53 protein-coding genes and 1 riboswitch are annotated in these 44,413 nt (G+C 35.2%); of the genes, 47 read left to right on the forward strand and 6 right to left on the reverse strand.

Going from position 1 to position 44,413, the window contains the following annotated elements:
* Positions 1–213: 213 nt before the first annotated feature.
* Together V6C27_13655 and V6C27_13660 are read right to left on the reverse strand one after the other, a co-directional pair.
* Complete coding sequence (locus tag V6C27_13655) at positions 214–414, reverse strand: hypothetical protein (GenBank protein MEG6617453.1); 201 nt, start codon at positions 412–414, stop codon at positions 214–216.
* Between the two features lie 624 nt (positions 415–1,038).
* Positions 1,039–1,569: a hypothetical protein gene (locus V6C27_13660; GenBank protein MEG6617454.1), complete on the reverse strand. Its 531-nt coding sequence runs from the start codon at positions 1,567–1,569 to the stop codon at positions 1,039–1,041.
* 969 nt (positions 1,570–2,538) lie between these two features.
* On the opposite strand from V6C27_13660, the gene V6C27_13665 reads away from it, so the two are divergent.
* The 7 genes from V6C27_13665 to V6C27_13695 all read left to right on the forward strand — a co-directional run bounded on the left by V6C27_13665 (position 2,539) and on the right by V6C27_13695 (position 6,853).
* Positions 2,539–2,859 (forward strand): DUF4258 domain-containing protein, encoded by a 321-nt coding sequence (locus V6C27_13665; protein MEG6617455.1) that lies wholly within the window; start codon positions 2,539–2,541, stop codon positions 2,857–2,859.
* Positions 2,860–2,934: 75 nt separating this feature from the next.
* The gene (locus V6C27_13670; GenBank protein ID MEG6617456.1) at positions 2,935–4,320 is read left to right on the forward strand and encodes a ParB/RepB/Spo0J family partition protein; all 1,386 of its coding nucleotides are present in this window, start codon (positions 2,935–2,937) and stop codon (positions 4,318–4,320) included.
* Positions 4,321–4,406: 86 nt separating this feature from the next.
* On the forward strand, positions 4,407–4,649 hold the full coding sequence (locus V6C27_13675) for a YgiT-type zinc finger protein (GenBank protein ID MEG6617457.1): 243 nt from the start codon (positions 4,407–4,409) through the stop codon (positions 4,647–4,649).
* Positions 4,639–4,881 (forward strand): hypothetical protein, encoded by a 243-nt coding sequence (locus tag V6C27_13680; GenBank protein ID MEG6617458.1) that lies wholly within the window; start codon positions 4,639–4,641, stop codon positions 4,879–4,881. Before V6C27_13675 ends, V6C27_13680 begins: the two co-directional genes overlap by 11 nt.
* Before the next feature lie 16 nt (positions 4,882–4,897).
* On the forward strand, positions 4,898–5,674 hold the full coding sequence (locus tag V6C27_13685) for a ParA family protein (protein MEG6617459.1): 777 nt from the start codon (positions 4,898–4,900) through the stop codon (positions 5,672–5,674).
* Positions 5,664–6,545: a ParB/RepB/Spo0J family partition protein gene (locus tag V6C27_13690; GenBank protein MEG6617460.1), complete on the forward strand. Its 882-nt coding sequence runs from the start codon at positions 5,664–5,666 to the stop codon at positions 6,543–6,545. Before V6C27_13685 ends, V6C27_13690 begins: the two co-directional genes overlap by 11 nt.
* Before the next feature lie 86 nt (positions 6,546–6,631).
* Positions 6,632–6,853 (forward strand): helix-turn-helix transcriptional regulator, encoded by a 222-nt coding sequence (locus V6C27_13695; protein ID MEG6617461.1) that lies wholly within the window; start codon positions 6,632–6,634, stop codon positions 6,851–6,853.
* A 113-nt stretch (positions 6,854–6,966) separates the two neighbouring features.
* Here the strand turns inward: V6C27_13695 and V6C27_13700 are convergent, their stop codons facing one another.
* Positions 6,967–7,302 (reverse strand): hypothetical protein, encoded by a 336-nt coding sequence (locus V6C27_13700; protein MEG6617462.1) that lies wholly within the window; start codon positions 7,300–7,302, stop codon positions 6,967–6,969.
* Between the two features lie 533 nt (positions 7,303–7,835).
* On the opposite strand from V6C27_13700, the gene V6C27_13705 reads away from it, so the two are divergent.
* The 4 genes from V6C27_13705 to V6C27_13720 are packed head-to-tail and all read left to right on the forward strand — an operon-like array spanning position 7,836 to position 9,772.
* The gene (locus V6C27_13705; protein ID MEG6617463.1) at positions 7,836–8,156 is read left to right on the forward strand and encodes a hypothetical protein; all 321 of its coding nucleotides are present in this window, start codon (positions 7,836–7,838) and stop codon (positions 8,154–8,156) included.
* Between the two features lie 31 nt (positions 8,157–8,187).
* Positions 8,188–8,553: a hypothetical protein gene (locus tag V6C27_13710; protein MEG6617464.1), complete on the forward strand. Its 366-nt coding sequence runs from the start codon at positions 8,188–8,190 to the stop codon at positions 8,551–8,553.
* Positions 8,554–8,566: 13 nt separating this feature from the next.
* On the forward strand, positions 8,567–8,830 hold the full coding sequence (locus tag V6C27_13715; GenBank protein MEG6617465.1) for a hypothetical protein: 264 nt from the start codon (positions 8,567–8,569) through the stop codon (positions 8,828–8,830).
* 54 nt (positions 8,831–8,884) lie between these two features.
* Positions 8,885–9,772: a tyrosine-type recombinase/integrase gene (locus tag V6C27_13720; GenBank protein MEG6617466.1), complete on the forward strand. Its 888-nt coding sequence runs from the start codon at positions 8,885–8,887 to the stop codon at positions 9,770–9,772.
* Positions 9,773–9,873: 101 nt separating this feature from the next.
* Here the strand turns inward: V6C27_13720 and V6C27_13725 are convergent, their stop codons facing one another.
* The 3 genes from V6C27_13725 to V6C27_13735 all read right to left on the reverse strand — a co-directional run bounded on the left by V6C27_13725 (position 9,874) and on the right by V6C27_13735 (position 11,504).
* Positions 9,874–10,356 (reverse strand): ImmA/IrrE family metallo-endopeptidase, encoded by a 483-nt coding sequence (locus V6C27_13725; GenBank protein ID MEG6617467.1) that lies wholly within the window; start codon positions 10,354–10,356, stop codon positions 9,874–9,876.
* A 58-nt stretch (positions 10,357–10,414) separates the two neighbouring features.
* Positions 10,415–10,501, reverse strand: a riboswitch (cyclic di-GMP riboswitch).
* An 83-nt stretch (positions 10,502–10,584) separates the two neighbouring features.
* Positions 10,585–10,977 carry a helix-turn-helix transcriptional regulator gene (locus V6C27_13730; GenBank protein MEG6617468.1) on the reverse strand — a complete coding sequence of 131 codons (393 nt, stop codon included), beginning with the start codon at positions 10,975–10,977 and terminating at the stop codon, positions 10,585–10,587.
* A 206-nt stretch (positions 10,978–11,183) separates the two neighbouring features.
* The gene (locus V6C27_13735) at positions 11,184–11,504 is read right to left on the reverse strand and encodes a helix-turn-helix transcriptional regulator (GenBank protein MEG6617469.1); all 321 of its coding nucleotides are present in this window, start codon (positions 11,502–11,504) and stop codon (positions 11,184–11,186) included.
* 136 nt (positions 11,505–11,640) lie between these two features.
* Here V6C27_13735 and V6C27_13740 point away from each other — a divergent pair, with 136 nt between their 5' ends.
* The 36 genes from V6C27_13740 to V6C27_13915 form a co-directional block, all read left to right on the forward strand.
* The gene (locus V6C27_13740; GenBank protein MEG6617470.1) at positions 11,641–11,844 is read left to right on the forward strand and encodes a helix-turn-helix transcriptional regulator; all 204 of its coding nucleotides are present in this window, start codon (positions 11,641–11,643) and stop codon (positions 11,842–11,844) included.
* Positions 11,845–12,220: 376 nt separating this feature from the next.
* Positions 12,221–12,757, forward strand: a complete 537-nt coding sequence (locus V6C27_13745; protein MEG6617471.1) for an HD-GYP domain-containing protein — start codon at positions 12,221–12,223, stop codon at positions 12,755–12,757.
* A 23-nt stretch (positions 12,758–12,780) separates the two neighbouring features.
* Complete coding sequence (locus tag V6C27_13750; GenBank protein MEG6617472.1) at positions 12,781–13,095, forward strand: single-stranded DNA-binding protein; 315 nt, start codon at positions 12,781–12,783, stop codon at positions 13,093–13,095.
* A gap of 24 nt (positions 13,096–13,119) precedes the next feature.
* Complete coding sequence (locus V6C27_13755; protein MEG6617473.1) at positions 13,120–14,187, forward strand: hypothetical protein; 1,068 nt, start codon at positions 13,120–13,122, stop codon at positions 14,185–14,187.
* 12 nt (positions 14,188–14,199) lie between these two features.
* On the forward strand, positions 14,200–14,991 hold the full coding sequence (locus V6C27_13760; GenBank protein MEG6617474.1) for a hypothetical protein: 792 nt from the start codon (positions 14,200–14,202) through the stop codon (positions 14,989–14,991).
* A 13-nt stretch (positions 14,992–15,004) separates the two neighbouring features.
* Complete coding sequence (locus V6C27_13765; GenBank protein MEG6617475.1) at positions 15,005–15,322, forward strand: hypothetical protein; 318 nt, start codon at positions 15,005–15,007, stop codon at positions 15,320–15,322.
* A gap of 11 nt (positions 15,323–15,333) precedes the next feature.
* On the forward strand, positions 15,334–15,729 hold the full coding sequence (locus V6C27_13770; GenBank protein MEG6617476.1) for a TcpE family conjugal transfer membrane protein: 396 nt from the start codon (positions 15,334–15,336) through the stop codon (positions 15,727–15,729).
* Positions 15,729–18,119, forward strand: a complete 2,391-nt coding sequence (locus tag V6C27_13775) for an ATP-binding protein (GenBank protein MEG6617477.1) — start codon at positions 15,729–15,731, stop codon at positions 18,117–18,119. Before V6C27_13770 ends, V6C27_13775 begins: the two co-directional genes overlap by 1 nt.
* Positions 18,116–19,453 carry a hypothetical protein gene (locus tag V6C27_13780; GenBank protein ID MEG6617478.1) on the forward strand — a complete coding sequence of 446 codons (1,338 nt, stop codon included), beginning with the start codon at positions 18,116–18,118 and terminating at the stop codon, positions 19,451–19,453. Before V6C27_13775 ends, V6C27_13780 begins: the two co-directional genes overlap by 4 nt.
* 13 nt (positions 19,454–19,466) lie before the next feature.
* Positions 19,467–20,462, forward strand: coding sequence for a hypothetical protein (locus V6C27_13785; GenBank protein MEG6617479.1), 996 nt, complete (start codon positions 19,467–19,469; stop codon positions 20,460–20,462).
* A 6-nt stretch (positions 20,463–20,468) separates the two neighbouring features.
* Positions 20,469–21,440: a peptidoglycan DD-metalloendopeptidase family protein gene (locus tag V6C27_13790; protein MEG6617480.1), complete on the forward strand. Its 972-nt coding sequence runs from the start codon at positions 20,469–20,471 to the stop codon at positions 21,438–21,440.
* A gap of 51 nt (positions 21,441–21,491) precedes the next feature.
* On the forward strand, positions 21,492–22,823 hold the full coding sequence (locus V6C27_13795) for an AAA family ATPase (protein MEG6617481.1): 1,332 nt from the start codon (positions 21,492–21,494) through the stop codon (positions 22,821–22,823).
* Positions 22,789–23,877, forward strand: a complete 1,089-nt coding sequence (locus V6C27_13800) for a hypothetical protein (protein MEG6617482.1) — start codon at positions 22,789–22,791, stop codon at positions 23,875–23,877. Before V6C27_13795 ends, V6C27_13800 begins: the two co-directional genes overlap by 35 nt.
* A gap of 16 nt (positions 23,878–23,893) precedes the next feature.
* Entirely contained in the window at positions 23,894–25,060 is a 1,167-nt protein-coding gene (locus tag V6C27_13805; GenBank protein ID MEG6617483.1) for a hypothetical protein, read from the forward strand.
* A 462-nt stretch (positions 25,061–25,522) separates the two neighbouring features.
* Positions 25,523–26,143, forward strand: coding sequence for a hypothetical protein (locus V6C27_13810; protein ID MEG6617484.1), 621 nt, complete (start codon positions 25,523–25,525; stop codon positions 26,141–26,143).
* 186 nt (positions 26,144–26,329) lie between these two features.
* On the forward strand, positions 26,330–26,674 hold the full coding sequence (locus V6C27_13815) for a hypothetical protein (protein MEG6617485.1): 345 nt from the start codon (positions 26,330–26,332) through the stop codon (positions 26,672–26,674).
* Positions 26,675–26,792: 118 nt separating this feature from the next.
* Complete coding sequence (locus V6C27_13820) at positions 26,793–26,993, forward strand: hypothetical protein (protein MEG6617486.1); 201 nt, start codon at positions 26,793–26,795, stop codon at positions 26,991–26,993.
* A gap of 169 nt (positions 26,994–27,162) precedes the next feature.
* Complete coding sequence (locus tag V6C27_13825) at positions 27,163–28,266, forward strand: copper amine oxidase N-terminal domain-containing protein (protein MEG6617487.1); 1,104 nt, start codon at positions 27,163–27,165, stop codon at positions 28,264–28,266.
* A 2-nt stretch (positions 28,267–28,268) separates the two neighbouring features.
* Positions 28,269–29,840, forward strand: coding sequence for a hypothetical protein (locus V6C27_13830; protein ID MEG6617488.1), 1,572 nt, complete (start codon positions 28,269–28,271; stop codon positions 29,838–29,840).
* 59 nt (positions 29,841–29,899) lie between these two features.
* A complete protein-coding gene (locus tag V6C27_13835; protein MEG6617489.1) occupies positions 29,900–31,669 on the forward strand; it encodes a hypothetical protein in 1,770 nt (589 codons plus the stop codon).
* A 61-nt stretch (positions 31,670–31,730) separates the two neighbouring features.
* Positions 31,731–33,110 carry an ATPase, T2SS/T4P/T4SS family gene (locus V6C27_13840; GenBank protein ID MEG6617490.1) on the forward strand — a complete coding sequence of 460 codons (1,380 nt, stop codon included), beginning with the start codon at positions 31,731–31,733 and terminating at the stop codon, positions 33,108–33,110.
* Entirely contained in the window at positions 33,104–33,925 is an 822-nt protein-coding gene (locus V6C27_13845) for a type II secretion system F family protein (GenBank protein ID MEG6617491.1), read from the forward strand. Before V6C27_13840 ends, V6C27_13845 begins: the two co-directional genes overlap by 7 nt.
* A 15-nt stretch (positions 33,926–33,940) precedes the next feature.
* Positions 33,941–34,759, forward strand: a complete 819-nt coding sequence (locus tag V6C27_13850) for a hypothetical protein (protein MEG6617492.1) — start codon at positions 33,941–33,943, stop codon at positions 34,757–34,759.
* Positions 34,756–35,394, forward strand: a complete 639-nt coding sequence (locus V6C27_13855; GenBank protein ID MEG6617493.1) for a hypothetical protein — start codon at positions 34,756–34,758, stop codon at positions 35,392–35,394. The genes V6C27_13850 and V6C27_13855 overlap by 4 nt, the downstream gene beginning before the upstream one ends.
* Positions 35,395–35,408: 14 nt before the next feature.
* Positions 35,409–35,615 (forward strand): hypothetical protein, encoded by a 207-nt coding sequence (locus V6C27_13860; GenBank protein ID MEG6617494.1) that lies wholly within the window; start codon positions 35,409–35,411, stop codon positions 35,613–35,615.
* A 12-nt stretch (positions 35,616–35,627) separates the two neighbouring features.
* Positions 35,628–36,047, forward strand: a complete 420-nt coding sequence (locus V6C27_13865; GenBank protein MEG6617495.1) for a hypothetical protein — start codon at positions 35,628–35,630, stop codon at positions 36,045–36,047.
* A gap of 4 nt (positions 36,048–36,051) precedes the next feature.
* Positions 36,052–36,651 (forward strand): hypothetical protein, encoded by a 600-nt coding sequence (locus V6C27_13870; GenBank protein ID MEG6617496.1) that lies wholly within the window; start codon positions 36,052–36,054, stop codon positions 36,649–36,651.
* A complete protein-coding gene (locus V6C27_13875) occupies positions 36,648–37,283 on the forward strand; it encodes an SAF domain-containing protein (GenBank protein MEG6617497.1) in 636 nt (211 codons plus the stop codon). Before V6C27_13870 ends, V6C27_13875 begins: the two co-directional genes overlap by 4 nt.
* A 67-nt stretch (positions 37,284–37,350) precedes the next feature.
* Positions 37,351–37,935 (forward strand): GGDEF domain-containing protein, encoded by a 585-nt coding sequence (locus tag V6C27_13880; protein MEG6617498.1) that lies wholly within the window; start codon positions 37,351–37,353, stop codon positions 37,933–37,935.
* A gap of 4 nt (positions 37,936–37,939) precedes the next feature.
* Positions 37,940–39,511, forward strand: a complete 1,572-nt coding sequence (locus V6C27_13885) for a ParA family protein (GenBank protein ID MEG6617499.1) — start codon at positions 37,940–37,942, stop codon at positions 39,509–39,511.
* A 2-nt stretch (positions 39,512–39,513) separates the two neighbouring features.
* Positions 39,514–39,930 (forward strand): A24 family peptidase, encoded by a 417-nt coding sequence (locus V6C27_13890; protein MEG6617500.1) that lies wholly within the window; start codon positions 39,514–39,516, stop codon positions 39,928–39,930.
* A 13-nt stretch (positions 39,931–39,943) separates the two neighbouring features.
* Positions 39,944–41,050 carry a P-loop NTPase gene (locus tag V6C27_13895; protein ID MEG6617501.1) on the forward strand — a complete coding sequence of 369 codons (1,107 nt, stop codon included), beginning with the start codon at positions 39,944–39,946 and terminating at the stop codon, positions 41,048–41,050.
* A 125-nt stretch (positions 41,051–41,175) separates the two neighbouring features.
* On the forward strand, positions 41,176–42,216 hold the full coding sequence (locus tag V6C27_13900) for a tyrosine-type recombinase/integrase (GenBank protein MEG6617502.1): 1,041 nt from the start codon (positions 41,176–41,178) through the stop codon (positions 42,214–42,216).
* A 165-nt stretch (positions 42,217–42,381) separates the two neighbouring features.
* A complete protein-coding gene (locus tag V6C27_13905; protein MEG6617503.1) occupies positions 42,382–42,753 on the forward strand; it encodes a hypothetical protein in 372 nt (123 codons plus the stop codon).
* Positions 42,754–42,906: 153 nt separating this feature from the next.
* The gene (locus V6C27_13910; GenBank protein MEG6617504.1) at positions 42,907–44,037 is read left to right on the forward strand and encodes a hypothetical protein; all 1,131 of its coding nucleotides are present in this window, start codon (positions 42,907–42,909) and stop codon (positions 44,035–44,037) included.
* Positions 44,038–44,220: 183 nt separating this feature from the next.
* Positions 44,221–44,413 (forward strand): hypothetical protein (locus V6C27_13915; protein ID MEG6617505.1); only part of this gene is annotated, 193 nt, incomplete at its 3' end.

A 44,413-nucleotide genomic window follows, 5' to 3' on the forward strand; every position in this document is an offset into this window, starting at 1 on the left:
GGTTTACACTTTTATTTTATATTATATCTGGTTTGATATTAATTTAAACATGGTTATGGTGGTGTAATCTATTTTTATCTGTAACCACTGTGGGTATGTGGGCAGGTCATGCGTCAGCAATGAGCTGCCCATATATCCACAGGATGCACCGGTAAAAAGTTGTGAGTGTCAACCAGGTTTACACTTTTATTTTATATGAAATAATTAATTTAATTATGATGGTGTGGTTGTAGATATTATACCTGTAGATGTTCTATCTTGATATGTTATATCTGTATATCTTTTAATCTGCATGGTGCTGGTTTTGGCTGCCGCCCCCACCCCCATTATTTGATGTGTTGATATACGTGGGGTCGGGCTTCCTTCCGCCGGTTCAGGAAGGGGTGGCTCGGGCTGTTCCACTATGTTCCACACCCCGAGCCACCCCTTCCTCGACTACTTTCTACGACTATCGTCTTAAAAGTAGCCGCCGGCGGAAGGAAGCCTTAGATGTATGTTTATTTATAATGGGGGTGGGGGCTGGGTTAGTGGTTATATATTAGTGGGGTGGGGTGAAGACCTTGAGGGAGAAAAAACCCCCCAATGCACCCCGAAATTTATCAGCATAATAAGAAATGCGCTTATTATACTGATAAATTTCTTTGCCCGGTTTTTTCTCCCTCAAACACCCTCTTTTTCCCCATGAGAGAGAGAAAACCCCCCAGTCACCCCTCAATCAGATAAGCGTAATAAGAAAAGCGCTTATTACACCTATCTGATTTCATGCCCCGTTTTCTCTCTCTCAAACTCTCTCTCTTTCCCCGAAGGTGCTGGGGAATGATGTTATGCAGGTCTTTTTGAGTGTTATTTTTTGGGGTTATTAGAAGTCTTGATGCAGGTTGTGGGGCAGGCGGTATAAAATGTTTCACATTTTTTAATTTTAGATGGGTAAGTTTTTTAAAAGGCTTTTGTGTACTAAAAAAGCCGCCCCTTCTCAGAAGGGGCGGCCAAATTTTTTGGCTGCGGTAAAGTGTAAACCTGGTTGACACTTTTTGATTGCTATTCTTTTTTGGTGCTGCTTTTTTCATATCCATAGGTTATAAAGTATGCTTTGTCTTTTGCGTATTTGAGGCCTATGTCCACATACTTTTTGGTGAATTCTTCTTTTGTAATGATTTCTTTTTCGATTAGTAGTTCTTTGATTGCTTTTATTGCAGCATAGTTTTCTAGTACTTGTAATATGGTGCCTTCTTGTTGTGTCCATTTTGGTGGTAGGTCAGGATCTTGTTCGTCAATTTTTATTCTGAATGTGTATTCGGTGTTTTCTTGTTCAGTTCCACTGTATGAGTATGAGTGGTTTTCAATCTTAGCTTTTATTTCTGTTTCGTTAAATTTTATTTTAATAACTTTTTCTGAAAGTATGGTTTTAATTTTGTCTTTTGTTTCTTTATTTGTTATGGTTGTTGCTATTTCAAATTTTTTAAGTTTGTTACCGGTTATTTCTGATACGATTTCTTTAAAGTCTTCTATTGTGCCGTTTATTAGTTGGGTATGGGTTTGTCCGATGAGTGTTATTTGGTTTGTATCCATTGTGGTGTGTCTCCTTTCATTTTCGTTAATTATGGTATGTGATTTATTCAATAAGGTGGGTATTAATTCCTTTATTTGTTGTTTTATGTGTTTGGTGGGTTTGGGGATGTTTTTGGGGGTTCAGTTATTTGGGCAATTATGAATGTTTTGGTTAATGTATGTGATTTTATAGGGTTTGTTTTGCATGTAATTATGAATATTTTTTTTGGGTTTGGGCGCTAATTCCCGCCGCCCACTGGCCCTACCGAGCTAACTTTTGGCCAAAAAAACGCCAGCCAAAAGTGGATCTCGGCTTAACGGGCCTGGCCCCGAAAAGCGTGGGGCCACCGCGGGCACCCGGCGGAGCGCGGATGAATGTCATATATGATTGTTAGTATGCATGTTATTTGCAAGTTATTGAATGTGATTATGAATGTTGTAAAAGAAGTTAGTTAGGGGGAACTATTTATCAATAATTCCCCCTCGGCCTTGGGGCCTCACCCCCTTGTAAGTAGCGAGCCACCAATACCAGGGTAAAAACCGCACCCTGGTATTAGTGGCTTTTTTATATGTTAGGGGCTGGGGAACAGGTTTTGGGATTGTTGGACGTTGATGGGGCTGGGTGGAAAATAAAATAAATCCCTTTTTTCCCTTGACGGGGCCCGACCTGGGCCGGGTAAAGGTTTTTCAGGCGAAGCGAACCGAGGGGCAAGATAAACTCTTAGATCTCTCCGCCTTTTTTTAGTGTACCCGGCCCAGGCCACCCGTAAAGGGCGGGATTTTTTTTATTTATGATTATGTAAGACCTTGAAGGGCTTTCCCCCCTTCAAACTTCCCCCCAGGCTCGCTCACCTCAGAGCATAATCTAGTTTCCAGTAAGTGGCATGCAATACCAGCATTTGTTTTATGATTTAGTGCAATATTTACATTCTATATATTGCAATATTGCAATATATAGTGTATAATTATAGATGTAGGGAGGGAGTTGAGTTGAAAAAAAGAAACCCCAAGCCTAAGGATGAAAGAATTACTTTTTTAAAGATTAAAATTGCTAAACAAAAACCATTTGTAATTTTAAGTCATGCTAGGCAACGAATGAGTGAAAGAAATATTAGTTATAGAGATATAACAAATATACTTAATAGAGGATATAAACTAGACCGGCATGATAGTGGTAAGTTAGGAGATCCGACTGTTAGGATTATTGGAAAAAAAGTAACCGGTGAGTGGGCAGCTATAGCAATAGCGATAAACCCTAAAGGAAAAATTGTAGTGTTGACGGTGATGGATGATAACCGTCAGAAGAACTAGAAGAAAGGTTAAATAATTACCTTTCTTCTAGTGTAAACCTGGTTGACACTTTTAAGTATTTTGGAGGTATATATTATGGAGATTAAACAGATTCCTGTTAAAGAAATTTATCCTAACCCAAGAAATCCGAGAAAAGAATTTTCTACTGCAAGCATGGAAGAATTAGTTAAAAGCGTTAAAAATGTTGGGGTATTGCAACCGGTTATTGTGGTTTTTGATGATGTAAAAAATATGTATAGATTGGTAGCCGGTGAAAGGCGTTGGAGAGCTTCCAGTGATGCAGAATTGGAAACTATACCAGCTATTGTAAGAGATGTAACAGAAGAACAGGAATTAGAAATTATGGTTGTTGAAAATCTACAACGGAAAGATATTAACCCTATTGAAGAAGCAGAAGGTTTTAAAATGATGTTAGATAATCTTGATTATACACAAGAGCAATTGGCTGAAAAGTTAGGTTGTAGTCAGGCCCATATTGCTAATCGTATTAGGTTATTGAAATTACCTACTGATATAAAAGAAAAAATTTCACGTAAAATAATTTCTGCTGGACATGGGGTGCAATTGGTAAAAATAAATGAAACTGGTTTGTGTAAAAAAATAACGGAAGTTATTGAGAAAGAAAATGTACCGGTCGCTGAAACTAAAAACACAATACATAGGGTAATTGCCCTGGAGGGCAAACCGCTTTTTGATAATTATAATGATAACCCATTGTTTGATTTAGTTGGCTGTGAAAAATGCCAACATAATAAGCTTGGAAAAGCTTACTACACAATGGAATTAAGCCATTATTGTGTTAAAGTTTCCTGCTGGAATGAAAAGCAGGAAAAAGCTAAACAACTGAAGTATGAAGAACACCTGAAAAAAGTTGATTCTAATAATAATGAAATTGTTAATTTATCAAAGTTAAATTATAACGAGTATATAGAATTTGATGGTTATCAATTTAAGGTAATTGATAAAGCAGATTGTGAAGGCTGCCAATATTTAAAATTTGGAAGCCGTGATCCAAATAGTTATGACAGTGCAAATTTATATTGCTTTAATATTTCTTGTTTTAATAAGAAGAAAAGAGCTGCCACCATTGAAAGCAATAAAAATGAAAGGCAGAAGAGACAGAAGGAAGTTGAAAAAATTGGGGTATGGGCAAATAAAGCTGTGGTTGAAAAAATTACTAAAAGAGAAATTTTGTGGTTTGCTGTAATGATATTATCTTCTGTAAAAAACGATCAGGATAGACCAACGTTATATAGATATATGAAGGATAGGTTTGGCTGGGAACATGAATTTTGGAAGAGCCCATGGCAATTAAGAAATTTTTATTTTAATGATGCAGTTGATATACTTTCTACTTTGCCAGAGGTTAATTTAATAGAATTGATTTTTGAATGGCCGGCGATTGCAGAAGGTTTAATGAATTGTAATAAATATATCTTAGGTTTAGATGAAGAAATTTAAGAAAATAAAAATATTGTTCCTAGCTTGATATATATATTGCAATATATTATAATTGTGGAAAAATAGGTAATGGGAGGAAAGAAGTAATGGTAAATGATAGATGCGAAGTATGCGGAAGTCACAATGTTAAGCTAGGAACTATCTCCCTCGATTATCTTGGTAAAGAAATTAAAAAGGTACCGGCCATTATATGTTCAGATTGTGGTGAGGAAATGGTCACATCTGATGTTATGGATAAAGTAGACAAACTGGTTGCAGAGGGTAAGGAAGTTTACCAGGATGGGCCGGTTATTAATATACGGTATGGGGGTTGTGTAAATGAAGCGTAATGGGGTTATGGTGGATAATGATTTAAAAGTTCAAAAACCGATATACTTCCAAGTAAGTCAATTAAATCGTATTGATAAAGCTTATCCTGAGGATGGTTTTAAAAGTAGGGCCGATTATATTCGTACCGCTACAGAGCTTTTTCTCGATCTAAGGGATGCTGTTAAGGATAATAAATCTGATAGGGAAGTCTTAGATATTGTTGGGAAGCACTTAAGCTACTTAAATGAATAATATTGGAGGTATTCTTATGCCAAAAGTTATAACTGTCGCTAACCAGAAAGGTGGCTGTGCAAAAACGACAACCACTGCTAATTTGGGTGCTGCTTTGGCTATGAGTGGCAAAACTGTATTAGTTATAGATCTTGATCCTCAGGCAAATTTATCTTTGGGTTTTGGTTATGAATTGGGAGAAGATGAGTTATCTTCATACCATTTGATCACTGGTAGAGCACCATTAAATGATGTCATAAGAAGAACAGATATAAATGACTTATATGTAGTACCTTCGGCCATCGAGTTATCTGGTGCTGAAATTGAATTGACCCAAGCAATAGCCGGTGAAAAGAAATTATATAATGTTTTGAAGAAAAGTAATTTAGCAGCTTTTGATTATATTATTATTGATACCCCACCATTTTTCTCTAATGTGTTAACTAACGGATTGTCTACTTCGCAAGTTGTATTAATACCAGTTGAGTTGCGTAGGTATGGTATAGCCGGTCTGCGCCAGTTGTTAGGTATTATTGAAGCTGTTAAAGAGGGTGTAAATGAAGATCTTGATAGTTGGTATATATTACCTGTAATGACGGATTTAAGACAAAAGGAAGATAGAGAGGTTCTAGAATTTTTAAAGAATCATTATGATACTCATGTTTTAAAAACTAATATCAAGCGTAACATAAAAGTTGCTGAGGCCGTTAAGGAGGCAATGCCGGTAGTAGCCATAGATAAAAATTGCCCTGGGTCACTTGCGTATATTGAGTTAGCAACTGAAATTGAGGGGGTTTTAAATAATGTCAGTTGACAATCAACCCTTGGCTACCAGCAGAGTTGCTAAGCTGCTACAGGGTAGAAAAACCCCAATTCAAGATCCTATTGTTAACAAAACTGAAGATGATTCTCTTTTTAAACTTATTCCTATTGATAATGTTATTCCAGATCCGGATCAGCCAAGAAAAACGTTTTCGGAAGACAAGCTTTCTGAGCTTGCAGCATCTATTAAAGCAAGAGGTATTTTACAACCTATTAGGGTGGTACCAGCAGATGAGCCTGGAAAATATATAATTGTGAATGGTGAAAGGCGTTGGAGGGCTGCCAAACAAGCTGAACTTAAAGAGGTTCCGGCTTATATAGGTGAAGATACTTCAAAGAGTGAAAGATTAATAGATGGTCTTGTGGAAAATATTGTACGTGCTAATTTAAGCTCGATTGAAAAGGCCAATGCAATAGTTGAGATCCAAAAGGCTAATCCTCAATTATCTGATAAGGCACTGGCTAAGAAAATTGGTATTAGTCGTAACATGCTGTACCGGTTGCTTAATATTCACAAGCTGCCTGAGTATATGCATGAGATATTTTACGCTGAGAGGTTAACAGATCGTCATGCAAAAGCGTTGTTGATGTTAGATGAACATAAACAGCTGCAAGAAGAACTATTTCAAAACATATCTGATGAAAAAATATCAGGTACTGAAGCTATTAAGTTAGCAGAAGAATGGTTATCGCAGATAACTAAAAAATCACCAATATCTAAATTCTATGGTAGCTTTATTACAAAAATAAGCAAGATTGATAAGAAAGTTGAAAAAATGGATGAGACGGAAAAAAATTTAATGAAAGATCAAATTAAAGATATGAAAAGACTTTTGGATTCTTTAGAATCAAAACTTAAATAATTGACAACTATGGGTATTCAGATTATTAATCTGTTTACCCATATTTTTTAAAATCAGATTTTTAAAGGAGGAGTTATTTGTAATTCATGTCTAATAATTATTTTGGAGAGTATTTGGCCCAATTAAGGATAGAAGCAGGTTACTATGATAGAAAATCACTGGCTATAGAAAGTGGAATAAGTAATAGCACATTAACACGTATAGAAAATGGGGTAACTAAAAAGCCAGCTCCTGCAACCTTAGATAAATTAGCTAGTTGTCTTGATGTTCCGGTAGAGCAATTAATGAAGGTTGTTGGGTATTTATAAGGTAATATTCAAATGATTATGTTTTTTAAATAATGTCTAAAGTGTAAACCTGGTTTACACTCTGTTGATTTGTACCAGAGTATAAAACATTGGTATAGTAGTTTGTGTTTTAACTAAAAAGTTACTAGTATATTACTTTGACTTTCGCAGTGGCTGCAAACGCCTTTTTCTTTATAAAGTACTATAGGAATGATTAATCCTAATTGGCCAGCAATACACGTTCTATGTTGACCGTCAGAGAACTCATAATGACCACAATCATATTTAATGATAGTGATTGGAAATCGTTCAAGTGTAGAATATAGGATTGATGCTTTATAGTTACAATTACTTCCTTCTAAATTTACTGAGCATATACCATGGCCAATCTTATCACATGTATCTTTTGTAAAGTTAAAGCAAAATGTTTTACCCTCTGGAGAAAAATCGGATACTCTAATACCAGGCAATTAATTCCCCTCCTATTAATCATTTTAATTATTACTGCATACACAACTATAAATTGCAACTGCATATAATTTCAATCTATAAATCAAACAGATGTTTGTTATAATATTAATTGGTGATGCAAATGTCAAAACTTTATCGAGAACCAATTTATATATATACAGACAATAATAACATACCTAAAAAATTTATTTGGCGTAGGCGATTTTTTGATGTGCTTGGGTGTAGAGTTATTGAAGATATACCAGATTTCTCTGAATGGTGGCGCAAACGGCAGCCAACTATTTACAGATGTACTACTGACAAAAACATTGTTTGTGATTTAATTAAGAGGAATGAAGGTTGGGTATTGGAAAGAATTTGGGATTAAGCTAGGTAATTAAAAACTTAGCATAATATACATTTATAAAAGTTTAATTGTTTTCTTATATTGATAAACTTTGTATAATGTTATATTATTGCTATAAGAAAACTTTGCAAAATGTTATTGGGGTTATTTGTCAATTTACTTGGTTAAAGTATGGGGAGGGGTAATATGGAAAATAGTGTAGAGTTAGAGCAAGTACCTGAAATTTTGCAAAATGAAGTTAAAGATTATTTAAAGTCTTATCCAGATGCAAGAATTATTGATGTCAATTTAAGTAAGTCTACACCGTATAAAGATAAAACTATAATTGATAATTCTTACAGGGTATATACAGAACATGGCAATCTCTTGACGGTGTTCAGATATAATGTTTGTTCTAACCCTGATTTCACTGATTTTAAAGTATATAAAAACAGTATGATAGCCGGTGACATAGATGTGTTTATTAAGAAATCAAGATGGTTTTATAGATGGACTGAAGGTAAGTAAATAAAACTACTGTAAAAGGATGGTGATTAATATGGGTAATTTAACTCATGAACAAAAGGGTGTTCTTAAAAGAAAGGCAATGGACAGTATTAAAAAGGCTTTATTGGAAGAAAAATTGGCAGTGATTAAAGAACCGTGGGAAATAAGAATTACAAAACGGGCTGACGAGTATTTTGAAATTACAGGTCGCATGTCAAGTTTAACGGTCTATTTGACTGAAACAAATAGCGGTTATCTAGTTTCTGTTCCCAGTGAACAACGTTGTGGTCATGTACCAGCAGACTGCAATCAGTATGATATTGAAAACTATGTCGGTCTTGAAAATGATATTGATGCCACTACACTGGCGACCGGTGTAAGATGGTTAATTCAAAATGGTCATGCTGCCAATATTTAAGGGAGTTGATTAAGTGCCAAAGTATGAACTTGATGATAAAACAAAAGAAATTATATTAGGATTACTAGATAAGTGTGTAGAATTAAATATAGGCAACGTTAAATTCGAGTATTACCCAACACCGGGCGATTCCAGGAACGTTTATTTTGCACTAGTGGAAATGAAAGAATTCTGGGAGTTGACTGTTGAGGTTAAGGATTTTAGCGTTGGAAACTATATTGATATTTATAAGGTAGTTGATGGTGAAATTATTTTTAGACACTCGGAAAGTGCTTAATATTATAAATTTATTTAAAAACTGAAGCACAAATGCATCCAGGCGGTGGCAACAATGAACATAGATATATTTAAAGAGCATTTATTAGATGAAGATAAATCAATAAAGACTATCAATGGTTATATATCAGATCTGAAGGATTTTTTGGTATGGTTTGAAAAATCTAATGGATTTAGTGCTGGCGCAAAGGATATAACCAGTATTGACTTGAGGGAATATAGGCAATACTTGCTAAATAAAGGTTTAGCCGTAAGTACAATTAATAGACGTCTAGCAGCAATAAGAAAATATTTAACATGGGCTAATGAAAAAGGTTTATTACCAACTGGTTTACCGGCCCTTCCTAAAGAGTTGAAAGATAATAGTAGTAAAACAGCCCCAAGGTCTCTTACAAAAAAGCAGCAAGATGAATTTTTGAAGGTTGTTGAAAGAGGGAGTAATATTAGAGACATCGCAATAATAACATTGTTTATTAATACTGGCCTTAGAAATAGTGAGTTATGTTCATTGCAAATTAGGGATATAGATGTTTCTGCCCGTAGTGGTTGGTTAACTGTACAAGGGAAAGGTAATAAATTTAGGAAGATTCCTTTAAACAATGAAGCAAGAAAAGCGTTACAAAATTATTTTGATAATTATCGAGTAGGGGATTTTTTGTTTGTAAGTAGCAGAGGGCCGAAGGCAGGATCACGATTAACTAATGTTGCGGTACAAAATATTTTTAATAAATATAAAGATCAAGTGCCGTCTATGAGAAATGAAAAGAAAATTACTGTACATACTCTAAGACATACATTCGCTACCAGGTTGTTAGAGGCAGGACGGAACTTGGTGGAAGTACAAGCCCTCTTAGGCCATGAAAACATTAATACTACTGCAATATACACAAAGCCACATAAAAGTAGCTTACAGGCTGCTGTAGATAGTTTATGTGATGTGTAAACCTGGTTGACACTTTTAGTATTGTAATCACCATAGAACGTATGTTATACCAAAACAAACTTTACGTTCTATGGTGAAACTGAGAGCGTTGCCCAGGTCTTTTAAATTAACCCCAAGTTGTTAAGTCTATAAATAATTGATTCTTTACTAACCTTAAAATATATACTTAATTCTTTTGTTGTCATATCTTTATACAATTTTTTCATTAGTGTACCAGGCATTAATAATTCTGCTGCAAATGTATTTGCTTCCCATTCGATTGGGTTATTTTTTTTAGTAGCAGATTTCATTAAGTCCTCGACACAATAATAACGTTTATCATCATGTAAATAATAATGTCCTAACTCATGGGCTTTTGTGAACCTTGCAAGATTAGGGTAAGATACTAGATGCTTTTTATTGATACCCATGTAAGTATAATCGTTATCATGCATGAGACAGCCGCGAATATGGTCTGGAAAGTTCCATGGAATAAGTTCAACTCCTACTTGTTCGATTATTCCGTCAATATCCAATGGAGTAATAGATTCCTCTTTGAAGGTATAATATAAAGATATTGCTTTTTTTATAGCTCTTTTTGACATTATTATCCCACCGCCCTTTTATAAGAAAACACCTATCCCTTTTGGGGATAGGTGTTTTTAGTGCAACTTGGCAATCATAGTTGAATACAACCTTAGACCCAAAGCTTTGCGTCACCGATTTTCATCGGTTTTGCCCCTTAAGAATAAATCTATTTTCCCTTAATTATAGGACTTAAGCCATGTAGAAACAAGTATAAATTTGTAACTTCCTAATAGATAAACTATCTTTTATCTACTATTCTCTTTTTGATGTGTTCTTAGTTTGATAAATCTTATAAATTCTAAAATGGATTTTAAGCCTTCTTCATCAATATCTTTAGATTTTCGGTAGTAAGGAAGTTCACCGCTTTCTAATAATTCTATATATATATTTTGCAGTTCTGGATCTATTTTTGTAATATCTAATAATTCTTTTCCTGTCAGCAGATAATCTACAGTAGTATTTAATGCATCAGCAATAGCATTAAGTTTTGTTGCGCTAGTATCTTTTTGTCTTTGGTTTGTCTCTAATAAATAAATATATGTTTTAGAAGTGCCGCTTTCGGCTGCAAGTTTTTCCTGGCTCCATTTTTTTGATTCTCTTAGTTGTTTAATTCTATCTCCCATTGTCTGTTCAGACATACATATCCCTCCTTAGAATATGTAGTTGACATATGTTGCATTATCTAATATTATAACCATATATACATATAACAAATGTTAACATATAAAATGTACTGTGCTGGGGTTTGTGTTATAAAATTAGATTTAATTAGCTCAACATAGCAAACTAATAGTGTTTTTATTGGTATATAGCGCACAACTTCATTATTTCAGTATAACAAATGTTAATCACGATTGTTAGTTATAAGTTTAATAAATTCTGTTAAAGCTATTATTTCATCTTGCGATAAATTAGACACTTCATTTATTAGATTATTAATTTCCGGCCTGAATTTAGTATCTAGATAATTGTCACCACAAAAAAATTCTTCAATTGTTATGCCAGCTGCTTTACAGTAACCTTCTATCCTATCTATTTTAATGGTTGAATTATCGTTTTCAGTCCGGGATATAGTGGATTGGTCAACTTTTAAAATCTTAGCCATTTCAATAGTTGATAAACCTAATGTATTTCTAATTTTTTTTAATTTACCTGCAATGTCCATATATTTCTCCTTTTATGCATATTTTGTATATCTAATTATTGTAATCTATTTAAAGATATAAATAAAATGTAAAAAATGCATTACGCCTATTGCAATTATGGCAAATATACATTAAAATATACTCAGGTGATGCAAATTGTGCATAGATGTAGGCAAAAGAATTAAAAGATTACGAAAACAACAAAAACTTAGTCAAAGACAATTAGGTGAATTAACCGGCAAATCACAGGAAACTATTAGTCGTATGGAAAATGGAAAAATTGGTGTATCTCTAGTTTTTTTAAATAAATTATCTAAAATTTTTAAAATTCCTCTAGATTACTTTTTAAAGCAGAAATAATTTTTAAATTGCATTAAATTGCTTGCACTAATTTAACTTTAAACCAGTGCAAGCTTTTTAACTAAATTGTTCTTTGACAATTATACTCATGGTTGCCCGAGGCAGAGAGAGCATAACAACTGTGAGTTATAGGAGAATATTACCGGGCTTGGTGGATCATTACCTCACCTCGGGGATAAAGGGGAGCAGTATTGCCAGATCGCCATTTGTTGAGATTTCTACTTATAGAGATAGAAATTAGGCCGGGACGTTAGCAAACCCAAACGGTAATATTGATGATTAGAATCTAATACTAGGGCTTTTTATAAGCCCTAGTATTAACTGATAATTAAGTTGGGGGGATGTTTAAATTTATTATAACTCCTTGTTGGACATTATGAAGCATTTTGATAAAATGTTGTATTTTCACTCAAAACAGGTATCTTCATATTGCATATTATTAGCAGAAGAGTATGGTTTCAGTAAAGATTTTATTTCTGATGTAAAAATTGCTGGTTTATTACATGACATAGGCAAAATCAGTATATCTAAAGATGTTTTAAATAAAAAAAGCAAATTATCTCTAAACGAATATAGTTATGTAAAAAAACACTCTGTAATTGGCTACAATTTATTAAAGTCTATGTCTGTATCTAAGACTGTGCTTGATGGCGTTCTGTATCACCATGAGCGCTTTGATGGGAAAGGTTACCCAGAAGGTCTTAAAGGATCTGAGATACCAATCACTGGCCGTATTATGGGCCTTGTTGATGCTTATAGTGCTATGGTTATGGATCGTCCTTATCGACAAGCATTAACCCATAGTGCAGCATTATTAGAGCTAAGAAAAAATTCTGGTTCGCAATTTGATCCTAGCTTAATTGATTGTTTTGTTAAAAGTTTTAAGACTGACAAATTATTTTACGTAAAATAATTAGATTTTAAGGGGGTTATAAATTGAATAGTTGTAATTTTATTGGTAGATTAGTGGAGGATCCAAAGCAATATGGTGAAGGGGATAATGTAGTATCAACATTTAAGCTGGCGGTTAACCGGGCTTATACTAATAGTGAGGGCGAAAGAGAAGCTGATTTTCCGCGGTTTGTTGCAAAGGGTAAGTTGTCGCACTTAACACAAAAAAGTTTAAGTAAAGGTACTATGATAGGAGTAGAAAGTCACTTTCAAACACGAAAGGTAGAAGTTGATGGTGAAACAAAGTATTACGAAGAATTTGTTATAGAAAGGTATACTTTTGTTGAAAAGAAAAGGTAAAGATTAAATAAGGGGAAATGCTTTATGAAGATAATTAAGACTGCAATTTCAGTCTTATTTTTTTTAATAATGGTAGCATTACCTGCAAATAGTTATGCTTCCCAAGATCAATATGGTAATTACTACAGGGAGGCCAGGATTTTTGGTAAGGTTATCAATGATCATATAGTTTTTGGCAGCTTGATGTTCAGGGCAAATAATGGAGAATACATAAATTATGCGGATAAAACCTATTGGCAAGTTTATCCGATGTACCCAGATGATCTTTTAGATATTCAAAACAACATAGACAAAACGGTAGTTATAAACTGTAGGATGTTTAATGGACAAGCATATGGTCAAGAAACTGTAGCATTTTATAACGTGAAGCAGGTTAATTACAACATTGAATTATCAGATGAGATTGTCTTTGGCCGTCTTAAGTCACCTTATAAGATGATAGGTTTTAGTATTGACAAGGATAGTGTTTTAAAGGATTTGCTACAAAATTTAAAGAGTTTGTCAAATGTAAAGCTTGAAGATAGTAGTGAAACCAATCGAAAAGCTGTATATGACTTAAAAAATAACAGTTTATTACCGGTGTGGTTGTTAGCTAAGAATGAAGATGTTGAAAACAATTTAGAAAGTCGTACTGATTTATTAGTTATTGCAGAACTCAATCAAGGCAATAACCATCTTGTTAATGCTGTAGATATAAGTGAAGGTCACATTAAAAATTTATTATCTAATGTATCTTTGGCCGGTAGTTGTGATATAGATCCTGGACCGATGGCAATCTACGGAAAAATTGATAAAGTTAAAAAGGAAAAAGAAAATATAGAATTGGTTTATATCGAAGGAGCTGCAGCAAATAATTTTGATGGTTGGAAGAAAATATTTATAAAAGGAACAGATGATCCATCCAGTATAGGGGAGGAACGTATTCGAGTATCAATACCGGCCAATGAAGTAAAAAAAGGGGAATATATTTTTGTTGCTGGTACCAAGGTTTACGATGATGAAGAAAATGAATATTATGTAAGACCGGACGTTTATTTGAATAAAGATGAGTTGCTACATGCATTGACAGTATTAAGAAATCTAACTAACTAATAGAGGTGGGTTATGAAAAAATGGGTAATAACAATAATTATATGGATGATATTAATAATATCATTAATTTTAAGTGTTCGCAGCTCAACGGTAGCAACAATGATAATGAAAAACACCCAAGATGTTGCAACTATAAGTCAGATAAATGAACAACAAATTGTCATGAGCTTTGCCAGTGCCTATGTGAGTGAATTTGCAACTTTAGATAAAGATGAACCATTAGAAAATCGCGTTAACCGTTTAAAGCTATTTAATAAGAACTTGATTGAAAGCTACAGGTTACAGGATATAACAGGATCTTATAAACCTAGCAGTGTTTCTGTTTTATCTTGTGTTAAAAATAAAGACAGTTATTTTGTAACTGTTTTAGTTAATAGTTTAAACAGTGAACCTTTATGTTTTAAGTGTAGAATTGGTTTAAGTAATGGCAATCCTTATTCTGCATCTATACCAGTTTTAGTACCGTTTGAATTAGCTTCAGAGAAAAGAGATAGTAATTATAGTTATGGAGTAAGCGACGAGTTAAAGGTTTTTGCTGAGAGGTTCTTAGAATCTTATTTGCAGGGTGAGAATAAAGCTGATATATCAATTTATACTGTGCAGGATAGCGAACTTAAACCGGTTGGTAATAGCAAGTTAGTAAGTGTAACCGGTGTAACTAGTGAGAGTAAGGTTGAACAACCTAAAAAAGTACAGGCCCAATACTGGGTAGACGTTCAAGGCGCTGTAATTAAGCAGCATGCAATCATTGAAGTACAGTGGGAAAATAATAAACCTTTAGTGGTATCTATAAACCCAATATAAAGGAGTGATCTCTTTGTTGAACAATAAAAAGACAAAGTGCATAATCTTAATATTTATGTTTTTACTGGCATTTGCTTCCCCGGCTTTTGCAGATGCTACGGTAGAAGAAATTAATAATCAGGTAAGTAAAACTGCTTTGTTTATTGCTCTAAGTTTTATTGTGATTATATCAATTCTCTTTATAATTAAACACCAATATGTATTCTTAGCTGCTTTCTTGGTTGTTTCAACTGTAGTTTTGTTAATTATTGCTACTAGTGGGATGATATTATTGGTACCGGTAAAATGGGTAGCAGGTTGGTTTGGAATAGATATTATTATTTCTAACTAATTGGTGATATTATGAGTGGTAAAATTTTAAGACAAGCTAATAGTTATAAACCTTTTTTCAAGATTAAGCCAGTGATTTTTAACCTGGGGGATATTAAATTGCCTGTTCCTGTTTATTTGGAGTGGGCAGTTTTATTCTTTTTTAATCTATTAGTGTGCTATTTAGTATTTGGTTTGATTTTAGGATCGGCGCTAAAGGCTATAGGTTTAATTCCTTGGATGATTGTAATAGCATTTACAGTCGCTATAACGGTGTTAACAAGTAAGTTTGATGCGGCCGGCAAATTTATACCTAAGTATATAATTGATTTTTTGTTATTTTTAATAAGGAAGAAAAAACGTACATTTTTAGGGCCTATTCCAAAAGGTAGTAAAGGAAAATTTGATTGGAAAGTTGAGGTGGATTAATGGATTTTCCTCTGAAATACTTTCATAAAAATATTGTTATAACTAATGATTTTATACCCATGGCTGTTTATCAGCTGCCACAATCAGCATACAATTTTAAATATGAGAATGTAAAAAAAATGGTACCGAGAAGGTTGGAAGAAGTTTTAAATGTATTCTCGGGCCGTGGCCAACTTTTGTATCTCACTAGACCAGTAAGCATTGACGAAGGTACTTATTTGGCTGATGCTGGTTGCTATCCCAAGACCGCAGAAATAATGAAAGAAGCTCATAATCATGCAACTGATGCTATAGATTACTTAAATACATTACGATCTTGGAAGCGAGAAACTTATATTGCTTTAGAGCTGCCATTGCCTGAAAAAGTAAAGGTTGAAATGATTAATTCCGTAAAGGATATAAAAAGTCAAATTATTGAAATGTTTTTAGCTACTAAGAAAAGGGTAATTACACCGCAATTATTACAGGAAATCGAGATAGCGGAAAATGAATTATCAATGCAGATATCCCCCACTTTAGGCACTGAACCAGTAACATTTAGTGACATAGATTGGCTGATAAGAAGAAATCTTTATAGAAGTGATGATATACCACCACCTTTACCAGCGAGGGAGAGTGGTTTTTTTAATGAAAGTATGGTTCTAGCTTTAGGTGATGGTGTTACTTACGAAGAAAAATCTACAATGATGGCATTAACTACGCCTAGTGGCGAAATTCATTATCAATCATTTATGCACATGGTCGATGTGCCAACAGATATCAGTGAGTTAAATGTTGAATGGTTATCTTTCTTAAACTTTCTTTCGGTACCGGTTGATGCAGTTGTTTATTTTGAATGCGAAAAAAATATTAAAGCTAAGAAAACATTTAAGAAAAAGTCCGGTATGTTAAAGGATCAAATCAGAGAATACAACGATAGTAATGAACAAACAACACATGAAATAGATGTTGCGGAAGAACAAGAACCAATATTAGAGGCTAAGTTATCATCTGGCATGGGTTTGGTTAAATTTGGTTGTACTTTATGTGTTAGTGCTAAAGATTTAAGAGAATTAAGAAGTGCTGTTAAAATTGTACAGCAAAAGTATAGTAATTTTGATTTCAGACTAGTCCGTGCACCCGGAGATCAATTAAAAATGTTTTACTCTTTTATACCAGGGGCTAAACCGGGAGGGCCTTTAATACCATGTGACCCATTATATCTTGCTGCAGCCGGTGTTCAGGCCAGCTTTGATGTTGGAGATAAAAAAGGTTTTGTTATCGGACATATGCTTAATGGTATCCCTGTTTTATTTAAGCCAGGTGATGCAATGCTAAGGAATCGGTCTGGTGCAGTTTTGGAGCTGGGTACACTTGGTGGCGGTAAAACCAACCTTAAGTTTTTGCTAATATACTTGGCAGCGCTTAAAGGTGCCAGGATAATTACTATTAACTCAAAGGCTGAAGATCATGTTTTAGAGCTGTTACCCTTTAAGAGCAGACAGGTTGATTTAAGTTATACTGGCAATGCAAGAATTAATCCATTAACAATAGCTAATGATCCATTGAAGGCGAGGGATATTGCAAGGGACTTTTTATGTATCACTTTAAAGGTAGGAGATAACGAATCACGTTTATTAGCTATTGTTGAAGCACTAGATAAAGTGTACTCACTGAATCAAGAAAAATGGCACCTTGATTCAGTATTAAATGTATTAGAAACAATGCAAGATGCCGATGAAAACAAGATTAATGAGGCAAGAAGATGCTCTAATCTATTAAAGGCTTACAAAATGAGCAGTCTAGGTAGAATGGTATTTACTAAGGAAACAACATCTTTTGATGGTGATGAACAGATTACATCTATTAACCTCGCAGGGTTGCCATTACCAGGTAAAAATAAAAAGCCAGAAGATCCGTTAACTGAGAGCGAAAGACAATCTATCGGTTTAATGTATTTAGCAGCAGTTGCCGCCAAAGAAGTGCTATTAAAATATGATGTCAAAGCTTTAAAAGTTTATAGCAGTGATGAAAATTGGAAGTTGGAGTTTGTAAACGAAGGTAAATTATTAACTAATGAAATAATCCTGATGGGTAGAAGCATGAATATTATTCCAATTATATCAACTCAAAATAACTCACATCTTGATGATGATACTAAAAAGAATATTGGATATGTTTTTGCATTCCACACTGAAGATCTCGATGAAATTAAGGCTAATGCTGATTTGTTGCAAATAGATGCTGATAACAATGTTATAGAAACGTTCAGACAGTTGCGTACAGGTACTTGTTTTATGAAAGACCTGGATAATAGAGTTTCGGTAGTTAAGATTACTCTATTACCTCGCTATCTGAAACAAATATTTGATACAACCCCGAAAGAGGACCAGAAGGTGGTGGGTACTTGAAAAAAATCACCTTATTAATATTAGTGTTAATGTTGATGGTATGTATGCCTGTTTTTGCTGCTGAAGAAATAGGAATGCCTTTTAAAGATTTGTATGGGAAAGCAGAGTACGAAGCTAAGATTTTTGAGTTATTTACCATAACACCTTTGGTTACTGAAACGGCAAATGAATCAAAGGATGCTGTAACAGGTATTGTGATTACTGATCCCAGTTGGCAACCTAATTGGGAGCAAATACCTTTCACAAGGTATTGGGTTGATTGTTCCGCAAAATTGGTTTCAAAATATGGAATCCCTAATTTAGGTGATGCTACTTTTGTTTTTTTTAACATGTTCACTAATTTGATATTTACTATATCAACCGGTTTGGTAAGAATTTCCACAGAGGTTTTAATAGCTGCTTTTCACACAAATTTTTGGATTGCTTTTGGTGGGCAGTTATCAGATACTGCTAGGGAAATATGGAACGGTAATAGTAACTCTGCAGGTTTAAAAAACACTCTTTTTATGCTGGTTGTGACTTTTGCCGGGATTTACTATATCTATAAACTTATTAAGTTCCGTTACACTGATATTTTTAAAGGAGCTTTGATAAGTATACTTGTTACTGCACTGCTGTTTGTATATATTGCAAAAACAGATACAGTTTTAAATTATGTGTCTGATGTTGCAGATACGGTTGCCGGAGCTGCCTTTACAACTTTGTCATACAATAATGAGGTGCCGGCCAAGTCGGTATTGGACAGGGGAATTTTATCTTTTGCCGAAAACTCATGGAATATGTTAGTTATACAACCTTGGTGTTATATGAACTTTGGTACAACTGATTTGTCAACGCTGTATATTACTGGAGAAGAGTACGAAAAGGTAAAAGAAGTTTTACCGCAGGAAATTAAAGAAAAAGTTACTCAGGGTATGCGAGTTGATCAAATAATCCTTGGTCTACAAGCTGGTAGTCAGGAACGCGCGGATGCTATATCAGTTTTCCAAGACGACAAAATAGATCATGGCAAACATACACAAACAGTAAGCTCATTAGCGCCATCGGATGTAATAGTAGATTTCCTTTTTGCTTGTGTATTGTTTATTACAGCAGCTATTTACTCAATATTTATTATTGTTATAGGATCAATTGTTTTTATAGCTGGCTTGGGGATTTTGCTAAGTGTTGTTGTGGCACCGTTTGTTTTATTGCTTGCTATGTTGCCAGAAGTAGGTTGGAATTATGCTAATAAGTTAGGTGTTATGACTTTAAATGCTTTTGGCGTTAAAATTGTTTATGGTATTTTCATGGGCGTTATATGTGTTGTTTTAAATATAGTGATGAGCCTTTAAAGTAGGTGAATAAATGTATTTTTTAAAGCTGATTATTATTGATTTAATTTTAATTATGGCTTTTTTATGGAGAAAAAAGTTTTTGAATCATGCTTATAATGCAGTTAATTTCAGGGCTGGAAATGTACAAAATGAACGCACCGGTAGCATACAGCAAGGCTTTAAAAATCTTGCTAGAAATAAGGTGCTCGACAACGCCAGGAGGAAAGGCGGGGTTATTGGTAAGGCTGCTAATATGGCCGATTCTCTTAGACAGGCTTGGTTAAATGAAAGAGTGGTTTGGGTTAGAAACAGAGATTATAACACCAAACCAAAATATAAAAAATTTGAAGCTAAAAATAGTAAAGATGGTAATAAAAACAAAAAGGATATAAATAATGCCCAAGCAACCCCAAGCGTTAATAAGGAAAAGACAGATAATAAACCAGCAAAATATACGATCAAGAGTGGTTTTAATAGGCAAACCAAAGATATAGATAATAATATTAAAGAAAAAAATGAACCAGAAATTAAGGATGGAACACCTGCTAATCAATGGCTACCGAGTGAAGCGCAGGATGTTGAAAAAAGTATTAGTTTACAAGTTGAACCAAGTGAAAAAACACGTATATCACTAGATAAAAGCAACAGTAGGCATGTTGCTGATAACGGAATAAAACGGAAAAAAGTGACATTGGTTAGAAAATCTAAGACAAATGGAGTACAAGAACAAACTATTAATACCAATCATACCCCGAAATCAGATATAAACAAAACAAAAGATGTTTCTACTATGTCTAGTAAGGTTAAGGACGTAAAAGAACAAAAATTAAATACCAAACGTACTCCAAAATCAGATATAAACAAGACAAAAGATGCTACTGTTATGCCTAGTAAGGTTAAGGGAAAAAAGCTAAATGTTACTTCACAAACACCAAAGGAATTACCTAAGCAAAAGCGAGGAAGAAAGATAAACGAGAATATTAATCCCAGGGTAACAACTGAAATACCCAAGAGGGATGGTGAGTAAAGAGTTGTGCCTTATAAAGCTGCTTACTTTTATAAGCATAGAAAGTTAATTATATATTTGATTGCCGGTTTTATATTATCGGTTATGCTGTTGGCTGCCACTATATTTATGCTGTTGGCCTTTTTATTTTCAAATCAAGGCATATCAGGATCTTGGGAAGCTGGCGATCCTAGTGCATTAATAAGGGGACAAATACCGGCCAATTATATGCAAATATTTTTAGAAGCCCAGGAAAAGTATAAAATTCCTTGGAATATTTTGGCTGCTATATGTAAGATTGAAACAGAATTTGGACAAAACGTTGCAGTTTCAAGTGCCGGGGCCATTGGAATCATGCAATTTATGCCCGGAACTTGGGAGGCATATAAACAAGATGGAGATAATGACGGACAATATGATCCATATAACCCCTGGGATGCAATATTTTCAGCAGCTAACTATTTAAAGAGTAATAATTTCAATGAAGATCCTTCAAAAGCAATCTATAGATATAACAATTCATGGTTGTATGTAAGAGAGGTAACGGCAACGGCTGAAAGGTATAATAATACAATTATACCATCGGGAAAAGGGGCCTGGCCTTTACCGCCACAGTTTAGAGACATAACATCTTACTTTGGCTATAGATACCATCCGGTAGATAAAGAATGGAAAAATCACGATGGTATAGATGTTGCTGCCCCTGGTGGTACAGCAGTTTATACAGCACAACCAGGTAAAGTAATATCTGCCGGTTGGTCGGGTGGTTATGGATATTTAGTTATTGTTGCACATGATGATGGATCTACTAGCTACTATGCACATTTAAGTGCAATATTAGTTTCTAGGGGTGATGAAATTGATAGGACTAAACCTTTAGGACTAGTTGGAAGTACAGGAGTTTCTACAGGTGATCATTTACATTTTGAAGTTAGGCTAGGGGGGAGAAAGATAGATCCTTTACCTTGGGTTGATGCAGCAGTCAATGATTATATATAAAGTGTCAACCAGGTTTACACTTTTATTTTACGTGAAATATGAGGTGGTCTAATGATTTTTGTTTATGGGCCAGACGAATTTTTAAAGGAGTGTCAATATTTATTTGAAGATGCTGTAAAAACCTGGGGTAAGCCCAAAAATAATGACATTGTTATTATAGGGTTTCCTGGGGATGAAGGTATCAAATTAGCACTAGAAATGAAAGGGCCCAAAATATACATTATTTGTCCTCCTTCTCTAGTGCTTTGGAAGCAGATAACAGGCACAAATGTTAAATGGTATAGCAGTTTGTACGAATTAGCCGATATTGAATCTTTAACAGAAAAAGAAAAAAATAATAAGCCTGATCCTGTTTTAAATCAGCAATTTGAAGATGAACCATTAATTGAAGAAGTTGTCAAAGTTGAATTTGAAGCGAATGAACTTGAAGAACTGGCACCAGTAGAAAAAAATACTGCAATAAATAATGAGGAATTACAACTTGAAGAACCAGAGCAAGTAAACTATCAGAATTCTGAAATGGGGAAACCTATTAAGAGGGGTTATCTGATACCGGTCTACAGTCTTAAAGGGGGAACTGGAAAGACCACAATTGCCCAAAATATTTCTGCTGTGCTTGCTAGTGGAGGCAAAAAAACATGCCTGGTTGATATGGACTTGAATACAAAGTCTTGTAGTGATTACATGCTTTATAAGTATAAGCCTACGGTAAATATTTTATCTTGGCTTAACTGTAATAAACTTGATTGGGACGAAGTAAATTCGTTGTTGGTTAAAGTAATGAATGGCATATATTTATTGCCAGGTTTACCTAATGTTTTACAAAGTGATTTGGTGAATGAAAAGCTAACAGAGTTTATTTTAAGTAGTCTATTGGAGCACTTTGATTATGTACTAGTTGACTTTGGGCCAGCGTTATTGCCGTGTACTAAGGTGGCACTATCTATGAGTGATATAACTATTATTGTAGCATCACCTGATGTTTTATCAGAATCAGCAGGTAATAGAGCCCATATTCAACTTGTAGGTGATGAAAAACTTTTATCAATAGATAAAGTTAAGTTGATTGTAAATATGGATCATGCTAGAGCAGAGCGAAGGCCAAAGGAAGTAGCCAGAAATATTGGATTTGAACTAGCTGCAGTAGTGCCTAAAGATGAAAAAGCAATTAAAGCTGCCACTAATGCAAGGCCAAGAACATTGCCGGTTCTATTAAAGAAGGAAACGCCTATAAAAAAGGCGTTCTTTTCTTTATCAGAGCAGATTATCCTGGGGTATGAGGGTAGACAGAAAGATAACGGGAAATTTTATCATCTAGCTGACTTTTTACAGAAGGTGAGGGGTATATTTGGAAACAAAGCTACTTCTAGTGTTAAAAAATAAAAGAGTAGAAAACTATTTTAAGGATAAATTACCGGAAGTTGAAATATATACCGGTGATGTTAGTATGATTGATGATCTTCAATTTAATATTGCTGTTATAACTCTTGCACCCAAGGAGGCATACCAGGCGTTACTTGAAAAAGTAAGGGCGGTAAAAGAAAAAGTTGATGTTTTAGTTGTGGCCTTGGGTGAGGAAAACGAAGAAAGTAAGTTTATTTATGAAAAGTTAGTTGATATGGGTGTAAACGAAAAGTTAATTATTACAAGCAAACCAGGTAAAAAGGTTACATCATCCCAACTAGTTAAGGGAGTGCAAAATGCTATTGAATTATTACCTGATGAGGAAGATGATCCACCGCTATGGGATGAAGAAGATCCGGAGATCGAAGATGAGGAAAATATAAATGTGGAGACAATAACTGAACAACCTAGTGCGCGTGGTAAAATAGTAAGTTTTTTTAGTTTGAAAAGGGGTTCAGGTTGTACCACAGTAGCTACTTCATTTGCTGGACATATTACTGATGCGGGTTTAAAGGTTGCATTGGTGGATTTTGGAGAGCCACCAACCGCAAGTTTTCATTTAGGTATAAATGATCCTGCAGAAGTTGAACCAAGTTCTGTGTATAGTGGTAAGTGGGGTGAGTTAATCATACCCAGGAGCGTTGGTGACTTTCACGGGATGTTTGAAGAAGTTAAATATAATTATGATGTAATTGTAATAAATTACCCTGGTAAAATATTACCTTTTCCGGAATGTGATTTTTCTGTAGTTGTTCTAGATACAGACTTGCAATCAATTGAATTATTAATTAAACAAAATAAACTATTAAAATACTGTTCGCCTTTGTATTTAGTAAATAAAAATAATCCGCATGGCGTACCGGTGGATGTTATAACTAAAGATATCATAGGTGTTAAACCATTTTGTATTGAAAGTGATTATGAAGCATGTCTCCAAGCTTTATCTAATGGTGCGCCGGCAATAACTAAGAGCAGCACAATGGCCTCTACGGTAGGTAAATTAGTTGCAGAATTAGGGCTTCTTGTATGTTAATTAAGGGGTGCTAAATATGAGGTTAATGGTGTTTGGTGATATTGATGTTATAGAAGGATTAAGTCAATATTCTTCTATAATTGTTGCAACGGCCCAGGATGTAGAGAGTGCTTATGATATTATGAAGGATACTGAAGCGGATCTGGTGATAGTTGGGTTTTTTAATGCACTAGAGTTAGCTATTGAGTGGGCAGACATTTTTCGAGATAGAAAATTCATGGCCATAAAGGAAAATAAAAGTTTATCAGATTATAGGCAAGCTGCTGCAGCCGGTGTTAAACTTATTAGTTTAAAAGATATATTTAAAATAATTGCTATAAGTGCCGGTATTAGTGGTTCTTTAACTAAAAGAGAACGGCTTGAAGATGATGAAGTTGATAGAAGTAAAAAAGAGTTTAACAAACGTAAAGGATTTTTCAAACAAGTTATTGGCGGTGTTTTTTCAAAAACAAAGGCAGTGGAAGAAGATAATAAATTTGCAAGGGTACTAACAGTATGGAATCCAACTGGAAGTTATAAGTCATTTACAGCACTTAATATCTCAATAACACTAAGGGCTGCTTTATTGAATTTTGACCTTACTTGCCCTGAGCTTGATGTGTGGTTCGATATTAAACAAACTTCTTTAAAAGATGCCAGCCCAAAAGATGCAGGAGTTCTGACGATGTGTGATGCGTTAACTCCTGAATTATTACCTAATCTATTAAGAGTTAAAAAATGGGGTATACGTTATCTGCCAGCAGGTAATAAGTTGGGGAATATAGGGACCCCGGACATTGCTAAAACTGTTGATGATGCCAAGGATTTATTTAAGCAACTAATTAATAAAGCAAAAGAAGATGCAGGAATTGTTGTAATTGATGCAGGTAGGGATTTTGAGTTACCACCAACATTTGCAGCATTGAGTGAGGCAGATATAATTATTATTCCGGTGACAACGCCACAGGAAAGTGAAATAGTTGCCTTACAACTGAAAGAATTAGCAAGGGTGGGAGTGGAAAAACCTGCAATAGAGTTAGTCTTTAATGAACAACTTAAGAAAGTATGTAAATATCGTATAATTGCAGATATTGACTATAGGCAGGTAGTAGCTGCAGCTAATGGGAACACGCCACATTGTTTATCAGAAACAGGACAGGATTGGGAAAAAATTGTGAAGTCTATAAAGTTAATAAATGAATGATTCCGGGCAAAGCCCGGTTCCACCACAGAACGTATGGGCATTTTATAAGACCGCAGATAATTGCCAGCCCACACGCTCTATGGCGGCTAAATTATCAAAATCAATATATCAATGTAGAAAATTGTGGTAAAATACACAAAGGGAATACTATAACAAATGGGCCTCACCTGCCGAGGATGGAAACATCCAAAGAAAGGGGGTGGGGCGGATGATCACTATATCTGATACTATACAGATAGTTATTGCAGTGATACTCCTAATCACCCTTGTAGTGTTAATAGCTGACCGTAGCTAGTAATTAAAAACCCTTGAACCGTTGCAGCAGTTCAAGGGTTGAAATGAAACCTCGGCAGTGAGGCACACAAGCCATTTTGTTATTAGTATTCCCACTTTTATTATCATAAATAATAACACTTTTGTCAAGATTAATTGTTATATTATGGAAGCGCTAAGGAGGGTAAGATGTTCTATTATAATAAACTTCTAACGCCTATACGATATTTGATAACACTTTATTGGTTGTTTCTAGCCCCTGCAGCTATGGCAGTTGAGAGATTTGGGAAATATGCAGTTATAGTTCTACTTACGATATTAATAGTGTTATCTACACTAATTTCTTCATTACCTTTTACAATTACTTTTTGGGAATCATTATTGATACTTATGCCGCTGATTGCAATATTGCTGTTAGATTACATTTTTATAACTAAAAAGTACGGTAAGGTGCTAATTATTCCTTCTAATAAGCTAATTCTTATGTTAGTTAGCAAAATGGGTGGAGTAGCTGATTTTAAGAAAATACAAGAGATTGATAGCAAATCTAAGTTTATGGAAATACATCTTTTAAAACGTGCTGAAGTAAATAATAGACATGATTTGGTTAACATTGTAAATAAAATGCAAAGTGATTTCAAAGGAGTAGTTTTTTACACATATACACCAATAAAGCTTGATGTGTTATTTGAGAGATATAAGATTAAATATGAGTTTATGCATAAACTTGATACTAAGATACCGCTAGAAAGAGCAATGAAATACCAGGGAAAAAAGAAAGCTATTAATTGCTATATTTTTAAAGTGTGAGGCCCAAAGGCCAGAATTAACCTTACCCCTACTTGAAAATTACACTACCATCTGGAAGCAGATTGTCAAGGGCGGACGTTCATCGGAGCGTAGCGGAGACCCTTGATTATCTGCTGGAGGGTGGTAGACTTCTAAAAAGTAGGGGGTATTAGTTAAATGTGGTATTGAAAGGTGGGTTTGGTGTAAGTGGGAAAGGTTTCTAAAGTAGCAATATGCATTATGGTGTTAATGCTCTTGGTGGCATGTGGGGAATCAAAACCGGAGAAGGATATATTAGTTGGTACTTGGGTTGATGAAAAAAACGCTGATAGCGTAATTTTTTTGGAAGATGGTACACTTCTATCATACAAAGATGTTGATTGCAGTTATTTAGCTGGGCAAGGGAATTGGAAGTGGGTAGAGGAAGGCAAAAAAGTTGTTTTTAATAGTGGCTATATGGCTGTGCAATATGAGGTTACTATTAAAGATAACAATCATATTTTATTTAAACAAAAGCATGGTGATGATTTTGAATTAGTAAGAAAGAAGTAACTTTGAACTGATGAAAAACCCTGGTGCTTTTATTTTACGTGAAATAATTTTCGTATGTGTCAGTAGGTTGTTTTACATTTGAAAAAGGTATATAATTTTTTCAAGTGGGGGGATGCGATTGAAGGAGCGTAAGAATAATACAAAAGGACAGCATGGAGGGCCGCGTCCCAATTCAGGAAGGCCTGCTGTTAAAGACAAGAGAAAAACGCGAACTTTTTCGGCTTCAGATAAAGAGTACAAAGATATGCTAGAAAAAGCTAATAAAATTGGTCTAAGCTTAAGTGAATATATTAGACAAAAAACTCTGCATGATAATTAAAAAGCAGAGTTTTTTAATTCCTATAGTGTTGTTTTTATCTTGGTTATGTTGTACAATAAAATCAAGGTAAAAGATAGGAGAGAAACAAAATGTCAGAACTAAAAGAGCAGGTTCTAGACGTTCAATTGGAAATCTTAGTCTTAATATAAATAAGGAGAGTGATTGATATATGTTTAAAAAGTTTTTGTCTAAAGTTTTTGTGTCTAGTTGCTTGGTCTTAAGTTTAACTACTATAGCAGCAGCAGATCAACCGACAGAACAGGTTGATGTTTACCATGATAATCAGTTAGTTACAAGTGTAGTGTTTAAAGTTGATAGCAACCAATACTTTGTTAACAACCAAACACCAGGGACGAGGATGGATGCATCCCCGTTTATTGAACAAGGTCGTACTTTTGTGCCGGTGCGTTATCTAGGAAATGCTTTGGGTGTAACCAATGAAAACATTGCCTGGAATGGTAGTACTAACAAAGCTGCATTAACATTGGGTGATAAAACAGCGGAGTTAACTATCGGGAAAAAGCAAATAGTGGCCACCGGTCAAACTAAACTGACGGATGTAGCACCGATGTTAAAAACCGGTCGAACCTATTTGCCAGCCCGGTACGTGGCCGAGGCCCTTGGCTATCAAGTGGCCTGGGATGCCACAAACGGTATGGTAATTGCTTACCCTGCAGGGCAAGAACAGCCTGACATTAGCACTGTGGTAGATTTTGTTGGTGGCCAGTTACCAAAAGTACCGGAAGTACCAGAGGTTCCAGTGCAACCACAAGTACCAACTGGTACCATAGATGAAATTGTGGCAAAAGCAATGCCTTTTAGTGGTCAACCGTTTAGCTTTGATGGGTGGAATTTTGCAGAAGGATGGGAAGAATCCCTACAATATGATCCCATGACTAGAGAGAAAATAAATCTCAAATTTCAAAAAGTGACTGTAGATGAACTGAGACAATCAAATGGTATTCATATTGGTGATACGTCTGTTATTCATGATGTCAAAATTACTGATGAAGGGGTATATACAACTCAATCTTCAATTTATCATACTGGTTTAGGGTTTATACTGGTGGAGGAAGGTAATATTATAAGATATAATTACAGTACGAACCCTGATATGCAAGGTACAACAGAAACAACTTTTGCTGCTAAGAAACATATTCGCGGTGGTACTTACAAAAACCCTCTACCTACCCCTGATATGAATAAAGTAACCGGCGTATTGTTCCAGTACGGCGATAAGTTATTACATGTGGATGTTAAAGGGGGTAAATGAGAATGTTAAAGAAACTTATTAACTGTTTGTTAATACTAACATTAATAATTACAGCCGTTCCAAATGGAGCGGCTTTCGCTTTGCCTTCTGAAACAGAAAATCCCCAACAGGAACAGCTTATCCATCAACAGGTAATTATGGGTTATTTTGATGTTTGGAAAGGGTCTACATGGCAGGATACCAATAATGATGGTGATATTGATGCTAGAGGTGACAAAAATAAACCGACCAAACCTTTTACTTACACGCTAGAGGATAAAGTAAAAGAAGGCTGGACAATAACCAGAGTCGAAGTTCAATATCCTTTCTCAGCAGATGATTATGTAAATGCAGGTGGTAGAATGTCTGACCCAGCCGGAAATCCATTGCAGAGCATGATGCCTTACCAAAGGTTTAAAGATAATTATTTAAAATATCTACCTCAAAGTCTTTCTGTGAGTGTTGCAAGCCAAGATTTAGTAGCAGGTAAAGCTCAAGTTCAATGGAAATTGGATTTAGAATACTTAGATCAAAATTATTCCTTAGACTTAACAGATTCTTCTAACCGCACAAAAATAGGCTATGAAGTTAAAGACATTGAAGAAATGGTCGAGGGCTGGCGTTGGTACCTACCAGGTATTATCAAATGGTATGCCATACCACCAACAGAACTACCTAATATCATGGTGGGTGAAATCGAACCAGGTGTAACCTCTGGCGAAGCAGTACCAGGTACACTATACTCTGCTAATGCAGAGATAGTTAACGAAAGTGATCAAAGCTTTACAAACGTGCCGGTGGCAGCATATAACAACGGTTGGCAAGCAAAGGTAAAAGATCAATCAGGCAATCTTGTAAGCACTATTAATCTCGGGCCGAATGAAACAAAAGTAATCAACATCAACTACACAGCCCAAGACCCCACAAGTGCCATTAAGGTGGTAGTAGATACGGCACCACTACCAGAAACGATTGAAGAGCAGACAAAAGAGGATAATGTTGGCGAAATTGAAGTTTTGGCTAAAGTTGCAGATCCACCCCCAATGTTGGGCGGAGATATAAAATTCAAAGCAGTTAACCAGACCGGCACAATTACACGTCCTGCTGGTACAGCGAAATGGACAGATAAGGTAACGGCCACAATAAATCCACCGGCACCTAAAGCACCAAGGGGCAGTATAACCAGTTGGAATATAACTTCAGCAACACTGACAATACCAGCTAAAAACCCAAAATTCACCTTTGGTAATCCGTTGCCACCGCAGGGAACTAAGACATTAAACATGAGCACAGGTGGCCACAGTTCGTCAGTAACATTCCAAGAAGATTGGGCCATGGACGGGGCTAAGATATATAATCAAGTTACACAGAAAATGATGGCTGTTACACCTAAGAATTACCCGATAACCGCAAAATATACAATTCACTACACATATGAATATCAAGTAAAACATAGGAGCTGCAGCAAAAATAGTGAAGGAAAGCGGAGATGCAAAACTTGGTATGAGACGAAAACTGGTTCAGGAAGCACTTCTGGTACTCTATCGGGCAACTTATATGTCAATGGAACAGGCGTAAATAGTAGAGCGCAATAATCGGTTTGAAGCCCCTGAATAGGGGCTTTTTCTAATCTTTTAGAAAAGGAGGTTGATAAATGCAAAAGAAAAATCCAAACGAAGGATATGCTTTGGTAGTAGCTCTTGCTGCTGCCCTTTTCTTTTCCATGATAACTCTATGGCTTTGTCCAGTCAAAGCGTATGCAAATGAAATGAATGCTCACTCCCCCGATCCTGAAAACCTGGGCATATATGTAAGAGAAATACCAGTAGTGTTATACAATGCTGCAGTAACTGAAATTGATGGATTAACAATAAAAATTGACAATCCAACTTGGGTATGGGCAAGCGAGTGGACAGGCAAAAAATATGGGGTTAACGAAGGTGACGATCTTTCTAATGTGCAGACAGAAATCTTTTTGTTACGAACAGATAAAGATACCTACAGTCCTACAGTAACCAAAGAGTTCAGACTACCGGTTGCCAACAAAGGGAAGCATAAAATATTTGATTTTATTACCCAAGGCGAGCGAGGTAATATTTCTGTAACAGCTAAAGGGCCGGTACCTACTCCTAGTGCATTTCATAATCAATCTTCCGGAATAAATGAAAACTTAGCCAAGCAATACGGGCTAGATACCAGTTTCCGATTAACACCGGCGAACCAATTTGGGGAGAGATATTACCACTTAAAAGCTCAAACTAACCAAGGGGCTACTGCTGTATATAGCGTATTTGATAACTTGCTTAATATAGACGAAACATACCTAAGATCAACCCATTTAGCACCAAACTATGACCAGTGGGTTCCAGAGTATGATTCCCAAGGTAATATTATAAACCGTGATGAGGCTGATAAAAGTACATCTTTTTATCGTGGCCGTAATTGGAACAGTCAATTAGGCACTGAATCGACTTTATGGGTACCTGGAAGTATTGCAGCAGTAAGCCAAAACATAGACTTAGCAATATCAACTTTGGATAAATACGAAAACCTTAAACTTGGAAGCGAAGTAGATATAAAGGTAGTTGTAAAAAACAATTCCAGCGTACCGGTTACAACGGATCTTAAATACCGGATAAATGGTTCATGGAAAAGTGCAGAGGATAATATAGCACTACAACCACAAGAGAATAAAGATCTATATATTAAAGTGCCGGTTAAAAAGAATCCCTATAGCATCATAGTCAAAGTAAACCCTGCAGAAAACAAACCAGCAATTGAAACCAGTTGGAACAACAATACATCAGTTGTAAGTATAGCAGCCGGTACCTTTACTCCACCACCTTCACCAGTGCCGGGATCAGAAAGCAAGGCTGACATAACCTTTAAGGCGGTTAACCAAGATGGCAGCGTAGTTAGAGAACCTGGTACAGCAAAATGGACAGATAGCGTAACGGCCACATTGACTGTAACTAAACCACCAATACCCTTTACTCAGCCTATAAAGGGTGGGGATTATATTAGCGATATTAAAGTAACTGGTTGGAATATAGAGTGGGCCAAAATAACATATCCAAAGAAACATTCAGAGTTTACCTTTGGAAACCCACTAGAGCCGGTTGGTACTAAAACTGTTAATATGACACCAGCAGGTAATTCAGCAACGGCAACATTTAAACAAGATTTCTCAATGGATGGGGCTAAGGTATATAACCAGGTAACAAAGCAACTAATGGCAGACAGTCCTAGGAGATACCCTATTCATTGTCAGTATAGGATAAAATACACCTATGAATGGATAGAAATAAAATTGACGGAGGCAGGAATAGTACAGCAGAAATATACGGGCAATGATTATATTGACGGTTCAGTAAATAAAAGTTTGTTAGTAAATGGTACTGGCGTTAATAGTCGTGCTCAATAACCTTGGCTTTAAGCCAAGGTTATTTTTATAGAGGCTTTTAATTAAAACGGAGGTGGCTTAAATGAGTAAAGACAGTTTGGAAATGTCTAATCAGGATTGGGATAGCATAGTTGATGTACAGAAAACAGATATTGTAGAGGAATTAGCATCACAGATTTACAAGGAGCATCCCGATTTATTTAATGGAGATAAAGTGGCTTTGGGTGAATCAATAAACGTTGACTATTTAGAACAGATCATAAGGCAAACAGTATTAACCCGTAAGGATTTATTACCAGATGAAATTGAAGAAATTACAGGTAAAATTTTAGGCCAAGCAACAGGGTATGGACAACTATCAGAGTTTTTTACAGGGCCTGAAGCTGAGGAAATAACTGAAACAATGATTAACCCTTCTAAGGATGGACCAAAAGTTTTTGTTGGTAAACATGGTAGACCTCATTATGTAGGTAACCACTATTTTAAAAATGATCAAGAGGTAAAAGACTTTGTGCAATTACACTGTGACAAGGCTGGTCGCTCATTTACAGCGGAATCACCTGTAGTAGACGCATGGCTTCCCGATGGCAGTCGTTTAGCAGCTATGGGGTATAAAGCATGTCCTTTAGGTACAATGATTACTATACGTAAATCACCTGTTCTTAGACCACCACTGCCATTATCAGTTATGGTTGCAAATGGGACAATGCCACAGCTATTCAGCGATATAGCAAAAGATTTGTTAGTACCGGGGCAGTGTAATATTGGTGTCTTTGGTCGTACAGACAGTGGTAAGACAACTCTATTAAGGGCATTAGGCTTATTTATTGATCCAATGGATAGAACAATGATTGGCGAAACCAGTTTTGAATTATTTATGCCAAACCTAGAAAACTGCATAAACGTTGTAACAGTAAAAATCGGTGGAAATGAAATTCTAAGTATGGGTGATATATGCGACAGTTTTAACCGGAATAACCCCGATAGAACTATTGTTTCAGAGATACGGGCCGGGGAAGTTGTTGCAGCAGCGGAAATAGCAGAATCAACTTCCGGTGGATTCTGGACAACAGCCCACTGTGGTTCAGTTAATCAATTGCGTTCCAGATTGCCGAAAATGTTTGCCCGGGGTGGTATGACATTACCAAGAGAGTTGGTAGATGATCAAATACGATCAATGTTTAATTACCTAATTTTTGTTGATAAAGATAGTATGAAAAAAAGAACCCTTATGGAACTTGTACAGGTAACTGATGATGATTACAGACCAATAATCCGCTTTGACAAAGAAGAATATGCACTTACAAGAGGTAAAACCAGACGGTGGATATATGAAAATCCTATTTCCAATAAAGGTTTGGCTGATCTAGGCTTTAGAGGCGGCACAATAAAACCTGAATATGAAAAGGTTATTGGGAACGGTTATTTATATGCTGCCGACCAGGGGGGAGTACAGTGTTAATTAAGTTATTGTTACTGTTTAGTTTATTTTTGTTATTTTATTTACTTATTGTAGGGGAGTTCCCTGTAAATTTAGAAGCACTTTTAAAGAGTGATCTTCCAAAACAAAAAACATTTAAGGATAAATTTCAAGTATATGTGTTACCTTTAATTTCAGCAACTATATTTTTCTTCTTTGGAAGAGTAGTATTTTTGAGTGTATTGTCAGGTTTGATTTTTGCCTTTTTAGGTTGGCATTTACCTAAATGGGTATTGAAGTGGAGGGAGCATAAGAAAAAAGAAAAACCAAGGGAATTAGCAAAGGATTTTATAACAAGTGCTGCTGGTATGTATGGTGCCGGACAGTTAACTACAGATGTTATTCGGCACTCAGCATTACGTATGCCTGCACCTTTTAACCAAGATTTTCAAGAAATGCTTGCTAGAAGAAACCTTGATGGCGCTCCTTTCCACGTAATGCTTCGCCAGATGGGAAACAAATACGGTTTAAAGGAATTTGATGCGGCGGCTGCAATTATTGAAGCCTCTGAAAAAGCAGGTGGACCAACAGCCGCGGCCAAAGGGCTTAAACGGCTTGGTGTGGCACTTAGAAAAAGGGAAAAACAACTTATGGAACGACGAAAAGCTAACATGGAACCGCAAATCGCCTGCCTTTTAGCCATTGTTATTTTGTCATTAGGTTTAATCATGGATGCTACTGTATTTCGAGCCGAATACCGAGAAGTACCCATAATAATGGCATCAGGTTGTTTAATTGTGGTTGGTTTAATCTTTGCAGTAGTAAAAATATCAAGCAATGCAGATCTTGAAAGTTAGAAGGGAGGAATGTATTTGGATGCGATATTATTCATAGGACTGTTCGCCTCTGTCCTAGTTACATTTTACTTACTCTTTGTTCCAACAAGTGAGTATGATACTACACCAGTAGGTTTAACAACTGAGTTTCTAAAAACACAGTTAGAACGATTCTTTAATTCAGGTGGCAATGAGAAAAAATTAACAATTATTAATAAGTCAATAGATGACATTATTAAGTATGCAACATTTTTTGGTTTAGGTTTTGGCTTATTGGCAACTATTTTAACTGTAAAGTTTATAGGTGCATTTTCTATAATAGTGGGCTTTGTTGCTACTGTTGCGGGCGTTTTAACCACCCGTATTTTAATTGAAAATGAATTTAAAAAGTGGCAAGCTGAACTATTTCAAGGTGTACCACCTTTAATTAATTTTATGCCAGCATTTCTTGATGTTGGTGCTTTAACGCCTAGCGAAGCTTTGGTATATACAGTACCATTTTTACCTGAGCCATTAAAAAGCGAAATGCAACTGGTTATTAATAGAATTAAACGTACAGGAGAAACAAACCAAGCTTTAAACACGTTATCGAGAAAGGCTAAACATCCGATAATAGATGCAGTTTGCTTTAGATTAGGCATGGCTTGGGAAAGTAAAGTTGAAGCTGACATGTTTCTAGATTTAGCAGAAAGTGTTGACAACGAAAATGATCAAGCAGCCACTAGAGCTACAGTAACTAAGTCTGGTTTGTTTGCCTTAATTGCGGTACTAGCACTTGTAGGAGCAATACCCATCTTTGGCTATCCTGCATGGGGATTTGTTGAAGACCAAATTACAGGAGGTTTCGGTATGTGATAAAGGAGGGAAACGATGTCAACAAAAAAAAAGGTCTCCATATTTTCAATAATAGTATGGATACTAGGGCTAATTGCATGTCTGCTAGCAGTGATATTCATATTTACAAGTATAAGAGGGTGGTTCTTCCGAATCTAAAAAAAGAAGATGGATTTATAGAGATCCCTGTTCTTGGAATGGCCATAATCCTGATATTCTTAGTAATAATCATGGTTATGGCTTTAGTTTATGGTATCCAGACAAAACTTGTCACCACTTATGACTGGTTTGGCGAAGCAATGAATTATGCAGCACAGGCCAGTAATATGGATGGTGACGTTAGCATGGTAGCTTTGCGTACTGCTGAAACAAAACAATATTTTAAATCGGCTTTTGCCGATATGATTGAAGGTAGTGTCAGTGGTGATAGTTTTATTCCTAATAACTACAATTATTATCCTGGCAACATTGAGATCAAAAGTTTTGAAAGTGTTGTGCCAGGAGATCCAGTTCCAGGAGGAACAGCAAACCAACCAGGGTATATGGCTGTTATAGAGGTGCCAGTATTCAATGACAAAATCCCCTTTAATGACAAGCAATATGTGAGCAAACAAATGCGATATTTTGCCGTGGTTAAAAGTACTACAACTAATTAAGGAGAGTGTTTTTAATGAAAAAAATTATTAAGACCTTTAAGAGAAAGATTAAGACTACAATTACTAGCGAAAGTGGACAATTATCAGCAGCTGCGTGGACATTAGGTTCAGCCGTTATAGTTGTAATAGTTATCGGTGCAATTATGGCAATATCAGATAGTACCGCAACAGAATTATTTCAACGCATGATTAACAACATCACTGATACTTTAGGAATTTAATGAGGTGGTTTAATGCTAAAGGATATGGTATCAACCTTTGGTATGCTTTTTATTCTCATTGGTTTTTTAGTTGCTGGTGCATTATTCATCGGTATGATGGGACAATGGTATGCCTTACAAAACCAGGCACAGTTTATTGCAGTAAGTCAAGGTAAGTACGGCGGTTATACAGAACAAGCAGATAATGCATTAAAAGAGTTTGTGCAAGATATGAATTTAGAGCCTACTAAAGTAGATGTGTATGTATCCGCCCCTAATAGTCCGGTACCTTGGGGTACTACAGTAAAGGCAGAAGTTACAAATCATTTTAGATTTAAGGTAGGTACCTTTCTAGATATCACAACACCAATAAAATTAACAGGGAGAGGGCGTGCAGTTAGTTCTTATATGCCAGGTACTTATACTGTCACATATACCTCTCCTTCATATTAGTAGCATGGGTACAAAGGGTAGAGATGTGGTTATATGGCTAATGATGGGCATATTTGCCCCGTTAGCCATAATAACACTTCTGTTAGGAAACAAAAGTTTAGGAATAAGCTTATATACGTGTTATCTGTTAACCATTATTCCAATACTGTGGTTTTATTTAGTAGAAGTTCCTAACTCAAAGAAAATCAGCCAGGATTTAGAGCTAGATTTTATTATTTTAATGCCAGTTAATGTATCGTGGGTAAAGTTATTTACCCGTAAATTTACTAAGTATCCCATTAAAAAAGCTTATGAGATACATCTAAAAACTAATGTTCACCAAAACTTATCAACTTATTTTGAGAATCTGGATGATGATTTATTAAAAATTCTCAATAACGTTAATATGCAAGATACGTTAGTGATTTGGGAAACACCTTCCCCAGTACCGTCAAGGTTTAGAAAACTTATCAAGGAAAAACGGTTATTAAACCAAGCGATTTATGAAAAAGGTGGGTGGGGAATACCTTATCCACCTTTTGTAAACCATTATTTAAAAAAATATAAAAATAGAGTTTATCACGGAGCATACCTGATAACAAAAAGGAGTGAAATTAAGTATTGAGTAAAAAAATTGGTATTATAGTATCAGTGGTGCTAGCCTTAATTTTTACTGGCACCATTATTTTTACTGCTCAAAAAGATTTAAGGGCAGAAACAAAGACTGTTGAAGTGTATAAAGCAGTTAATTATATTGCTATGGGTAGTGAAGTAAAAAAAGATGATGTAAAAACGGTTGAAGTTCCTGAAAAGATGATTGATAATTTGGTTCAAGACATAAGCTATTTTGAAGGGAAAGTGACTACTCAAAACATTGGCCCTGACCAATTTATTTTTGAAAACAGTGTTGCAAAAGGGTTGGCAATTAGGCCGGGCTATGTAGAAATTTTTATTCCCACAGATTTATCCAAATCCGCACTAGCAATTGCAGGTGAAATGGTTGACTTGTATCCTATTGGAGATAGTTACGAAGGAGTGCCGCTACCTCCTGTTTTTGAAGGTGCGCGGGTATTACACTCTTTAGATCAAGAAGGTAAGGATATTGATCCTTCCCGTGCCCAAGATTTAAAGGGAATAGCAGCGTCAGGGACAAATATACCAGTATCTGTTGGAGTAGAAATACCTAAAGAAAAGGTTAGTCAAATAGTAATGTATGCTGGTAATAAAAACATATACCTTGTAAAAAGTTCTAAATAGTTAATTGGGAGGGCTAGAAATTAAATTATTTCAGTCCTCCCTTTCTTGTTTTAAGAGGTGATTAATTTTGAAGCGATTACAGTTTCAAAAACAATGGGTAACAGCTTCAGCATATCAGTTGTTTGGACTAGATAATCTTGTTGAATTAAAAATAGCTTGGCCTGATAATATCAGTCCTGATTTCTTGACAGGTTTACCTAACAGGCAGGTATATGATGAAGCAATATCTTTAGCAGTTAAAGAAGCTGTTAAACAAAATGCTGCAGTTGGAATTATAGTTTTTGATTTAGATAATTTTAAAATAGTTAACGATACATATGGCCATTTAACAGGTGATGAAGTACTTAAAGAATTTGCTTTAAGAGCAAAGTCAGTACTTAAATCAACTGATTTTATAGCTAGATATGGGGGAGAAGAATTTGTTGTACTTACTACATGCTATTCAAAGGCATATGAGATTGGCGAAAGGGTACGGTTAGCAACCTGCAATAAACCTTTTGTTATAGAGGATATTAATCTTAATGTTACATGTAGTTTTGGTTGTGCTAGTTATCCAATAGATGGGTTAACTGTTGAAGATGTGTTTAATAAGGCAGACAATGCTTTATATAAGGCTAAAGAGGCTGGGAGAAATCAAGGAATGGGAGGTTAAAATAATGAAATGTTTATTGGCAGTTGAAAGTGAAATTGCAGAAAATCTTAAAAACAATCTAAAAAGAATGGAGAAGTTTAAAAGTTGGGATTTTGAAGTCTGTGATCATGCTGAATACCTGGCACACTTTTCCTTTAAACGTCCTGATGTAGTAGTAGTAAGTCGTTATTTACCAGGGGAAAAGCCATCTGTATTGCTAGAAAATATGCAAATGATATTTCCGACAAGTCGAATTGTATTGTTGGTCGGAAGGGTTAGTGAAACAGCAAAGGTATACATTAAATTAGCTAATAAGTATGGGCTTAACAATATAGTTACCGGTGTGCTTCCTGGGGACCGCCCATACATATTACCAGCAGCACTTATGTATGACATTGAAGAAATTACAGGTGAAAAACATATAGGAACAGAAAGTACAGGCCATGATGTTTCGGAATCAATAAATACTGCACCCCAAAAAACTGTATCAAATGATTATGCAGATGAAATTGATTGTTCAGCTAATTATGGTCAACATTTAATCAGTGATCTAGTCAATGAGAAGGCCAAGGTTGAATATCCAGTAAGGGAATATGTTACAGAAGACCCATTGGAGCAACATATGCCACCGCATAATGTTGTTCAAAAGCCAGAGAATGTTGTTGAATTTAAAGAAGCTAAAGTTACTGAAGAAAATGAAGAAGTTACTACAACAGAGGATATTATTTCACAATACATGGACACTTTTGAAGTTGATGAAAGACGAAAAGGTGTGCGTGTAATAACTACCAGCAACAAGGGAGGGGTAGGCAAAACCACTGTTGCTATTACTACCTCAATAGCATTAGCGAAATCCGGTGTAAAAACGTGTCTTACTGACTTTGACTTTGAAGGCCCGAACGTCGCAACTTTTTTTGGAGTAGATGATGTACCAGGTATAGAAGTATTAGCCGAAAACAGATTATCACCAACGCTTATTGATGATTTGTTAATAGAGGTAAAAGAAAACCTATATATAATTCCAGGTGTCATGAATAAAACCAGCCCATATTTTGAAACTGGTAAACTAGATAGTATTCTAGATTATCTTGCTAATAAGTTTTCGGTAGTATTGGTGGATACGCCCCCGGAGTTTTGGAGCAGAAAGGCTTTAACAGAGGTATTTAAAGGAGCAGATTTAGTACTATCCGTTGTTGACCAATCAAAATTTAGTGAGGATGAAACAAAAAAATATGCACCAAAACTATTACTCTTTGGTGTGGCGCCAAATAAAATACGTATTGTATTAAACAAATATAGCCGAAAATTGCACAATGCTAAAATAGTTGAAAAACACTTTAACCATAGTTTTAAGAAAGATATAGATCCTAAAATGTTGCCACGGGTAGTAGCCACTATTCCGAATGATTGGGATGCACATGTTGGGAAGGGTTATAAAGGTGAAGTAGTGGGCCTAGACCAAACTTTAAGCCAATGGCATAAACTAGCTGCTGAAATAGCCCATTTAGCTGGTTATAAATATGCGGGTAATAAAACAGAAAAGAAGAAAAAAAGCTTGTTTGGTGGGCTATTTGGTAAGCTTAAAAAGAGTAAATAGATATGGCAGTATATGGAGTGATTTTGCTTACAACTTTATATTGTGCCTATACAGACCTAAAAAATTATTTAATATATAACAAAGTAACAGTACCTGTTTTCATCGGTGGTATTATATATCATACCGTCCTTGGAAACGGGTTCTTATTTTCTATTAAAGGCACTATCATAGGTATTTTTATTTTAATATTGGCAGCTATAACAAAAAAGATTGGTGAAGGTGACGGTAAATTATTAGTAGCGATAGGTTCATGGCTAGGGTGGTTGCCTACATTTTTGGTACTTATAATAGCAATGATGCTGGCTGCCGTGTGGACACTTTTTATTCATCTTAAAAAAATTTTAAATAGGAAAATACCTTTTGGTGTGTGTATCTTTGGTGGGGTTATTTTATTAGGGGTGGTCATTTTAAGTCTTTAAGAGAGGTGATTATATGAATAGGCATGAGATAGTTCAGCAAGTTAAAGAAATGTCCGTGTTTTGTGATGTAGAAGGTATAGCTGATGCATTAAAAATTACTCCCCAAGCTGTACAAGATATTTTGGACGGTAAAGATATTGAGATTCAAGAAACAGAGGTAGATAATCAACCAGTTATCCAAGTAAAAACCACTACCATGGTGCACCGACAAAAGATAATAGCGGTATGGAGGGCCAAAGGTGGGGTGGGGGCTACATCTGTGGCCATGACCTTAGCTAGACAAATAAGCGAGAAAATGACTACTATATTGCTAGATTTAAACTTTGAAGAAGGTGGCAGTGATTTATTACACTACCTTGATATGCCCCGGTACCCGCAGATGAAATTGCCCGATAACATATGGGATCGGGTAGAAGAAGTACAAAATAACTTATACGTTATGCATCCAATTACCCATGTTGTAGGTCAGGAAAAGATTACACCACAAGATATACAGCAACTAATACTAAACGCTAGACAAGAATTTGATGCTATAGTTCTAGATCTTCCTAATGGCCAAGATGAATGTATCTTAGAAGCCGTTAAAAATGCAAACGCTTTGGCACTTGTAATGACTTCTGGCCGTCAAGAGGGTTTTAGGGCTGCAAAACTAGCAAGCATGTTTAATAGCAAGAAGCAAATTTTTGTTGCCAACGCTGGGCTTAAAGAAAAGCAGGTAAAAGAAGTGGTACCGGCTGAACAAATTATTGTGATACCTTACGATAAGAGTTTAGATGATAAACTTGAAAAACAAATCCCTGTTTCTGTAAAGTCACCCTTTTACCACGGGGTAAAGGGCATATATGAAACTATATTTGATGAAGAGTTTGACGAGGTGCCAGAGGGTAAATTCAAAGAGCTTATATATAACACTAAAGGAATCTTTAAACGTAGCAAGAAAAAATCTAGGCCAGTAATAAATCGTTTCAAGGATAGTTTTGGCGCGGTGGGAAGTTTAGCTGGAAGTATTTTTTATGCTGGTAGTTTGTTATTGGTTGTAGTTGCAGCTTTAATTACCATTGATAGTGTAACTGATATTAATATTCCATTTATAAATCTAATAACTTCAAAATTAAAGTAATATGAATAATAATTATTTAATGAATTGGGCTTTAATACCGCCCAATTCATTAAAATTACCTTAAAAAGTTTTTGTTTGCTCCTATGATATAATACGTAATTATCATATTATAGGAGGAAACAAAAATGGATAGCACTACATTAATATTGCATAAAACAGAAACAAATAGTACCTACATTAAAGAGTTTTTACTTTATCTTAAATCGGACAAAGGTTGTAGGCCAAAGACTATACATGTTTATGAACAGGATTTAAAGGAGTTTATAAATTATTTTATAAACCGGGAGATTTTAACTCTTAAAGAATCCGATATACGTAATTTTAAATATCACTTAGTAGATAGGAATTTAGCACCACGAACAGTTAACAGAAAACTGGCGGTGCTAAGGTCATTTTATAGATATTTTGTAAACTCAGAAGAATGGGATAACATTGTAAGAAATCCTGTAAACAATGTAGCATCTTTGAAGATAAAGAGAGATACCCCTATAATCTTGAATGAAAGTCAAGCAGAAACGCTTTTAGATGGTATTTTATTGATAGGTACTTATGCCACTAGAGATTATGCCATATTTAGCACCTTTTTGTTTACTGGTATGCGTGTAGATGAGCTAATTCATCTTAGAATTAGTGATATTGATAATGATAATAACCTTATTACGATAAGGGATGGTAAGGGTGGGAAAAGTCGAATAGTACCCATGATACCAAGACTTAAATTAGCACTGGCATTATACCTCCAACGGGGGATTACATATAAAACCAAAGGGAGAAGAAGGAAAAGGATTGATTTGACTAAATGTGGCAGACAATATTTTGTTAATCCCGGTATTGAAAATGATAACTATTTGTTTTTATCAAGGCGTGGCGAGAAATTTACATCGAAAGGCATAGACTATCTTTTTAAACAGTATGTAAAGAAGTTAGGTTTATATAAAGAAGGATTATCATTACATGCTTTAAGACGGAGTTGTTTAACTTTTCTCTACAAAGAGGGCGTGGATCTGTTCATAATAAGGGAGATAAGTGGTCACGCAAGACTACAAACATTGGAACACTATTTGCGAATAGATAAAGCGAAAGTATATGATGCAATGAAAAAACATCCCTTAGCCAAAACTGGGGTTAACCTAGATTTAGTAGATATGATTCGCGGCAGTAAATAAAGCAAAAAAAGCAAAAAAAGCAATATACTGACATAAAGTTACAGACCCTTGAATTTATTACATATAATTCAAGGGTTTTATTGTTAATTAAGGTAATGAAAGTATTTTTTTGTGTTAAGTTTCCATACTTCTTAGAACGCCCATTTATTGAAGGTTGAGGGGGCTGTGCCTAGTGTAGATGATCCAAGATGGGTTTATTTTTGCTCGTGGTCTATTACTGAACCTTCACAAAAGAATCAAATTCTTTATATAGGGGACGGTGATAAGTATTATTTTAAGGGTCGTATCGCAGACAATGAGGATAGTAATTACGGAGATGTTTATGATAAAAACATGAATAAAATAGGAAGTGTTGGCTTGGATCGTAGTAAATTCGATGTGTTTCCTGAAGGAACTTGCTATTGGTATGTAGGGGGATATGGTGGTTATGATTTTTACGCTATTGAGAGAAATTTAATTCCTTGTATAGTTATTTCATCCCCTTCAAATAATCCACCATTAAAGGTAGAACGGTTTAAAGTTTTGCTGGGAATTTGATGTTTAGAGTTAAAAACATGCTCATGGCAGCATGTTTCTTTTGCATATTAAGGGAGTGATGGGGGATAAAGAAAGATATGGGTTTTAGTGGGTTAACTAATTAAGGAATAATAGTTATTTCATGTGAAATACTGGAATAAGGAGGGAAAAACATTGTGGAAGTTTATTAAATATTTGTTAGTTACTGTAATGTTTGTAAGCATAATAACACCGATAAATAACGCCCATTTAGGGAAGGCTGAGGCTGCAGGGGATTTTAGCTATGTCATTAACAATTATTCAAAAGTAGAAAATGGTTCATTTGACAAACTGATTTTTGATGATATTGTAAATGGTTTTACATTATCTGGTACGGCTTTTTATGATGACTTTTCAACTTATAGTTTAGGTTCTTCCCCTTCAAGATGGAATACTACAACTAATTCTGCTGATAGCTATATAAAAATTGAGGAAGAATCATCAAACCAATATGTCCATATAGTTAAAACTAATATAGATGCAACTAGACCTTCCATGAGTGTAGGCTTTTCTCCTACTAATCAAGGACAGGCAGAATACAGAATTAAGGTAAACAGTGGGCAGGCATTTATGATAGTAAATGGGGATGGATTTACTAACACATTAATTGATAATTTTAGAATTACGTTTGAGAATAATGGTAGGATTACTTATGGTACCACGTATGGCAGTGATCCAAGTTATTATCTCTGTGATTACAACTTAGGGCAAGAATATACAATAAAATTTATGTGGGACTTTAGTATTAAAGATGGTATAGACATATATATCGACAACACTTTAGTAAAAGAAAGTGCTTACAGTGACCATATAAAAACCGGTGTAATATTTAATGGAATAAGAGTTCTTGGTGGGTTAGTTTATCTTAGTGACTTTAATGTTTATCAAGTAAAGTTTACAGAATTAGGAAAGACAACAGGCCAATATACATCTAGTGGAATAAATGTTCCAAACATTAACGTACATGGTAGCAAAATAAGTTGGTCCGAGACATTGCCTAGTGGAACATCCGCAACAATAAAAACAAGTATATCTTTTAATGGAAGTTCATGGACACCTTACAAAACGGCTACTAATGGTCAACCAATACCAGATTTACCAACCAGCGGCACATTAACAAATACTAAAATTAAATATCAAATAACGCTTAACACAACTAATATAAACATAACACCAGTCGTTAAAAACTTAACTTTTAATATAATAAATAATAAAATTCCTTCGATTAGTTTATCTATTCCTTCAAATAATCCACCATTAAAGTAAGAACGGTTTGGGGTTTGGATGGAAAATGGGTGACTAAGGCTAAAAACATGCTGGTGGTAGCATGTTTCTTTTGTATTTAAAGGGAGTGATGGGAGATAAAGAAAGAGATTGAATTTAATGGGTTAACTGATTATGTAAGATCAGTTATTTCATGTGAAATGTTGGAAGAAGGAGGTAAAAATCTTGTGGAAGATTATTAAATATTTGTTAGTTGCTGTAATGTTTGTAAGCATAATAACACCTCTAAATAACGCCCATTTATTGAAGGCTGAGGCTGCTAGTACCCTTTATTATTACAAAACAAGGGATGATGTTTCATGGCAATCTACTACTGATCCCAATACCGTGCCAACTGTTTTATGTGGTGGTGCAGATA

Source organism: Peptococcaceae bacterium 1198_IL3148 (assembly GCA_036763105.1).
Taxonomy (GTDB): Bacteria; Bacillota; Desulfotomaculia; order Desulfotomaculales; family Desulfohalotomaculaceae; genus JBAIYS01.

Bases quoted from the DNA above. Each gene is read 5' to 3' on its own strand.
- V6C27_13660 (MEG6617454.1), bottom strand. From the start codon at position 1,569: ATGGATACAAACCAAATAACACTCATCGGACAAACCCATACCCAACTA.
- V6C27_13670 (MEG6617456.1), top strand. From the start codon at position 2,935: ATGGAGATTAAACAGATTCCTGTTAAAGAAATTTATCCTAACCCAAGA.
- V6C27_13675 (MEG6617457.1), top strand. From the start codon at position 4,407: ATGGTAAATGATAGATGCGAAGTATGCGGAAGTCACAATGTTAAGCTA.
- V6C27_13680 (MEG6617458.1), top strand. From the start codon at position 4,639: ATGAAGCGTAATGGGGTTATGGTGGATAATGATTTAAAAGTTCAAAAA.
- V6C27_13685 (MEG6617459.1), top strand. From the start codon at position 4,898: ATGCCAAAAGTTATAACTGTCGCTAACCAGAAAGGTGGCTGTGCAAAA.
- V6C27_13690 (MEG6617460.1), top strand. From the start codon at position 5,664: ATGTCAGTTGACAATCAACCCTTGGCTACCAGCAGAGTTGCTAAGCTG.
- V6C27_13695 (MEG6617461.1), top strand. From the start codon at position 6,632: ATGTCTAATAATTATTTTGGAGAGTATTTGGCCCAATTAAGGATAGAA.
- V6C27_13705 (MEG6617463.1), top strand. From the start codon at position 7,836: ATGGAAAATAGTGTAGAGTTAGAGCAAGTACCTGAAATTTTGCAAAAT.
- V6C27_13710 (MEG6617464.1), top strand. From the start codon at position 8,188: ATGGGTAATTTAACTCATGAACAAAAGGGTGTTCTTAAAAGAAAGGCA.
- V6C27_13720 (MEG6617466.1), top strand. From the start codon at position 8,885: ATGAACATAGATATATTTAAAGAGCATTTATTAGATGAAGATAAATCA.
- V6C27_13725 (MEG6617467.1), bottom strand. From the start codon at position 10,356: ATGTCAAAAAGAGCTATAAAAAAAGCAATATCTTTATATTATACCTTC.
- V6C27_13730 (MEG6617468.1), bottom strand. From the start codon at position 10,977: ATGTCTGAACAGACAATGGGAGATAGAATTAAACAACTAAGAGAATCA.
- V6C27_13735 (MEG6617469.1), bottom strand. From the start codon at position 11,504: ATGGACATTGCAGGTAAATTAAAAAAAATTAGAAATACATTAGGTTTA.
- V6C27_13745 (MEG6617471.1), top strand. From the start codon at position 12,221: ATGAAGCATTTTGATAAAATGTTGTATTTTCACTCAAAACAGGTATCT.
- V6C27_13755 (MEG6617473.1), top strand. From the start codon at position 13,120: ATGAAGATAATTAAGACTGCAATTTCAGTCTTATTTTTTTTAATAATG.
- V6C27_13760 (MEG6617474.1), top strand. From the start codon at position 14,200: ATGAAAAAATGGGTAATAACAATAATTATATGGATGATATTAATAATA.
- V6C27_13770 (MEG6617476.1), top strand. From the start codon at position 15,334: ATGAGTGGTAAAATTTTAAGACAAGCTAATAGTTATAAACCTTTTTTC.
- V6C27_13775 (MEG6617477.1), top strand. From the start codon at position 15,729: ATGGATTTTCCTCTGAAATACTTTCATAAAAATATTGTTATAACTAAT.
- V6C27_13785 (MEG6617479.1), top strand. From the start codon at position 19,467: ATGTATTTTTTAAAGCTGATTATTATTGATTTAATTTTAATTATGGCT.
- V6C27_13795 (MEG6617481.1), top strand. From the start codon at position 21,492: ATGATTTTTGTTTATGGGCCAGACGAATTTTTAAAGGAGTGTCAATAT.
- V6C27_13805 (MEG6617483.1), top strand. From the start codon at position 23,894: ATGAGGTTAATGGTGTTTGGTGATATTGATGTTATAGAAGGATTAAGT.
- V6C27_13810 (MEG6617484.1), top strand. From the start codon at position 25,523: ATGTTCTATTATAATAAACTTCTAACGCCTATACGATATTTGATAACA.
- V6C27_13825 (MEG6617487.1), top strand. From the start codon at position 27,163: ATGTTTAAAAAGTTTTTGTCTAAAGTTTTTGTGTCTAGTTGCTTGGTC.
- V6C27_13830 (MEG6617488.1), top strand. From the start codon at position 28,269: ATGTTAAAGAAACTTATTAACTGTTTGTTAATACTAACATTAATAATT.
- V6C27_13835 (MEG6617489.1), top strand. From the start codon at position 29,900: ATGCAAAAGAAAAATCCAAACGAAGGATATGCTTTGGTAGTAGCTCTT.
- V6C27_13840 (MEG6617490.1), top strand. From the start codon at position 31,731: ATGAGTAAAGACAGTTTGGAAATGTCTAATCAGGATTGGGATAGCATA.
- V6C27_13860 (MEG6617494.1), top strand. From the start codon at position 35,409: ATGAAAAAAATTATTAAGACCTTTAAGAGAAAGATTAAGACTACAATT.
- V6C27_13865 (MEG6617495.1), top strand. From the start codon at position 35,628: ATGCTAAAGGATATGGTATCAACCTTTGGTATGCTTTTTATTCTCATT.
- V6C27_13870 (MEG6617496.1), top strand. From the start codon at position 36,052: ATGGGTACAAAGGGTAGAGATGTGGTTATATGGCTAATGATGGGCATA.
- V6C27_13885 (MEG6617499.1), top strand. From the start codon at position 37,940: ATGAAATGTTTATTGGCAGTTGAAAGTGAAATTGCAGAAAATCTTAAA.
- V6C27_13890 (MEG6617500.1), top strand. From the start codon at position 39,514: ATGGCAGTATATGGAGTGATTTTGCTTACAACTTTATATTGTGCCTAT.
- V6C27_13895 (MEG6617501.1), top strand. From the start codon at position 39,944: ATGAATAGGCATGAGATAGTTCAGCAAGTTAAAGAAATGTCCGTGTTT.
- V6C27_13900 (MEG6617502.1), top strand. From the start codon at position 41,176: ATGGATAGCACTACATTAATATTGCATAAAACAGAAACAAATAGTACC.